We start from the raw sequence: 57,671 nt of genomic DNA, 5'->3' as shown, positions 1-57,671 counted from the left end.
GGCTGCTCAAGGCGGTGGTGGCCACGTCCAGCCTGGAGTTGGGCATCGACATGGGGGCGGTCGACCTGGTGATCCAGGTGGAGGCGCCGCCGTCGGTGGCCAGCGGCCTGCAGCGCATCGGTCGGGCCGGCCATCAGGTCGGCGAGGTCTCCCGCGGGATACTGTTCCCCAAGCACCGCACCGACCTGATCGGGTGCGCGGTGACCGTGCAGCGGATGTTGGCCGGCCAGATCGAGACGATGCGGGTTCCCGCCAACCCGCTCGACATCCTCGCCCAGCACACCGTCGCGGCGGCAGCCCTCGAACCGCTGGACGCCGACCGGTGGTTCGACACCGTGCGCCGGAGCGCCCCGTTCGCCACGCTGCCGCGCAGCGTGTACGAAGCCACCCTGGACCTGCTGAGCGGCAAGTACCCCTCCACCGACTTCGCCGAGCTGCGCCCCCGGCTGGTCTACGACCGCGACACGGGCACCCTGACCGCACGGCCCGGCGCCCAACGCCTGGCGGTCACCTCCGGCGGGGCCATCCCCGACCGCGGGATGTTCACCGTCTACCTCGCCACCGACTCCGAGAAGCCGTCGCGGGTGGGCGAGCTCGACGAGGAGATGGTCTACGAGTCCCGGCCCGGTGACGTCATCTCGCTGGGGGCGACCAGCTGGCGGATCACCGAGATCACCCACGACCGGGTGCTGGTGATCCCCGCGCCCGGTCAGCCCGCCCGGTTGCCGTTCTGGCGCGGCGACGACGCCGGCCGCCCGGCCGAGCTGGGCGCGGCCCTGGGCGCGTTCACCGGTGAGCTGGCGGGCCTGGGCCGCGACGCCTTCGACCGTCGTTGCGCGGAGTTGGGCTTCGACGCGTACGCGACCGACAACCTGTGGCGCCTGCTCGACGAGCAGCGCACCGCGGCCGGGGTGGTCCCCACCGACACCACCCTGTTGGTGGAGCGGTTCCGCGACGAGCTGGGCGACTGGCGGGTGATCCTGCACTCGCCGTACGGGTTGCGCGTGCACGGGCCGCTCGCCCTGGCGGTCGGCCGGCGGCTGCGCGAGCGCTACGGCATCGACGAGAAGCCGACAGCCTCCGACGACGGCATCGTCGTGCGGCTGCCCGACACTTTCTCCGACGCCGGCACGGACGCCCCACCGGGCGCCGAACTCTTCGTCTTCGACGCCGACGAGATGGACCCGCTCGTCACCGCCGAGGTGGGCGGTTCGGCGCTGTTCGCGTCGCGCTTCCGCGAGTGCGCTGCCCGAGCCCTGCTGCTGCCGCGCCGGCACCCCGGCCGCCGGTCGCCGCTGTGGCAACAGCGCCAGCGCGCGGCCCAGCTGCTGGAGGTCGCGCGCAAGTATCCCGACTTCCCGGTGGTGCTGGAGACCGTCCGGGAATGCCTGCAGGACGTCTACGACGTTCCGGCCCTGGTGGAGCTGATGGCCGGCGTCGCGCAGCGCCGGATTCGGGTGCTGGAAACCGAGACGGCCCGACCGTCGCCGTTCGCGGCGTCGCTGCTGTTCGGCTATGTCGGCGCATTCATGTACGAGGGCGACTCGCCGCTGGCCGAGCGCCGGGCCGCGGCGCTCTCGCTCGACAGCTCGCTGCTCGCCGAGCTGCTGGGGCGGGTCGAGCTGCGGGAGCTCCTGGATCCCGAGGTGATCGCCGCGACCGGGCGGCAGCTGCAGCACCTTTCCGAGGACCGGGCCGCCCGCGACGCCGAGGCGGTGGCCGACCTGCTGCGGCTGCTCGGACCGCTGACCGAGGAGGAGGTGGCCGCCCGCGCTGACGTCGCCGACGGAAAAAACGTTGCCGGCTGGCTGGAGGGTCTGCGCGCCGCCCGGCGGGCGCTGACGGTGTCGTTCGCCGGGCGTAGCTGGTGGGTGGCCATCGAGGACATCGGCCGGCTGCGCGACGGCGTCGGGGCGCCCGTCCCGCTGGGCGTGCCGGCGACGTTCACCCAGGAGGTGGCCGACCCGCTCGGCGAGCTGCTGAGCCGCTACGCGCGCACGCGCACGCCTTTCACCACGGCGGAGGCCGCCGGCCGGTTCGGCCTCGGGCTTCGGGTGACGGCCGACGTGTTGGGCCGGCTGGCCGCCGACGGCCGTTTGGTTCGCGGCGATTTCGTCGCGGCTCCCGCGGTCGGCGCCGGGGGCGAGCAGTGGTGCGACGTCGAGGTGCTGCGGATTCTGCGGCGCCGCTCGCTGGCGGCACTGCGGGCCCAGGTGGAGCCCGTCAGCACCGCCGCCTACGGGCGTTTCCTGCCGGCCTGGCATCGCGTCGGGGCCACGCCAGGCGAGGCCGGGCACTCGGGGGTCGAGGGCCTGGCCTCGGTGATCGACCAGCTGGCCGGCGCCCGGATCCCGGCGTCGGCGCTCGAGCCGCTGGTGCTGGCGCCGCGGGTGCGCGACTACACCCCGGCGATGCTCGACGAGCTGCTGGCGACCGGCGAGGTCACCTGGTCGGGTTGCGGCTCGATCTCCGGCAGCGACGGCTGGGTGGCGCTGCACCCCAGCGATTCGGCGCCGCTGACGCTCGGCGCGCCGGCCGAGATCGACCTCACCGACGCCCACCGCGCGATCCTGGACACGCTGGCCGGAGGCGGCGCGTACTTCTTCCGGCAGCTCGAGCAGGGTCAGGCCGGATCGGCCGAACTCAAGGCCGCGCTCTGGGAGCTGATCTGGGCCGGCCGGGTCACCGGCGACACCTTCGCCCCGGTGCGCGCCCTGCTGAGTGGAACGGGCGCCCGCAAGCGCTCCGCCCCGGCCCACCGGGCGCAGCGCCCGCCGCGGCTGAGCCGCTACAGCGTCGCGCACGCCCAGCACCGCGCCGCCGACCCGACCGTCGCGGGCCGCTGGTCGGCCCTGCCCGCCCCGGAACCCGACTCGACGCTGCGCGCCCACTACCAGGCCGAGCTGTTGCTGGGCCGGCACGGCGTGGTCACCCGGGGCGCGGTGGGCGCCGAGAACGTCGCCGGCGGGTTCGCGACCCTGTACAAGGTGCTGAGCTCGTTCGAGGACGCCGGCCGGTGCCAGCGCGGATACTTCGTCGAGTCGCTGGGCGGGGCGCAGTTCGCCGTCGCGTCCACCGTCGACCGGCTGCGTGCCTTCTCCGACGGGGTCGACCCGGAGCGACCGGAATACCGGGCGGTCGCGCTCGCCGCCGCCGACCCCGCCAACCCCTACGGCGCCGCGCTGCCGTGGCCGTCCGCGAGCGAAGGCGCGCGGCCGGGCCGCAAAGCCGGGGCGATGGTCGTGCTCGTCGACGGCGGCCTGGGCTGGTTCCTCGAGCGCGGCGGGCGGTCGCTGCTGACCTTCACCGACGATCCCGCCGCCCACCGGGCCGCGGCCACGGCGCTCGCCGACCTGGTCGCCGCGCGGCGCGTCGCCTCCCTGCTCGTGGAGCGCGTCGACGGGGCGCCGGCCCTGCAACCGGGCGACGGCGGCCCGGGCCCGGTCGTCGACGCGCTGTCGGAGGCCGGGTTCGCCCGGACCCCGCGCGGGATGAGGCTCCGGTGACGGGCGACCATGCCCGAGGGTGACACCGTCTGGCACACCGCCGCCGTCCTGCGCGAGCGGCTGGTCGGGCGCACACTGACGCGCTGCGACGTGCGGGTGCCGCGGTACGCGACCGTCGACCTCACCGGCGAGTCGGTCGACGAGGTGCTCAGCCGGGGCAAGCACCTCTTCATCCGGGTCGGTCCGGCCAGCATCCACTCGCACCTGAAGATGGACGGCAGCTGGCGGGTCGCCGACCGGCCGGTGCGGGTCGATCACCGCGCACGGATCGTCCTGGAAGCCGGCGCCGTCCGCGCCGTCGGTGTCGACCTGGGGGTGCTGGAGATCCTCGACCGCGACCGCGACGATGAGGCGGTCGCCCACCTCGGGCCCGACCTGTTGGGTGCGGACTGGGACCCCGCCCGCGCCGCCGCGAACCTCATGGCCCGGCCGGACCGGCCGCTCGCCGAGGCGCTGCTGGACCAGCGGGTGCTGGCCGGTGTGGGGAATGTCTATTCCAACGAACTGTGCTTCGTCAGCGGACTCGCGCCCACCGCACCGGTCAGCGCGGTCGCCGACCCGCGCCGTCTCGTCTCACGCGCCCGGGAAATGCTGTGGCTCAACCGTTTCCGCTGGAATCGGTGCACCACCGGGGACACCCGGGCGGGCCGGCAACTGTGGGTCTACGGGCGCGCGGGGCAGCCGTGCCGCCGCTGCGGCACCCCCGTCGGCTACGACGGGACCGGCGAGCGGGTGACCTATTGGTGCGCCTCCTGCCAGCGGGACATGCGATGATCGCAGGGTCAGCGGCTTGGCGTGCCGCCAGGACTGCTAGCGGGAGGTTTCAGCGATGTCGACCTGCCACGCGCGCTCGCTCAGGAGCCGACTGGCCGGCCTTGCCCTGGCCGTCGCGCTGCCGGGCGTCGCGGCCGTGGCGGCCACGACCGCCGGCGCCGACACAATCGACAACGCTTTCCTCGCCGCCGTGAAGGCCAAGGGCATCAACTTCGCGTCGCCGCAGGCCGCGATCGTCGCCGGCCACGAGGTGTGCGACGAGCTCGACCTCGGCCGGCAGAAGTCCGACGTCGCGTCCGAGGTGATGACCAACAGCAACCTGGACGGTTACCGCGCCGGGTTCTTCGTCGGCGCAAGCGTGTCCGCCTTCTGCCCCAGGTATCGCTGATCGCGGCGGTCAGGCGATCGCGTTCACCGCGGTGGCCAGGCGCGGCTTGAACTCCTGCGGGATGGGGACGTAGCCGTTGTCGGCCAAACCGTCCTGGCCGGCGCCGATCGTGCTCTGCAGGAACGCCTTGACGGCGGTGCCGATCTGCGGGTCGGGGTACTTCGAGCACACGATCTCGTACGTCGCCAGCACCACCGGGTACGCGCCGGGCTGGTTCGGCCGGTAGAAGGAGATGGTGTCCAGCGCCAGGTCGTTGCCGTCGCGGATGAACCAGGCGGACGAGATCGTCTTGCCCACCGAGTCCGTGGTGATCGCCACCGGGTCGGGCCCCGCCGACGTGATCACCTTGGCCATGTCCAGGTGTTGCGCCTGCGCGAACGACCACTCGTTGTAGGTGATCGACCCTTCGATGCCCTTGGCGGCCGCGGCGGCGCCGTCGTTGCCTTTGGCGCCCTCCCCGACCCCGCCGTTGAACTTCTTGCCGGCACCCTTGCCCCACGCGCCGTTGGACGCGGTATCGAGGTATTTCTGGAAGTTGTCCGTCGTGCCGGAGTCGTCGCTGCGGAAGATCACCCGGATGGGCTCCGCGGGTAGGGGGACACCGGGGTTCAGCGCCTGGATCGCCGCATCGTTCCACGTGCTGATGCCGCCGTTGAAGATTCTCGCGGCGGTCGGGCCGTCGAGCGCCAGCGACGTCACGCCGGTGACATGGTAGGCGATGGCAATGGGTCCGAACACCACCGGCAGGTTCCACACCGGCGAGCCGCACCGCTGCTGCGCTCGGGCGTACTCGTCCCTGCTCAGCGGCGAGTCGGAGCCGGCGAAATCGGTTTGATTGCCCACGAATTCGCTGATGCCCGCGCCGGATCCATTGGGCGTGTAGTTCAGGGACTGGCCGGGGCAGGCCTGCTCGAAGGCCTTGACGAACCGGGTCATCGCGTTCGCCTGCGCCGTGGATCCGCTGGCCTTGGGCGTCGGGATGCCGCCGCAGACCACCTTCGCCGGCGTGGCCGTCGACGCGTGCCCACCGCCCGCGTTGTTGTCACCGCACGCCGACACCGTCACCGCAGCGGACAGAACGGTCAGGGCAGCGCCAAATCGATTGAGCCTCAACTCACTACCGACTTACTCGCGGCCATGAGGCATGGTAACAAGACGTCGGCGGCCGGGCATGCCGAGCGATCCCGGCTAGTTTCTGGCGTGTGCCAGGAAGAACTGGGCGATGACCTCCGAGGCGTCGAGCGCGCGGGTGGTGGGCCCGATGACCGCCCGGGGCAGGTACTGCTTGCCTCCCGGCCAGGTGTGGCCGCCGCTGTCGATCTGGTAAAACACCACCTCGGTGGACCCCGCGCACCCGGCGGAACCGAAGCGGTGAACGACGGTGCCGTCCCCGACGCCGGGCAGGTCCTGAGCCGACGGATCGCCCTGGCAGCCGTCGGCCGCGCGCCACCTGTCCACCATGCTGTTCGCCGAGATGGCGTGGCTCAGACCGCCGCGGCCGTGCACCTCCCCGCCGTTGAACGGAACCAGCGGATCGGCAGTCCCGTGGGCGGCCAGCACGGACACGGGCCGCGCGGGATTACAGGCCACCCCGGCGCCGAGCGTGCCCGCCACCGGCGCGGCGGCGGCGAAGACGTCGGCGCGGTCGCAGGCCAACTTGTTGGACATGAAGGCCCCGTTGGACATTCCGGTGACGAACACATGCCCGGGCGCGATGCCGTAGTCGTTCTGCAGCTTGCCGGCCAGCGCGACCAGGAACCCGACGTCGTCGACGTGGCGGCGGTCGGCCGGCGACGCCCCCCGTCCGTCGGCCCAGCTCTTCTCGTATCCGTCGGGGTAGGCCACCAGCAGGCCGTGGGTGTCGGCGACGGCGTCGAAGTCGGTCAGGCCCCGCTGTCCGATCCCGGTTCCGCCGCCGCCGTGCAGGTTCAGCACCAGCGCGACGGGGTCGCCGGGCGGCACGTGCAGCGTGTACGTCCGGTCCATCCCGCCGGACCGCAACGTGCCGGGCAGGTCCCTGGCGCTGGCCGCGGAGACGTCACGCATGCCGCAGCCGGTTACGCATGCCGCCATGACGGCGAGGCATAACCAGCGGGCGTACGGCATGCCGACAAGTTACCGATCTTGCCGGTGAATCGACGAGGACGCGCAGATGAAGGGTCGCCGGCCGGCGCGGAACCTAGATGAAAGTTAGGACGTTCGCAACGTCGGCGACCATTACCGCCCACCGCTCCGTAACCTTCCAGCAACCTTCGGCGCAACACTTGATGTAGTCAACTAATCACTTTCCAATATCGACGGGGTATCACTATGACCAGCAACCGCATCCGCAAGCCCATACTGCTGTCGATGCTGGGTGCCGGCGCCCTGACGGCGGCGGCGCTGCTCGGCCCGCTCGCGGCGGCCCCGTCCGCGCACGCCGACGGGACCGATGACGCCTTCATCGCGGCGCTCAAGAACGACGGCATCGAGCACGAGTCCAAGCAGGCCGCAGTCTCGGCCGGTCACCTGGTGTGCCACCAGCTCGACATGGGCAAGACGCAGGAGCAGATCGCAACCGACGTGATGAACAGCAGCGGGATCGACGGCGACCACGCCGGATACTTCGTCGCCATCGCCGAACGCGCGTACTGCCCGCAATACGCCGACATCCCGTCGTGACGACGATCGGCCCGGGGGGTCCGCGCTTTCGTTCGCGGTGATGCCAAATACGGCGATCACGCCCGCCGCGCGGACGTAAAGTGCAACTAGTTCGCACTCACCCGGCCACGACCGGAAAACTTCACAGGGGAGTTTCTGTCATGACGCGCAGGAGATTGTTCGACCCCCTGTTCCGGGTGGGCTCCGGCCTGCTGCTGGTGATCGGTTTGTTCGGCCCGCTGGAAGCGACCGCCCACGCCGACGCCACCGACGACGCGTTCCTTTCCGCCCTGAAGGCCAAGGGCATCAAGTTCGGATCATCGGAGAAGGCGCTCGTCGCCGCCCACGAAGTCTGTGACGAACTCGACAACGGTAAGTCGCCGGCCCAGGTCGCCTCGACCGTGCAGAGCAACAGCGACCTCGACGGCTATCACGCCGGTTTCTTCGTCGGCGCCAGCATCCGGGCGTACTGCCCGCGGTACGCGTCTTAACGCAAACGCAACGCTCGCACCCCCTGTCGGAAACACGCCCGTCAGTAGAATTTGATGCATCGCTACGACGGAGACTGTGAGTGATTACGAGATTTTTAGTGTGCGGCGCTGTGCTTTTCGGGGTTGGTCTGGGGGTGGCGGGACCGGCGAGCGCCGATCCGAGCGTCTTCGGTGTGCTCAGTTGCGGCTGCCATGACGTGGCGCCGGCGAACAGCCCGGTGCCGACCGACCGGGTGAACGAAGGAATCCGCCAGGGACTCGCCGGCCCGGCGTCGACTCCGGTTCAGTAGACCTGCTCCGCGCTTTCAGCCGGCCGCGCCGTGCCCAACGGCCTGGACCGACGCGTGCTCGTGCAGCGCCTTCTCGGCCTCCTCGGGGACGGGCTTGAGGTCGAACACCACCTCCTTGACGGTCCCGGTGAACGCGTGGGGCGCCTTGTCCTCGTAGTCGCGGTCGACCACCAGCCCGTTGTCGCGGCTGACGTCCATTCCGGCGTAGGAGGTGAACGCCAGCGGCACGGTGTTCGCCATCTCCCCCTCACCGATCAGGGTTTCGTTGGCCCACAACGTCACTCGCCCGCCGGAGCCGGCGACGGGCCGGTCGATTTCAAACAGCATCCGCACCGTCACGTCGCCCGAGGGGATCGGCTCGACGGAGACCTGCCGGTAGGTGTCCACTCCGAGGTACGAATAGGTGTGGTGCAGCCGCTGCGTCTCGTCGATCCAGAGGGCAAACCCGCCGATGAAGTCGCCGTCGGCGACGATCACGCCCTGCGCACCGCCGTCCGGAACGTGCAGGCGCGCCTCGATCGCGTACGACCGGCCGAAGATGCGGGGCACCATGCCGCGTTGGATGTTCTGCACGTCGCCCTTGAACGTGAACCGCGTGGTGGTGGGCAGCGGCGGCAGCTCGCCGAACATCACCGCGATGCCGCCGAGCAGCGGCAGCACCCGGTTGCGTTCGGCCTCCTGCCACCACAGTCGGGTGAGTTCGGCGACCTTGTCGGGGTGTTGCGCCGCCAGGTCGTTGGCCTGCGAGAAGTCGTCGGGCAGGTAGTACAGCTCCCACACGTCGTCGTCCGGGTTGTACTTGCCGGGCGCGAAGCGCGCCAGCGTCTGCGGGGACAGGTCCCACGGCGCCTTGTCCAGGCGGGTGCAGGCCCACCACCCGTCCTTGTAGATGGCGCGGCTGCCGAAGTTCTCGAAGTACTGCACCGTGTGGCGCTCCCCGGCCGCCGGGTCGCCGAAGGTGTGCAGGAAGCTGGTGCCGTCCATGGGTTCCTGCTCGACCCCGTCGACATGGGTGGGCTCCGGTAACCCGATGGCCTCCAACACCGTTGGGGCGATGTCGATGCAGTGGGCGAACTGCGAGCGGATCGCCGCGTCCGCGGGGATCCGGCTCGGCCAGGCGACCACCATCGGATCGCGTGTACCGCCCAGGTGGCTGGCCATCTGCTTGCCCCACTGGAACGGCGTGTTGCTGGCATGGGCCCACGCCGACGCGAAGTGCGGCGCGGTGAGCTCGTCGCCCAGCGCCTCCACGCCGCCGTACTGCTCGATGAGCTCGAGCTGGTGGTCGGCGTCGAGTAGCAGGCCGTTGAGGAACGTCATCTCGTTGAACGAGCCGGTGATGGTGCCCTCCATGCTGGCGCCGTTGTCACCCCAGATGTAGAAGACCAGCGTGTTGTCCAGCTCGCCGAGGTCCTCGACGGCGTCCAGCAGCCGGCCGACGTTGTAGTCCGCGTTCTCCGAGAACCCGGCGAACACCTCCATCTGCCGGGCGTAGAGCTTCTTCTCGTTGTCCGACAGGCCCTCCCAGGCCGGGAACAGGTCGGGCCGCTCGGTGAGTGCGGTGTCGGGCGGGATGATGCCCAGCTCCTTCTGCCGTTCGAAGGTCTCGCGGCGGTAGGTGTCCCAGCCCTCGTCGAACTGGCCGCGGTACTTGTCGGCCCACTGGGTGAACACGTGGTGCGGCGCGTGGGTGGCCCCGGTCGCGTAGTACATCAGCCACGGCTTCTGCGCGTCCTGGGCCCGCACGGCATGCAGCCACTCGACGGCCTTGTCGGTGAGGTCGTCGGGAAAGTAATAGGGCTTACCGTCCCGACCCTGCGGAACGCCGATGACGGAGTTGTCCTGGGTGATCAGCGGGTCGTATTGGCCCGCGGCGCCGGACAGAAAGCCCCAGAAGTGGTCGAACCCCCAGCCCACCGGCCAGTTGTCGAACGGGCCGGCCGCGCCCTGCACGTTGTCCGGCGTGAGGTGCCACTTGCCGAAACCGCCCGTGACGTAACCGTTGTCGCGCAGGATTCGCGGCAGCGACGCGCAGCTGCGCGGCCGGACCGTGGAATAGCCGGGGAACGGGCCCGGAAACTCGCAGACCGATCCGAAGCCCACCCGGTGATGATTGCGTCCGGTCAGCAGTGCGGCGCGGGTGGGAGAGCACACCGCGGTCACGTGAAACCTGTTGTAGGTCAGCCCGTTTTGCGCCACGCGGCTCAGCGTCGGGGTGTGGATGCCGCCGCCGAAGGTGTCCGGGCCACCGAACCCGGCGTCGTCGATCAGCACGATCAGCACGTTCGGCGCGCCGTCGGGCGCCTTGGGGCCCGGCACGATCGTCCAGTCGCCCACCGACTCGCCCATGGTGCGGCCGACCGTGCCGCCGAAGGCACGTTGCGGGAGCGGCAGTTTGGTGCGGTCCGGGTTGAACTTGCCCATCGCCTCCTCCAGCGCGGCACCCAGGCTCCGCAGCGTCGAACGGCTCAGCTCGGCAACGGATTTCATGGGTGAGCCGACCAGCGCCTGCTCGGTCGCGAGCCTGCCTTCGGACGGCACCACGGCGATGACGACGGCGCTGCCCGCGGCCAGCGCCTGCCCGATCTTGTCGCCCAGCCCGCTGGTGATCCGGTGGTGGGCGAACGTCCCGGCCAGCGCCCCGGCGGCGGCCCCCACGGCCGCGGAGGCCAGCAGCGCCGGGGAGAACAGCCCGACGGCCAGGCCCGCCCCGGCACCCCACGCCGCGCCCCGCCGGCCCAGGCGGTTGCCGGTGTCCAACAGGACCGCGTTGCCGTCGGAATCCTTCCCGACCAGCACGGCGCCCCGCAGCGCAACCCGCTTGTGTTTCGTTCCCTCGGTGAGGGTTTCGAAGTCCCGGCGGGCCGAGTCGATGTCCTGGTATCCGGCGACGATGACCAGCGCGTGTTCTTCGCTCATGACGGGCACCCTACTTCCGTACGGGCCGCCGCGGCGGCGACATACCGTTGACATAGTGGAACCGCGCGGCGCGCCGTCGGATGTGATGAGCCTGTCCGCGGACCCGCTGCGGGGGCGCGACGGGGTGCATCGGCTCCGCGTAGAACATCAGCTTGGCGAGTTCGACCAATACCAGGTAGCTGACCACGAAGGCGCCCAGTACAGCGAAGAATTGCCACGGCAGCGGCTGGAAGCCCAGCGGCCGGGCCAGCGGCGAGATCGTCAGCACGACCCCGGCGGCGACGACCGTCAACGTGGTCGCGGTCAGCAGCCCGCTCGGCCGGCTGCGGAAGAACGGCACCTTGCGGGTGCGGATGGCGAAGATGATGAGCGTCTGCGTCGCAAGCGATTCCACGAACCAGCCGGTGCGGAACTCGATGGCGCTGGCGTGCAGCACACCCAACATCAACCCGAAGGTCAGGAAGTCGAACAGCGAGCTGATCGGGCCGAAGATCAGCATGAACCGCCGGATGAAGGCAACGTTCCAATGCGACGGCGCGTGCAGTTGCTCCTCGTCGACCCGGTCGGTCGGGATCGCCAGCTGCGAGCTGTCGTAGAGCAGGTTGTTGAGCAGGATCTGGCTGGGCAGCATCGGCAGGAACGGCAGCAGCGCCGAGGCGGCGGCGGCGCTGAACATATTGCCGAAATTGCTCGACGTCCCCATGAGCACGTACTTGATCGTGTTGGCGAAGATTCGCCGGCCCTCGGCCACCCCGGTGGCCAGCACCCCCAGGTCCTTCTCCAGCAGCACCACGTCGGCGGCGTCCTTGGCGACGTCGGTGGCGCTGTCCACCGAGATTCCCACGTCGGCGGCGTGCAGGGCGAGCGCGTCGTTGACGCCGTCGCCGAGGAAGCCGACCGAGCGGCCGGTGCGCCGCAGCACGGTGATGAGCCGCGCCTTCTGCTCGGGCGTGATGCGGGCGAAAATTGTGTGGCCCTGCGCGGCACCGGCGAACTGGTCATCGTCGAGCCCGTCGAGCTCGGCGCCGGTGGCGGTGCCCTTGGACGCCAAACCGAGGTCGGCGCACACCTTCTCGGCGACCCGCGGATTGTCGCCGGTGGCGATCTTCAGCTCGATGCCCAGCTGCGCCAGGTCGGCCAGGGACTGCCGGGCCGCCACCTTCGGCTCGTCGGCGAACACCAGGAACCCGGCCAGCGACAGGTCGCATTCGTCGGCCGCGGTGATGGTCGTCAGGTCCGGGGCCGCTCTGGTCGCCACGGCCACCACCCGGCGCCCCGAGGCGAACAGGCCCTCGAGGGTGTCGTGGGCGGCCGGCGCGGTGGCCCGGCACTGGGCCAGCACCTGCTCGGGGGCGCCCTTGACGACGAGCACCCGGCCGCCGTCGTCGTCGACCAGCACCGATGTCGCGCGGCGTTCGTGGTCGAACGGCAGCACCGCCACCCGTCGCACGTCGCCCACCAGTTCCCGCGGCCGCGGAGACTCCCACAGCGCGGCGTCGAGCGGATTGCCGCTGCCGCCACCGGCTTCCGGGTCGACATCGGTGGCCAGCAGGCCGAGCCGGCGGACCGATTCGCTGTGCTCCCCGGCGGCGTCGATCGTGTCGACCAGCCGGATCCGGCCTTCGGTCAGGGTGCCGGTCTTGTCGGTGATCAGGATGTCGATGTCGCCGAGGTCCTCGATGCAGACCAACCGCTTCACCAGCACCTTGGCCTTGGCCAGCTGACGCGAGCCGGTCGCCAGGCTGGTGCTGACGACGGCGGGCAGCAGCTGCGGGGTGATGCCGACCGCGATCGCCAGCGAGAACAGCACCGAATCGATGATCGGCTTGGACAGCAGCAGGTTGCTGAGCAGGATCACCACCATCAGCGCGACCGCGACCTGCAGCAGCAGGTAGGAGAACCGGCGCAGCCCGACCTGGAAGCCGGTCTCGGGGGCCCGCTCGTCCAGACCGGCTGCGATGCGCCCGAATTCGGCGTTCTTACCGGTGGCGTATACCACGCCGGTGCCCTCGCCGGCGCTGACGATGGTGCCCATGAACGCCAGGTCCGACGCCTCGGCGAGCTCGGTCCCCTCGGGCACCGGATGCGGCGACTTCTCCGAGCCGGTCGATTCGCCGGTCAGGATGCTTTCGTTGCATTCCAGACCGCTGGCCTCGATCAGCCGGACGTCGGCGGGCACCGCCTCGCCCAGCGCCAGCCGGACGATGTCGCCGGGCACCAGCGCGGTGACATCGAGTGCGACGAAGTTCCCGTCGCGGCGCACCAACGTGTTGTGGTGCACCCCGGCGTGCAGGGCGGCGGCGGCCCGCTCGGCGCGATATTCGTTGACGAAGCCGAGACCGATGCTGGCCGCGAGGATCACGCCGATGATGACAGCCTGCATGCTGTCACCCAGGAAGTAGGAGACCACCGCGGTGCCGGCCAGCAGGATCAACACCGCGCTGCGCAGCTGGCGGCCCAGCACGGCGAGCGCGTTGACGTGATGGGTCCGTACGGCGTTCGGGCCATAGCGGGCAATTCGGGCGGCCGCCTCGCCGCTGGACAGGCCGGCGGCCGAGCTGTCCAGCTGCCGCAAAACCTCGTCGAGGCCGGCCGCGGCGACCCGCCTGGTGTCCAAAGTGGGCTCTATGACCCCGATCTCGGTCATAGCCAGTCGCGCCGTCGGAACATCACGTACAGGACCGCCATGAAGACGAGGATCACGGTGGTGCTGGCCGCGAAGCCGGAGACGGTCCCGAACCCCGGGTACGGGACGTTCTGGCCGTAGAACCCGGTGATCGCCGTCGGCACGGCGATGATCGCCGCCCACCCGGTGAGCTTCTTCATGACGGTGTTCAGCCGCGCGTCCTGCAGGGACAGGTTCGTCTCGAAGATCGTTGTGATCATGTCGCGCAACGACTCCGTCCACTCCGACACGCGCAGCACGTGGTCATACAGGTCCGCGTAGAGCGGGTCGAGCTCCCGAGGCGCCGCGACCTCGAGGCGGTGGTGCTGAATCGAGTTGACCACCTCCCGCATCGGCAGCGCCACTCGCCGCAGGTTGACCAGGTCCCGGCGCATCCGAAAGGTCCTGCGCTGGAAGGTACCCCGGGGCGAACTGCCGTCGAAGAGCTCGTCCTCGATCGCCTCCACGCAGTCGTCCAGCGCCTCGACGGCCGCGAAATGGCTGTCGACCACGACGTCCAGCAGGCCGTGCACCAACGCGCCGACCCCGTACTGCTGGGCGCCGATCTCCTCCCATCGGCGGTTGACCTGCGCCATGTCGAAGTCGGGCGTGAGGCGCACCGTGATCAGGCCGCGGGGCAGGACGAAGGCCGACACCCGGCGCATCGACAACATCCGCGGCGCGTCGTCCGCCCCTTCGGGGGTGACGTCGACGGCGTAGACGGTGAAGAAGGTGTGGGTCGAGTACGCGGTGGCCTTGACCCGCTCGGCCGCGGCGACGGCATCCTCGACCGCCCAGTGGTTCAGGCGCAGCTCTTCGGCCAGCCCGCACAGCGTGTCGTGGTCGGGGCTGCAGAGATCGACCCAGACCAGGGCGTCCTCGCGGTCCAGATAGTCCGACACGTCGTCGAATACGAAGTCTTCCTGTGGCTTACCGAAACGCCACACGCGACCCTCTATTTTCGGCACTACCCGCTGTCCTTTTAGTAGGTGGAGATCTGGTCCCCGGCGGGCAGCGTACCGGTGACCGCGAAGACGACGCGCCGCCCTACCTCCACCGCATGATCGGCGAAGCGCTCGTAAAACCGGCCCAGCAACGCGGTTTCGACGGCCACGGAGATGCCGTGGTTCCAGTCGTCGTCCATCAGCAGGTCGAACAGGTGGCGGTAGAGCCGGTCCATCGCGTCGTCCTGCTCGTGCAGCCGGGCCGCCTCCTGTGGGTCGCGGGTGTTGAGCACCTGCTTCGCGCTCTGCCCCATGGCGATGGCAACCGTGGCCATGTCGGCGAAGCACCCGCGCACCTCTTGCGGCAGAACGTGTTTGGGGTATTCACGCCGGGCGATCTCGGCGATGTGCACGGCCAGCGCGCCCATCCGCTCGGTGTCCGCGATGATCTGGATGCCGCTGAAGATGGCCCGCAGGTCCCCGGCCACCGGCTGCTGCAGCGCCAGCAGGTCGAACGCGACCTTCTCGGCGTGCGCGCGCATCGCGACGATCCGCTCATGGTCGCGGATCACGCCCTCCGCGGCGACGAGGTCGGCCTCCAGCAGGGCCTGCGTGGCCCGCTGCATCGCCACACCGGCCAGTCCACACATCTGACCGAGTTGCCCGGCCAGCTCGATCATCTGCTTGCGGTATGCGGTTCGCATCGCTCAAAGCCTAGAGCTTTCGACGTCTCCCACAAGTGACAAAAGGCATCCGAATGGGGCCGCAACGACCCCTGCAAGAGCCTGCCCTGGGGGTTAATCTGCCCCTATGTCGAACGGTTTGCCGAACATTCACTGACCGGATGTACTGAACCGTGAATAGATTGATCACCACGCCGTTCCGCGTCGCGGCGGCGGGCACGCGGCTGGCGGTCACCGCCGGTGCCGTCGTGGCTGGGACGGCGGGCAGCGCCACCCTGCTGGGCGGCCGGTCCCTCGCGCGGGCGACGCCCGACGTCCCGGCAATGACCCGGGCGGCGGCGGGCATGGCGCTCGAGGCGATAGGCGGCCCGCCGGCACGGCGTACCAGCAGTAACGGCGCGCGGCACTGGATCGAGGTGCGCGGCCTGGACGGCGGGCAGGCTTCCGCCATCGCCGCCGACGTGCTGGCGGCCGCCCGCGCCACTCCCGGCGTAAGTCAGGCCTACCTGAACCCCACCCTGTCGCGGCTCGTCGTCACCCTCGAAACGGAAGACGGGCCGTCGACGGCCGAGCTGTGCCGAATCGTCGGCGACGCCGAGCGGCGCGGCCGCACCGGCCCCGCCAGGACGCCGCCGGCCAGCCTGCCCGGGGACGACGCGCTGCTGATGGGCCGGATGGCCGCGGCCACGGCCGCCGCTGTGGGCCTTGGCCTTTCGCTGACCGGCAGCCTGCTGCGCCTGCCCCGGCTGCCAGACCTGGTGGCGGTGCCCACGACGCTGGCCGACCACGTGCCGCGGCTGCGCCGCGAGCTGGACCGGCGCCTGGGCCCGGAGGGCGCCGACATGTTGTTCGGCTTCGTCAACGCCGCGACGGCGGCGCTGACGCTGTCGCCGACGGCGGCGGCCGCGGAGGCCGCGACCCGCGCCATGCTGGCGGCCGAGGCCTGGAACGGCCGGGTGACGTGGTCACGGCGGGAACCCGGGCTCGGCGCCCTGCCGATGCCCGACGACGCGGCCCTCACGCCCCGCCGCGCGGCGGCCGTGCCCGACGGCCGCGCGGAACGCTACGCCGACCGGGCAGGCGTGGCCGGTGCCGCCGCCGCCGCGGCGGTCGGGCTGCTCTCCCGCAACCCCGACGTCGCCGGGGCGGCCGCGCTGGCCGCCGTCCCCAAGCCGCTGCGCACCGTCCGCGAGGCGTTCGGGTGCGCGATGAGCCGCGGCCTGACCGCCCGCCATGACGCCCTGGTGTTGCGGCCCCGCACCCTGCGCGCCCTGGACCGGATCGACGCGGTGATGATCGACCCCCGGGCGCTGTACACCGCCGACCTGATGGTGAGCCGCGTTCTCGGAGTGGACAATTCGGAACGCGCCCGGGCCTGGGCGGCGGTCCGTGACGCGCTCGACAGCGTCGGGCTGTCCCCGGGCTGGCACCAGCTGGCCGACATTCCCGGCGCCGGCGACGTCGGCGAGGCGCTGATCAGCCCGGTGCGCGACCCCTACGCCGCGGCGGTGCTGACCGAGGCGCGGCAGGCGCAACCGCGTATCTATTCCCTCGACGACGACGGATTGCGCTCCCTCGCACAGGGTTTCGACCAGCTGTACCCGTCGAACGGGTCGATCGACCACGCCGTGGCCGCGGCCGTCGCCGAGCTCAAGGCGGGCGGGGCGACCGTGGCATTGCTGACCACGTCGGAGATGCGGGCCCCGCATCGGTCCGACGTCACGATCGGGGTGCTGCGCGACGGCAACCCGCCCCCGTGGGGCGCCGACATGCTGGTGTCGGACCTGACCGGCGCCTGGCGCGTGCTGCACGCGCTGCCCGCCGCGCGTGCCGCCACCGACAGCGCGATCCGGCTGGCGGCGTCGGCGTCGGTGATCGGCGCGCTGATGCTGATCCCGGGAGTGCCCGGCCGCAGCTCGACGTCGACCAACGCGGGCATGGCGGCCAGCCTGTGGTTCGGCTACCGGGCGGGCGCGAAGGTCTTCCGCGACCGGTTGCCGGAGCCCGAAACCACCCACGACTGGCACGGCCTGCCGGTCGCGGAGGTGCGGCGCCTGCTCCCCCGGCCACCCGGACAACACCCGACGGAGCCGCCCGCGGGGTGGCAGCAGTCGACCCCGGCCCGCGCGCTGCGCGGCGCGACCGCGACGTCGTGGAGGCTGTTCCGCGATTTCGCCGGCGAGATGCGCGACAACCTGGCCGACCCGATCACCCCGCTGCTGGCCACCGGTGCGCTGGCCAGCGCGCTGCTGGGTTCGCCACTGGACGCGGTGCTCGTCGGCAGCGTGCTCCTGATCAACGCGGCGATGTCGTCCGAGCAGCAGCTGCACGCCGAGCGGATCCTCAACCGCCTGCTCGCCGTGCAGGAACCGCCCGCGCGACGCCGCCTCGGCTCGGCGGACGGACGGCGCGCCGAGAAGATCGCGGCGACGCGGCTGCGCCCCGGCGACGTCATCGAGGTCCGCGCCGACGAGGTGATCCCCGCCGACGCCCGGCTGATGCACGCGCTGAACGTCGAGGTCGACGAGGCCACCCTCACCGGCGAGTCGCTGCCGGTGGCCAAGCAGACCGAGCCGACGCCCGGCGCGCCGCTGGCCGAGCGGACCTGCATGCTCTACGCCGGGACCACCGTGGTGGCCGGCACCGGGGTGGCCGTGGTGACCGCCGTCGGGTCGCGCTCCGAGATGCGCCGCGCCCTGGCGATGGCCCCGCGCAAACTGCAGGAGATCGGCCTGCAGCGGCAGCTGCAGCGGATCACCCGGCGGGCGTTGCCGTTCAGCGTGGCCAGCGGGGGCCTGGTGGGCGCGCTCAGCGTGGCGCGGGGCACCCCGCTGCGGGAGGCCGTCGGCGGCGCCGTCACGCTCGTCGTCGCCGCCATTCCCGAGGGGCTGCCGCTGGTGGCCACGCTGGCCCAGCAGGCCGCCGCGCGCCGGCTCACCGGCGAATCGGTGCTGATCCGCAATGCCCACTCCATCGAGGCGCTGGCCCGGCTGAACGTGGTCTGCTTCGACAAGACCGGCACGCTGAGCGCGAACCGGCTCAAGGTCAAGTCGGTGCGCCCGGTCGACGGCTACACCCCCGGGCAAGTGCTGGACGCGGCGGTGAGCACGAGCTACGCCATGCACACCCACCGCGTGGAGCACGCCACCGACGACGCCATCACCCAGGCCGCGGACGACCCCTCGCTGCGCGGCGACGGCTCGCCGGCCTCGCCGCGGGCGACGCGCGACGCGTTCCTGCCGTTCCAGTCCGGGCGTCCGTTCGCTGCCGCCCTGGTCGGCACCCGGCTGACCATCAAGGGCTCACCGGAGGTGCTCGCGTCCGCGCTCCTGCATGACGACGAGCCGCTGGAGGGGCAGATCGACGAGATGGCGGCGGGCGGCCTGCGGGTGCTCGCGGTGGCCGAGCGCGAGCTGACCGCCGAGCAGGCCGCGGCCGCGGCGGCGGACCCCGACCTCTTCGAAGACCTGTGCACGTCGAACCTGACCCCGGTCGGCCTGCTCGGGCTGGCCGACACGCTGCGGCCGGCGGCCCCCGCGCTGCTCGCGGAGCTGGCCCGCCGCGGCATCGGCGTCCGGCTGATCACCGGCGACCATCCGGCGACCGCCGCCGTGATCGCCCGCGAGCTGGGCATCGACGTCACCACCGATCAGGTGGTCATCGGCAGCGACTGGGAGGCCATGTCGGCCGACCAGCGCGCCGCGACGGCCGCGTCGCGCCAGGTGTTCGCGCGCATGACGCCCGAGCACAAGATCGATGTGGTTCAGACCCTGGAGCGGGCCGGGGTGGTGACGGCGATGGTCGGCGACGGGGTCAACGACGCCGCCGCGATCCGGGCCGCCAGCGTCGGCATCGGGGTGGCCGCGCGCGGCAGCGACGCGGCGCGCACCGCGGCCGATGTCGTGCTGCTCGACGAGCGGATCGAGGCGCTGCTGGACGCCCTCGACGAGGGCCGGCAGCTGTGGCGGCGGGTGCAGTCGGCGGTGGCGATGCTGGTCGGCGGCAACCTCGGCGAGGTGGGCTTCGCCCTGTTGACCACGATCCTCACCGGCCGCTCGGTGCTCAATGCCCGCCAACTGCTCCTGGTCAACATGCTGACCGACGCCCTGCCGGCCGCCGCGCTGGCCGTCAGCCCGCAGACCGGCACCGCCGACGTCGACCGCGACGAGGCGGCGATGTGGCGGTCGATCGGGGTCCGCGGCGCGGCCACCACCATGGGCGCCACCCTGGGGTGGGGCATGGCCAGCTTCACCGGCACCCCGCGCCGCGCGGCCACCGTCGCGCTGATCGCCCTGGTCAGCACGCAGCTCGCCCAAACGCTGGTGGACTCGCGCGCACCGCTGGTGGTGTTGACGTCGGTCGGGTCCCTCGGCGCGCTCGTCGTGGTGGTCAGCACCCCGGGGCTCAGCCAGGTGTTCGGGTGCACCCCGGTCGGCCCGGACGCCTGGGCCCAGGCGCTGCTGGCCGCGGTGGTCGGGAGCGCGGCGTCCGCGCTCGCCCCCGGCCTGCTGGCCCGTGCCGCCGAGACGGGGCAGCGCCGCCTCTTGTCTTCTTTGCCCGCACCGTCCCTTTCGCCCGCACCTTCGAGCAGAAAGACATCATGGAACACGTAGAACGATTGCAGCTCAAGCCCTTCCGGACCGCCTCCGAGCACATCGACGGCGCCTGGTGGCCGCGGTCAGCGGACCTGGTCGACGAGCTACCGGACCTGGTGACGTCGGTGGCGGACCGACTCGGGCGGGTGGTGATGGTGGGCTATCGGCGCAACGGCTGGCAGGAGACGCCGCCACTGGCCGACGTCGCCGGCCACCAGATCGAGCTGCTGGGCTTCACCAGCGACGAACCGTCCAGCATCATCCTGATCGGCGAGGACGGCCGCCACCTGTCGCTGCACGTCATCCGGCCCGACGCCGGCGAGCAGGTGGCCCGGCAGGCCCTCGATGAGGCGCGCGCACAGCCGGCCGAGGACGCCGCGCCGGCCGCCCGCGCATTGGTGTCGCGGTCGGTGGACGACGTCGCGGACAAGCTCGCGCGCCACGAGGGGCTCGACGACGCGGAGCGGACCGCCCAGATCAAGGCTTGGTGCGAGGAGGCCGCCCGGCAGTTCGTCGACGCCCCGGTCCAGACCTTCGTTCCCATCCTCGTCGAGCACATCGTCCGCAACCGCATGATCGAGTCGCGCGAGCAGCCCACGTCGCCCATGCCCACGTGAACCCCGAGCCGGGGCTGACTGCGCAGGAGGCCGCCCGGCGACTCCTCGAGGTCGGACCCAACGAGATCGAGGGTGTGCTGCCGGCACCGGCGTGGCGGAAGGTCCTGGCCCAGTTCCGCAGTCCCCTGATCTACCTGCTGGGCGCGGCGCTCGTCGCCTCGTTGGCGGTGTGGGTGGCCGAGGGGGCCACCGGCTGGCCGGTCGACGCCGTGGTGATTGGGGTCATCCTGGTCCTCAACGCGGTGCTCGGCTACGTCCAGGAGGCCCGCGCCGAGCGGGCGGTCGATGCCCTGGCGCGGATGACCGCGGCCACGGCGACCGTGGTCCGCGACGGCGTCGCGGCCCGGCTGCCCGCCCGCGAACTGGTGCCCGGCGACGTGCTGCTGCTGCGCGAGGGAGACGCCGTCGCCGCCGACGCCCGCCTGTTGTCGTCGGAGGGGCTGGAGGTGTCCGAGGCCGCGCTGACCGGGCGCAGCGCACCCGTCCGCAAACACGCCGGGGCGGAGCCTGACCGGGCCGACATGGTGTTCAGGGGAACGGCCGTCACCAAGGGCGACGCGCGGGCGGTGGTGACGGCCACCGCGATGCAGACGCAGACCGGGCAGATCGCCGGGCTGGTGCGCACGGTCGACCACGAGCCGACGCCGTTGCAGCGCGAGGTGGCGCGCGCCAGCCGGGTGCTGGGGATCGCTGTGCTGGTCATCGCCGTCGTGGTCATCGCGACCGTCGTGTTTGTCTTCGGCATCCACACCGCCCACGACGCCGTGACCGCCGTGCTGCTCGGCGTCTCGCTGGCCGTGGCCGCCGTGCCCGAGGGACTGCCCGCCATCATGTCGGTCGTGCTGGCACTCGGGATGCGGCGGATGGCGGGCCGGCACGCCATCGTCAAGGAGCTCGCATCGGCCGAGACGCTGGGGTCGGCGTCGGTGGTCTGCTCGGGCAAGACGGGAACCCTGACGACGGGCGAGCTGACGATCGTCCGCGTCGTGACGCCCGGCGGCGAGGCTGCGATCAATGGCGAGGCGATCGACGATGCGCTGGGACGACAGGTCGCGCTGGTGCTCGCCGCCGGCGAGGCCACCCGCGACCCCACCGCCCGGGGTGATCCGATCGACGAGGCGTTCCGGGCGGCCCGTCAGAAAGTCGGCGGGGCCGTGGACCGGGTCGCCGGCGAGGTGGGCGACCCCACCGCGCTGCTCGACCGCTGCGCGTGGCTGCAGGCCGGTGAGCGGTTGACGCCGATCGACGAGCCGGCGCGCGCGGCCGTCCGCGGCGACGCCGAGCGGCTGGCCCTCGACGCCCTGAACGTCGTCGCCGTCGCGCGCCGCAGCGCCGACGGCGACCTGGTCTACCTCGGCATGGTCGGGATCACCGACCCGCCGCGACCCGAGGCCGCGGCGGCCATCGCCGACGCGCACCGCGCCGGGGTCAGGGTCGTGATGATCACCGGGGACCATCCGCGCGCCGCGGCCCGCATCGCCCGCGAACTCGGCATCGAAGACCAGGAGTCGGCGGTGTCCGGCGCCGAGCTCGCCGCCCTCGACGACGACCAGCTGCGCGAGACCGTGCGCCGGCATTCGCAATACACCCAGGTCGACCCGGCCGACAAGCTGCGCATCATCGACGCGCTGCAGGCCGACCACCAGGTGGTCGCCGTCACCGGCGAGGGCATCAACGACGCGCCCGCACTCAAGCGGGCCGACATCGGCATCGCGATGGGGCGCACCGGCACCGACGTGGCCCGGGAGGCGGCGAACATGATCCTCGCCGACGACAACTTCGCGACCATCGTGGAGGCCATCCGGGAAGGCCGCGGCATCTTCGCGAACATCAAGAAGTCCCTGCGCTACTTGCTGTCGTCGAACATGGGCGAGATCTTCACCGTCTTCTTCGGCGTCGTGCTGGCCGGCGCGATCGGCCTGTCAGAGGGCGGCACCGTCGCGCTGCCGCTGCTGGCCACCCAGATCCTGTGGATCAATCTGCTCACCGACGGCGCGCCGGCCTTGGCGATGGGCGTGGATCCCCAGACCGAGGAGGTCATGAGCAGGCCGCCGCGCTCGAAGTCCGATCGGGTCATCGACGGCCGAATGTGGAACAACATCGTGGTGATCGGCGCGGCGGTGGGCGCCGCGACGCTCGTCACGATCTGGCTCTACGCGCCCCGCGGTCCGCTGCCGTCATCGCTGGACACCGCCCGCACCGCGGGCTTCACCGTGCTGGTGATCACCCAGCTGTTCAACACGATCAATGCCCGCAGCGAGACGCAGAGCGCCTTCCACCGCTTCTTCGCCAACGGCTGGCTGTGGGCGGCCATCGCCGTGTCGGCACTGCTGCAGGTCGCCGTGGTTCAGGTGCCGTTCCTCAACACGGCCTTCACCACCACGCCGCTGTCGGCGAGGCAGTGGCTGGTGTGCATCGCCGTGTCCAGCAGTGTGCTGTGGGTCAGCGAGGTGCGCAAGCTCATCCTGCGCTGGGCCGACCGGCGGCCATCAGCGCCGTGATCGCCTCGACGTCGCCGGGCCCGGGGACACCCCAGTCCGGCTTGTAGTCGAACAGCTCGTCGGCCGGGACTGTCTGCAGGTCGACCTCGAGCAGCTCGATGGCGTTCAGCGGAACCAGGGCCGGGTGCACGTGGCCGCAGGCGCGGGCCAGGCACAGCAGCTCGAAGCGCAGCGTGGCCAGGTAATTGGCGCAGCGCACCGATTTCAGGGCCGGGTCGAGGCCGTGCTGCAGCCACGCCGACGGGGTGGCGACGCCGGATGGGCAGCGCCCCGTGTGGCAGCGCTGGGCCTGGATGCAGCCGATGGAGAACATCGCCGTCCGGGCGACGTTGACCATGTCGCAACCCATGGCCAGCGCCAGCAGCGCGTTCTCGGGGATGCCGAGCTTGGCCGAGCCGATGAACACCACGTCGTGGTGCAGGCCCGCCTCGGCGAAGGTGCGGTAGACACGGGGGAACGCCCACTTGAAGGGCAGGGCGACGTGGTCGGTGAAGACCAGCGGCGCCGCGCCGGTGCCGCCCTCTCCGCCGTCGACTGTCACGAAGTCGACGCCCCGGCCGGTGCGGGCCATCCGCGCGGCCAGCTCGGACCAGAACGCGCCCTCCCCGACCGCCGACTTGATGCCGACGGGCAGCCCGGTCTCGGCCGCGATGGTCTCCACGAGGTCCAGCAGCCCGTCCACGTCGCGGAACGCCGAGTGGCCGGCCGGGCTCTTGCAGTCCACCCCGGCCGGGATGCCGCGGATGGCCGCGATCTCGGGGGTCACCTTGGCGCCGGGCAGCATGCCACCCAGGCCGGGCTTGGCGCCCTGGCTGAGCTTGATCTCGATGGCCCGGATGGACGGCGTGGCCGCCACCCGGTCGACCAGCTGCGGGAGGCTGAACGTGCCGTCGTCGTTGCGGCAGCCGAAGTAGCCGGTGCCGATTTGCCAGACCAGGTCGCCGCCGTGCAGGTGGTACGGCGAGACCCCGCCCTCGCCCGTGGTGTGCAGGGCGCCGGCCAGCGCGGCGCCGCGGTTGAGCGCGGTGACGGCGGCGCCGCTGAGCGACCCGAAGCTCATCGCGGAGATGTTGACCAGCGAGGACGGCCGGAACGCCTTGGCGCGGCCGCGTGCGCCGCCGAGCACCTTCGCCGCCGGCAGCGGCACCGCCGGGTCCGGGTGCTCCGGTTCGCCCGCGGGCGCCGGCACCGGGAACGCCGCATGCTTGATCACCGGGTAGTTGTGCACCCGTTCCAGGTCGTTGTCGGTGCCGAAGCCGAAATACCGGTTGGTCAGCTTCGACGACGTGTACACCCAGCGCCGCTGGTCCCGGCTGAAGGGCCGCTCGGCGTCGTTGTCGGTGACGATGTACTGGCGCAGTTCCGGGCCGACGGCCTCCAGCAGGAACCGCAGGTGCCCGATGACCGGGTAGTTGCGGAGGATGGTGTGCCGTCGCTGCCATAGATCCCAGCCCGCGACGGCGGTCAGCCCCCCGCCGACGACAGCGGCGAGGGGCGGCTTTCTGCGGCGCTTCACGCCACCCATGTTCACCAGAACTTCGCCGGTCCTTCTAGTGACCTCGGTCCTCAATTAAGTCCCAATAGGTCCTGGGGGCGGCGACTTCCGGCCCTAGCCCGTTCGGCGAAGGCGCGTCAGGCTGGCCTGGCGCGCCGAAAGGGAATGGTGTGGGCGGTAAGGGTTTTGTCATCCGGGAGTTGGTCGAGCCGGTTCTGGTCGCGGTGACCGTCGGCGCGCTGGCCGCTGGCGGCATCGCCTGGCTGGCCGGCTCGCAACCGGTGGCCGATTGGTGCTGGATAACGGGCACGGCGGTGGCCATCGTGCCCGCGGTGGTGTGGGTGCTGACGGCCCTGCGCCGGGGGCGGGTCGGCGTCGACGTGATCGCGGTGCTGTCCCTGGTCGGGACCTTGCTGGTCGGCGAGTACCTGGCCGGCGCGCTGATCGCGGTGATGCTGGCCGGCGGGCGGGCCCTCGAGGCGGCGGCCGAACGCCGCGCGTCCCACGACCTTCGCGCGCTGCTGGAGCACGCGCCGCGCTTCGCCCGCCGACGAGTCGGCGCTTCAGTGTCCGTGATCGCGCTCGACGACGTGGCGTTCGGGGACCAGCTGGTCGTCGGACCGGGCGAGGTGGTCCCCGTGGACGGGCGGGTCACCGGCCCGGCGGCGGTGCTCGACGAATCCGTTCTGACCGGCGAACCGCTGCAGGTCGAGCGCGGCGTCGGCGAACCGGTGCGCAGCGGGGTGGTCAACGCGGGCGGGGCGTTCGAGATCCAGGCCAGCGCCACCGCCGCCGACAGCACCTACGCGCAAATCGTCCGCCTCGCCGAGCAGGCCGGGGCCGAGAACGCGCCGGTGGTCCGGCTGGCCGACCGCTACGCCGCCTGGTTCCTGCCGCTGACACTGCTGATCTCGGGCGGGGCGTGGCTGGCCAGCGGCTCCGCCGTGCGGGCGGTGGCGGTGCTGGTGGTGGCGACCCCGTGCCCGCTGCTGCTGGCCGCGCCGGTGGCGATCGTGTCCGGCCTGTCGCGGGCCTCCCGTCACGGCGTGGTGATCCGCAACGGGGCGGCACTGGAAACCCTCGGCCGCGCGACCACGTTGGCGATGGACAAGACCGGCACGGTGACGACGGGGCGGCCCGTCGTGATCGACGTCGCGGCCGCCCCGGGGCAGGACGCGATCGAAATATTGCGGCTGGCGGCCTCGGTGGATCAGCTGTCGCCCCACGTGCTGGCCGAGGCGATCGTCACCGATGCCCGCGCCCGCGGCCTGGCCCTGTCCCTGCCCGCCGCGGTGATCGAGGAACCGGGGCGCGGGGTCACGGGCACCGTCGACGGCCGCCGCATCCAGGTCGGCAAGGACCCCGGGGAGACGGAGTCGGCGGCGTGGGCGCGCACGGCCGTGAATCGCGCCCTGCTGGACAGCGCCGCGATCGCCTGGGTGCGCATCGATGGGCGCGCGGCCGGCGCGGTGCTGCTGCGCGACCCGCTGCGCCGCCACGCGCCCCGAACCGTGCGGCGATTGCGCGCCGCCGGGCTGAGCCGGCTGGTGATGCTCACCGGCGACCGCGCGGAACCGGCCCGGGAAGTGGGCGCCGTGCTGGGCCTCGACGAGGTGTATGCCGGGCAGAGCCCGGCCGACAAGGTCGCCGCCGTGCGCGCCGAGAAGGACCGCGCGGTCACCGTGATGGTCGGTGACGGGGTCAACGACGCGCCCGCCCTGGCGGCGGCCAGCGTCGGCGTGGCGATGGGCGCCCGCGGCACGACCGCGTCGTCGGAGGCCGCCGACATCGTGCTGACCACCGACCGGCTGGAGCGGCTCGCCGACGCGATGGACATCGCCCGCTGGTCGCGGCGGATCGCGGTGCAGAGCGCCGTCGTCGGCATGGGACTCTCGCTGGCCGCGATGGCCGTCGCAGCCGTCGGGTGGCTGCCGCCGGCCGTGGGCGCGCTGCTGCAGGAGGGCATCGACGTCGCGGTGATCGGCAACGCGTTGCGGGCGCTGCGCGCCAACCCGGCCGTCGAGGTCGACCTGCCGCCGCGCACCGAGGAGATGTTGCGGCGTTTCGACGCCGAGCACGACGAACTGCGGGACGCCGTCGGGGTGCTGCGCGACGCCGCCGACCGCCTGGCGGCCGCGCCGGACGGACCGGCCCTGGAGGCGGTCGCCCGCGCGCACGCGCTGCTGAACGAGCGAATCCTGCCCCACGAACGTGCCGAGGAGACCCAGCTCTACCCGGCGCTGGCCCACCCCCTGGGCACGGGCGAGGCCACGGCGACGATGAGCCGCACCCACGCCGAGATACAACGGCTGTCGGACCGGGTCGGCGCCCACCTGAGGCTGGCCCCCGGCGGCGGCGCGATCCCGCCCGATCAGGTCGACGACCTGCTCGCGTGCCTGTACGGCCTGTACGCGCTGCTCCGGCTGCACTTCGTGCAGGAGGAGGAGAACTACTTCACCCTCGCCGAGGGCGAGCACGAGACCGCCGTCCCGACGATCGAAGCCGGGTAGCTCAACCGGCCGAGGGCGGCCGGTGCATGACCGTCCCCTTGAGCTCCAGCCCGAGTTCGATGTTGTCGTAGTCGCGGCCCTCGCGCTTGCGCGCGCCCGCCGCCGGCTGCGGCATCCGGAACGGCGGCATCTGGATCGCCGGCAGCCCGAACTCCCCCGTGGGAAGCGGCGACGCCGCCGACGCCAGCTGCACCGGCACCTGCGCCCCGGGGACCACTCCTACCACGGACGGCGGCATCATCAGCTTGCCCACCAGAACGCCGACACCCGTCGCGGCGGTGGGCGCCGAGACCGATCCGACGGCGCGCGCCGCGCCGGACAGGCCGTTGGCGACCGCACCCAGCGCGCTCTCGCCCTCGCCCAGCCCCTGGGCGATGTCGCCACCCACGTTCTGCAGGGTCTGCGACGAGCCGAGCTGGGCCAGGTAGCTGAGCAGGTTGATCGGAATCCCGCCGGCGATGAACTGGTTGGCGTAGGCGTTGAGCAGCCCGAACCAGCCCTTCTGGGGGTTGAAGCCCAGCGGCGTGCTCAGCAGCGAGGTCAGCAAGTCGCCCAGCGGCGACTGCACCGGGGCGGCGGCGACCGGCGCAGCGGCGGTGACCGTCTGGGCGGCGGCCGCCGCCGGGTTGACGATCGCGGGCGGCGATGAGAACTGCGGCAGGTCAAGGGCCTGCGCCGAGGCCGCCTGGTAGCGGTACATCGCCGCCGAATTCCTGACCCACATGCCCTCGTACTGCGCTTCGGTCTCGGCGATCGGCACGAGGTTGTTCCCCAGCCAGTTGGTCGCCAACAGCTGCGCCAGCCGGGCCCGGTTGGCGGCGACCTCCGCCGGCAGGGCGATCGAGCTACGGGCCGCTTCGAACGCCGACGCGGCCGCCAGCAGCGAGGTGCCGACCTGCTCGCACTGCTGCGCCGTGGCGCGCAGCCAGGCCAGGTACGGCTCGACGGCCTGGACCATCGCCGCCGCGGACGGCCCGCGCCAGGCCTCGCCCAGCGACCACAGCTCGGCGGCGTAGCCCGGAAGGGCCTCCTCGACGTCGATGGCCAGCGCGCGCCACACCCCGGAGGCCTCGACCAGTGATCCCGCACCAGGTCCCGAGTGAATGAGCGCCGAGGTGATTTCGGGGGGCAGCATCCCAAAATCCATGACGCCCTACCCCGAGTTCGAGAACGATGGCTGCCTCATGCGACAAGGCATTTCGGTTTCCCCCGCACCGCGCTGCGCCCTCATCCCGCCGACGGCGATCGGGGCATGACGTTGCCCTTGAGTTCCTTACCGAACGCGAGATCCTCGTACTTCTGCTGTTTTCTCTTGCGCCAGCCGCTGCCGGCCGAGATCGGCGGCGGCATCAACGGGGGCAGCATGGGGAACCCGGCGTCCCCGGCGTCGAGCGGGGACGCCGCGGACGCGAGTTGCACGGGCGTCTGGGAGGCGGGTAGCAGCCCGACCACCGCGGGCGGCGCGCTCAGCTTGCCCACCGACACCGCGACACCCATGGCTCCCGTGGGCGCCGCGGTGGCCCCAACGGTGCGGATCGCGCTGGACAGGTCGCTGGCCGCCGCGCCCAGGGCGCCCTCGCCCTCCTCCAGGCCCTGCCCGACCTCCCCGCCCACGGCCTGCAGGGCCTGGGCCGAGTTGGCCTGCGCCACGTAGCTAAGCATGTTGATGGGGAAGCCGGACGAGACGAACTGGTTCGCGTAGGTGTTCGCCAGCCCGAACCAGCCGGCGTTCGGGTCGAAGCCGAAAGGGGTGCTGAGGATCGATGTCAGGAAGTCGCCGATGGATTGCGCCGGGGTGGTGGCGGCGGCGGACGCGGCGGTGGCCTGGGTGGCCGTGCCGGTGTCGCTGGCGATCGCGGGCGGCGACGAGAACTGGGGCAGCTCGAGCGCTTGCGTCGAGGCCGCCTGATAGCGGTACATCGCCGCGGAGTTGTTCGCCCACATGGTCTGGTACTGGGATTCGGTCTCGGCGATGGCCGCGAGATTGCTGCCCAGCCGGTCGGTGGCCATCAGCTGGAGCAGCCGCGCCCGGTTGGCGGCGACCTGCGCCGGCGGGACCACCGCGGCCTGGGTGGAGGTGAAAGCCGCGGCGGCGGCGTTCGCCGACGAGGCCACCTGCCGGCACTGCTGCGCGGTGGCGCGCACCCAGGTGAGGTACGGCGCGACGGCATCGTTCATCGCCGCCGAGGAGGGACCCTGCCAGGCCTGCGTCAGCGACGAGACCGCCTCGTTGTAGAGCGGAGCGGTTTCCTCCAGCCCGACGCCCAGGCTGTGCCACGCGTTGGCTGCCTCGATCAGCGATTCCGCTCCGGGCCCGGAGTGGATCATTGCCGAGGTGATCTCGGGGGGCAGCGATATGAAGTCCATGACTGTCACACTCTCCGACGGCGGAAATCCGGTGAAAACTCTCGATGACTACGGCACGAATTGCCCACGAACATTGCGCATCGACGCCTTAGCTGCGGTCGAAAATTTCGCCACTGACGCTAGCACTTGCCGCGCCCGACGTGCCCTTTTCCCGTTACCTCAGCGAGCGGGTGCCGCGCTGGCAAATACCCGCACGCTGAATGTTTGTTGGCCAGTTGCCGCGGACGAGCGTCCGACCACGACACCGCCACCAGATTGTGCGCACCCTTGCAACAGGTTTGGTATGCGCTCGGGGCGAGTGGGGCTCGCCCGTTTGGCGGTGGGATCCGGATTGAGGACGTACGCAGCACAATCGACGGATCCAACCACCCGGTGTTGTGCGCGCGCAGCTAAGTGCCGTGCGCATTCCGGCAGGCACTCTCGCCAGCGATACGCCAGCGTTGTGGGACGAAGTTCTCGCGAGGTGCAGATGGTGATGTCCGCGCCTTTAGGGAGCGAAACCTTCGATTTTGAAAGGACGTTCGCTGGTCGGTGCGGCTTTGTGGCACCCAGGACGCAGCCGTGCGCAAGGATCCGGGCCGGCGCCGCCGGGCCCACCAGCGTCCCGGGCGTCGACGTCCGCGCTTCGCCCAGCCGATGTAGCGCGGATTGTCACCCCCGGACGAACCGATGTCATGGCTGAGTCGTGTCAAGCTCAGGCATTGGTTGCTTCGTGGCGGTGCTCAAGGTTTCGCGCACAAGGCGCTCAGCCTTCGAGGCAAGCGGTGGAGATGAGGCATTTCGGAATGAGCAAAGAAGACCGCGCTGATAAAGGTGACAGAACCTCGGCGCGATACCGGCAGGTCGACGTCGCCCCTAGTCGGCACGCTACTCGAGTAGTGCAGCTCGAGGCGCTTGACCGCTTCATCTCCGAGCAATTGGTCCCGATGCGGTTGTCGACCGACGATGCCGGAACCTTCCAAGCTAAGGCACGCTCAGCGAGTCTGGGGCACGTCGAGTTAACCGACCTGTGGGTCCGCGACCCATGTGTGGCTCGTCGTACCAGAACGCTCATCACTGCCGACGGCCCGGAGTATCTGAAGGTTGGCCTTCAGCTTTCCGGCATCTCCGCGGTGTCCCAGGGCAGTCGCGAGGCCACGCTGAGGCCCGGAGACCTCCTCTTGTACGACACGAGCCGTCCATACCAGATCAGCTCGGGTCCTTCGTCCCACATGCAGACAGTGATGTTCTCCCGAGGGGCGCTACGGCTGTCTCCAGCGCAGTTGGAGCAGTTACCGCTTCGACCGATAAATTGTCGGCAGGGCGTGGGATTGCTGGTGTCGCAATATCTCAACGGCGTCCGTCGGCAACTTGACGCTGGGATGCCTTCGGACTCTTGCTACCTCGCCAATGCAACACTGGATCTGCTTGCGGCACTGTTCGTCGCCGAGTTGCCGGGCACGGCGCCGACGGATCCAGATAGCGGCAAGGCGGGCCTGCTTCTTCGGGTTCGGGCAGATATCGAGAATCGGCTCTCCGACCCTTACCTCGATGTCCCGAGCATTGCCGCGGCGCACTACATCTCCGTTCGCACTCTGCAGAAACTCTTCGAAGACGAGGAGCAAACGGTGACCGGGTGGATTCGGGCTCGACGTCTTGAACGCTGTCGCAGGGACCTAGCCCTACCCGCTCTTGCGCAAACGCCGATTGGGTTGATCGCCGCTAATTGGGGCCTCATCCATCAATCGCACTTCTCCCGACTGTTCAAGTCGGCGTACGGGGTATGCCCACGCGACTATCGGAACCGGAACATGGGCACCCCCGGCGCCTGAGTCCGGTTGCGTGCGGCCCTGCCGAATTGACCATCCAGGGACCATCGCATCCATGCGACGACCTCTCACAAAACGGACCTCAACATCTGGAATTCGAACTCGCCGCCGCAGCACGTCCGGGTTCACCGCTCATCCGATTACCGAGATTTGCCGTCTGCTATTTTGATTTCGTCAACGGCAAAACTGCGAATCAGCTGCTCTGTGTTCCTCGGATTCAGGACCACGCCAGGCACTTCCTTCTTGGTGTCTGATTCGGTTTCAATGTAGCCCACGGTGCGGAAGTTGTAGATATCTTCCCCGAGATACAACAGTTTCGCGCCTTCAGGAAAATCGGCGTCCACATATGGTTCGGCGTCATTCCGCCCGACAGACTTCGCCGCGCTGTGACGGCCATCATACGCGGGGGTGCCCACGTAGGGGGGCTCGATTCTGTTAGAAGTGGTCAGCTTGACCCAGCCCTTCGCATCATCAGCAACAAATGCAACGTTGAACCGGTCCTTACCGATTGACGCGTACCCATATTCGGTGTGGCCAACATATTCGCTCAGCCACATAAACCAATCCTGCTCCAATACATCAGCCTTCGATCCGTAATAGCTGTCAGCAGATCCCCAATACCTGTCTAGCCCGCCAAGTCCCGTGACGGCCTGACCTTCAAGAGTGCCTTCAACTTCACAGAGCGTGGTAAGGCTGTAGAATGTCTCTTTCCCGGGCATGGTAAATTTGAACGAATATCTCATGGGCTTGAAAACCAGATGCAACTCGTCGCGCAAATCAGTAAGTCTGAATTTGTCTGTGGACAAAGTCAAAGTAGTGTCGACAGCGGCGTCAAGGCTGTGGATCCTCACCGAAGTGGAGTCAGCGGACCACTCCCAGTTAGGTTCGACCGGCTTCGGCCGCCACAGTTCCGGATAAGCCTTCTCATAATTCTTGGAAAAATGGCGTAGTCGCATCCCGTCTATGGGATCGTATGCCAAGTAGTAAACAAATTCGTCGTTTTGCTCGTTCCAGAACTTCACATAAATAAAGCCGTAGTAAAACTTTGCGCCTTCGGCAGGGGCCTTATCGGGTCGCAAATCATCCAGCGTTTGAAAAACCGCCTCAGGAAAAGTTTCGGATTCGGATTCATGATTCATTGTGCCGCACCACTCTCTTATTCGCTTTGGCCTCGATCGCTTTGGATCAACGCAACGCCGCCGTGACAAATTGGAATATGGCGGCGCGTGCCGGCTTCGGTGCCATGCCGAAGTCGTGCTTCAACTCACCCACCGCCTGGTCGTCAAGATGGGCATCGACCCTGGTCCGTAGCGCCTGCTTGGCGGGGCGGCCATCTCGGGCGTCCCGCGATGTCGATGCTCGCGAATTCGCGACTCAGGATATGCAGTGCTTCTTGGTCTTCCGCACGCGCCCGGGCGAGAACTTCAATGTCCCTGCGGCTGAATGCGAACCGAGACGACGTGCGGGGCGCGACGATGGCGCTGTGCCGATCCCGCTGAAACGTCTCGCCGAGGACGTCTAGCGCGGGCAGGTCCTCTTCGTGCAGGACGACGCCATGCGACATGGGGGCTCCTCATCGCGATCCCGTGGGCGTGTGAAGTCTATCGTAGATAACTATGACTTCGGAAGGGTGGATGTCCTGCCGGCATGGACGGGTCGCCCGCGATCGACGTGGTGCACGCGCTACGGGTTGGCGGGAACCAAGGTCTCTCGTTGGCGTCCACGCGAGGGTGAGGTCAATCAGTTCCTCGGCTTCTTCCCGGCGCGCTCGGCGTGCCGCGTTCGATGTCGGGTCGAACCGTCGCAGGGCTTGCGGTGCATGCCGCAGGCAAGATGTCGGTCTCGCGAATCGCGGGCATCTGTAGTCGACGGCATGAGCGGCGGATGGCCGATCTCAACCGAGCCTGTTGAGGGTGACGAGTTGAGAGACCACCGTAATCGAGGCGATGCGCATCCCGGCGTCGTCGTCGAGGTCCGCGCTCAAGACAGCGTTGGCCGTCGTAACGTTTAGCAGTCGCGCCCTGGCGATGTACGACTTCGCTGTCCCGCCACGCAGTATCGTCACCGTCATACTCAGTGTCGGACAAGGAAAACCAGTCACCAGCGAACCACAATATGCAGCCGTTTGATCGAGCATCTCGGCGATGGCGCCACCAGTAACTTGTAAAAGGTTCGATGCGCGAGGACCAGGCTCATACGACACCCGCAACCAGCGTTCGATGCGGCTGCAATCGATGAACTTGGCGCCCAGCGCCGAAAGGTTCGGTGGCAACTGTCGATTCGCTCTGTCGATCCAGTGTGCATCCGGTAGGGCAAGACCTGCTTCGCCGAAAAGGCCAGCGTACCCGGCTGATTCCACGGTTCCTTCCTTCCGCATCATATCTACCTTGTTCACCGCGACTTCTCGGGCCATGGCGGATACACTGTCCACCATCATGATTCGTCGTCCGGTTGCCGATTACAGAGATTCATGTCCCCAGATCCCGGCGCACCCCCGGCATGCCGCAATGCACTTGGGATCGTTGTTAGCCAAAGCTGAGATCCTCAGGACACCAGCCTATCCGGGCGATGTACAACATATTTGATTACTGGACGCACCGTCGTTGCACCAGTGCGCACACGTGGGCGTACCGGCCCTTTGTGGTCGGCCGACTATCTCCGTGATCCAACCGGAAGTCGATGTCGTTGCTATCAGAGGTCAATGGCTCATCGGAACTGGGTGAGTGAAGTCAACGATCGACTGCGTCGATCGAGGGGGCTGAACGGGTGGTGTTCGCGTCCACGCAAGTGTGGTGCGCACTCGGGCAAGCATTGCCGCCCAAAGAGATGCCAACGTGGTGATCCTGACCAGTCGTTACCTCGACCCTTGGCCGAGCCCGTGAAAGCGAACTGTTAAGCCAGCGACACCCCCCTTGTGATCCGGAGGAGACTTGTGAGTGAGCAACCCGCTGCGGCGACGAACTTTTCGGAAGCGGTTTTGGCCAATCAACAGATATTGGCGGCGCGGCTTGGATCGCGCTACGACTTTGTGGTGTGCGGCGCCGGGTCGTCGGGATCGGTAGTGGCCGCACGGTTGGCTGAGAACCCAGATGTGAATGTGCTGTTGCTGGAGGCCGGCGGCGACGATAACGTCGACAGCGTCACCCAGGCGTCCCTCTGGCCTACTAATATCGGCAGCGAACGGGATTGGAATTTCCAGGGATTACCCAACTCGCACATCAATGGCCGCTCGTTGCCGTTTTCCATGGGCAAGGTCCTAGGTGGTGGGTCAAGTATCAATGTAATGATCTGGGCGCGCGGGCACCGGGGCGACTGGGACCTGTTCGCCACTGAGACCGGCAACCCGGCATGGGGTTATGACGCTGTGTTGCGGACTTATAGGCAGATCGAAGATTGGCACGGCGTTCCCGACCCGGACTACCGTGGAATCGGCGGCCGTGTTTTCGTTCAACCGGTTGCCGAACCTCAGCCGCTGGCGCGCGCCACACTGCAAAGTGCGAGCCTCATGGATATTCCCACCTTCGAAAATCCCAATGGCAGAATGATGGAAGGCCCGGCCGGAGCCGCTATCACCGACGTGCGCTGCAGGGAAGACAAGCGGCAGTCGGTGTTTCGGTCCTATACCTATCCATTGATGGACCGGCCAAACCTGACCGTCCTGACCGGCGCTTACGTCCGCCGATTGATCTGCGACTCAAAAGCCGTTACCGCGGTTGAATTCTCCCATCAGGGCAGGATTCGACGGGCTGCGGTTGACCATGAGGTCGTGCTGTCTCTCGGTGCGATCAACACGCCCAGGGTACTTATGCACTCGGGGATTGGGGAGCCGAGCGAGCTTTCTCGCGTTGGCATTCCGCTGCGTCACGCTCTCCCGGGGGTCGGTCACAATTTTCAGGATCATGTGGGCTTCGACTGCGTATGGGAAAGTCCCACGCCTATACCGCCGCGCACCATTGCCGAGGCTGTGGTGTGTGCGCCCGCGAAATCAGGCTCAGATGCCCCTGACTTCTTCATCTGCCAGGCAGGATTCGCCCTGTCGACCCCCGAGGTTATCGCCACCTTCGGGCTCCCTGCGGCCGGCTGGACGCTGCGTGGTGCGCTCTCACATCCACAAAGCCGCGGCCGCCTGCGTCTAACGGGGCCCGACCCTTGCGACCCGATCGAAATCGACGCCAACACGTTGGCCGATTCCGCGGATCTCACCGCGGCAAAAGAATGTATCGAGCTGTGCCGCGAAATCGGCAATGCGGGACCGCTCCGCGAATACGCCGAACGGGAGTGGATACCGGGCCCGCTCACAGGCCCGGAACTAGAGAAGTTCGTCCGCGATTCGGCAAGCACCTATTGGCACGAAGCCGGGACAGCGAAGATGGGACGCGACGACATGTCCGTCGTCGATGGATGGCTCAAGGTCCATGGAATTGACAAGCTGCGAATCGCGGACGGGTCGGTCATGCCGCGGATCACCACCGCGAACACCATGGCGCCATGCGTGATCATCGGCGAACGCGCGGCGGAGTTCTTGATCGCCGAGCACGGGCTGTAACCGGGCTCGAGCTGCCGCTGACGAGCTGTGCCTGCAGAACCGGCAACATTGGCCAACATCGTGGCGGTCAGCAAGCCGACTCGCGGAGAAACCCTGAGTCGACCCGGTGGAGCAGGACATTGCAACCCGCACACCCGGGGCAGCGATCAGCCAAGCAACACGACCCTCAGCGAGGTTCAGCGTTTGCGCATTGGCCCGGTCCGCGACCGCACACCGCTGAGGAGTGCCAGCATCGCGCGCACGGCGTCGTCGCGAGCAGAGGCGGGGTCAGGCGAGTTAGCGACAAATAGCGCGGCTTCGTCGGCGGCGGCGAGTAAGACGTGAGCGAGCACGTCCAGCGGCAGGTCGGAGCCTACCGTGCCCTCGGCGACGGCCTGCTCGAGAAAACTACGGATCGCACCCAGACCGTACTGCGCTTCTAGTTCGCGCCAGCGTTCCCAGCCCAGAACCACGGGACCGTCGAGCAGCAAGATCCGCTGAACCTGCGGTGTCAGCGTTGCGTCGAGAAATGCCAACAGGGCTTCCTGAAGTTCTGTGAACGCGTCCGCCGGGCGTGCCGCTGCCGCCGCCGCGGCCACTAAGTCCTCCTCGACTGCGACAAAGACCGCTTCGAATAGGGCGCGCTTGTCGGCGAAATGATGGTAGAGAGCGCCGCGGGTGCCGACGCCAGAGGCAGCTACGATCTCTTCGGTACTGGTCGCATGATATCCGTTCTCCACGAAAAGTGCTCGCGCAGCGTTGATTAGCGCTGTCCGAGTGGCGGTGGACTGTGCAGCACGGCGTGCCTTGGTATCGACCCTGTGCTCGGGTGACGGCATCGCAACAGTCTATTGCATACAGGCTGTAGGTCACATACTATCTGTATGTCTGGCGTCCTCCGGCGCCGTCCCCGGATCAACTTTGGAGGTTCCCATGCCTGATCCCGCAGGCGTTGTTCGTCAATTCTGTGCACTTATGGAAACCCGTGACGCCGAAGCACTTCGGCCATTTCTCGCCGAGAACGCGACTTACCAGAACGTCGGAATGCCCGCCTCGATCGGCCTGCAGGCAGTCCTGGACGACCTGGGTGGCCAGTTCGCTGCCTTCCCGGACTCCTACGCGTACGAAATCATCAACATTGCCGCCAACGGACCGGTGGTCTTAACCGAACGCATCGACTATGTCCGCACTCCCACAGGCGAACTCGCCGGGATACCGGTGATGGGGACGTTCGCCGTCGACGCCGGCAAGATCACCCGCTGGACCGACTATTGGGATACCGCACTGCTGGCCAAGGTTTTCGCCGGCGATGACGTCCATGTGCTGCTGCCCAAGGTTGCCGGGTGAGTCCCTGCTCCGTGATATGCCTCGGCGCGGGGCGTTAGGCAGTCCGGCGGGCCGGTACCCGCTTCGGATGAGGGCGTAGGCCTCCGGCCAGTCGGCGTCGCGCGGGCCCGTTGTACCGCGCGGTAGCGCAACGAAGCTCGAGGCTACGGGTCGGCCCGACGGCTGACGAACTCGCGCCGGACCCCGCTCAACGGGTCAGTGAACTCGATGCGCCGGGCCAGCAGCCGCAGCGGCGCGCTGAAATCGTCGGCCGGCACGTCGATCACGGAGGGGTACAGCGGATCCCCTTCGATCGGGAGCCCCAGCGACGCCATGTGCACCCGCAGCTGGTGGGTGCGGCCGGTGCGCGGGGTCAGCCGGTACAGGCCCTGCCCGACCTCGCCGGCGCGTTCCACCAGCGTCTCGGCATTGGGCGGACCCGGCTCGCAGACCGCCTGCAGGTGCCCCCGGCGCTTGACGATGCGGTTGCGGACCACGTGGGGCAGCGCGACGGACGACGCGCCGGCCGACCGCGCCAGGTAGGTCTTGGCCACCAACCCTCGGGCGAAGAGCGTCTGGTAGGCGCCGCGCACCTCGCGCCGCGCGGTGAACACCAGCACGCCGGCGGTCAGCCGGTCGAGCCGGTGCGCCGGGGTCAGCTCGGGCAGGCCGAGGTCCCGGCGCAGCCGGACGAGCGCGGTCTGCGCGACGTGCCGGCCCCGCGGCATGGTGGCCAGGAAGTGCGGCTTGTCGACGACCACTAGGTCGGCGTCGCGGTGCAACACCGGCACGTCGAAGGGCACCGGCACCTCGTCGGGCAACTCCCGGTAGAGGTAGACGTGCGACCCGGCGGGCCGCACGGTGGCCTCGTCGACCATCGCGCCGTCGGCGTCAACCACCTCGCCGGCCAGGACCTTCGCGCGCGCCGCCGCACCGAACCGGGCGGTCAGCTCGGCCAGTACCGGGCCGCCGTGCAGCCGCACCCGCGCGGGACCGAGTCCGTCGCGAACCGGGAGCGGCGCGGCCCTCAAGAGAGCGGCACCGGCTCGAGGATCTCCGCGCGCGCCTCCGGGGCGCTCGCCCGCAGCTCGTCGGCCGACACGTCGTCGGGCTGGGCCTGGGACAGGATCTCGGCCTCCACGCGCGCGGTGTAATTGGCGACCTCGCGCTCGACGTCGCCCGCGCTCCACCCCAGCACGGGCGCGACCACGCCGGCGACCTCACGGGCGCAGTCGACCCCGCGGTGCGAGTACTCGATCGAGATCCGCATCCGGCGGGCCAGGATGTCCTCCAGGTGCAGCGCGCCCTCGGCGGTGACGGCGTAGAGGGCCTCCACCAACAGGTAGCCGGGCGCCTCCTTGATCGGGTGCAACAGGTCGGGGTCCCCGGCCGCCAGGTCCAGCACGTCGCCGATCAGCGACCCGTAGCGGTCCAGCAGGTGGCGCACGCGGTACGGGTGCAGGCCCTGCAGGGCGGCGACGTGCTCGGCCTGGTTGACCAGCGCGAAATAGCCGTCGGCGCCCAGCAGGCTCACCTTCTCGGTGATCGACGGCGCCACCCGCGCCGGGACGAACTGGACCGCGGCGTCGATCGCGTCGGCGGCCATCACCCGGTAGGTGGTGTACTTGCCGCCGGCGATGGCAACCAGGCCCGGCGCGGGCACCGCGACGGCGTGCTCGCGGGAGAGCTTCGAGGTCTCCTCGCTCTCGCCGGCCAGCAGCGGGCGGAGACCGGCGTAGACGCCGTCGATGTCGGCGTGCGTCAGCGGGGTGGCCAGCACCGTGTTGACGGTCCGCAGGATGTAGTCGATGTCGGCCTTGGTGGCCGCGGGGTGGGCCAGGTCGAGGTTCCAGTCGGTGTCGGTGGTGCCGATGATCCAATGGCTGCCCCACGGTATGACGAACATCACGGACTTCTCGGTGCGCAGGATGATCGCGACGTCGCTGACGATCCGGTCCCGCGGCACCACCACGTGCACGCCCTTGGACGCGCGCACCTGGAAGCGCCCGCGCTGCTTGGACAGCGCCTGGATCTCGTCGGTCCACACGCCGGTCGCGTTGACGACGACGTGGCCTCGGACGTCGGTGATCGAGCCGTCCTCGGAGTCGCGGACCCGCACGCCGGTCACCCGGTCACCCTCCCGCAGCAGCGCCACCACCTGCGTCGACGACCGCACCACCGCGCCGTAATGCGCGGCCGTGCGCGCGACGGTCATGGTGTGGCGGGCGTCGTCGACGACCGTGTCGTAGTAGCGGATGCCGCCGATCAAAGAGCTGCGCTTGAGGCCCGGGCTCAACCGCAGGGCCCCCGCACGGGTCAGGTGCTTCTGCGCGGGAACGGATTTCGCGCCGCCGAGCTGGTCGTAGAGGAAGATGCCGGCCGCGATGTACGGCCGTTCCCACCCGCGATGGGTCAGGGGGAACAAGAAGGGCATCGGCTTGACGAGGTGCGGCGCCAGCGTGGTCAGCGCCAGCTCCCGCTCGTAGAGCGCCTCGCGCACCAGGCCGAACTCCAGTTGCTCGAGGTAACGAAGGCCGCCGTGGAACATCTTCGACGAGCGGCTGGAGGTGCCCGAGGCGAAATCGCGCGCCTCGACCAGCGCCACCTTGAGCCCGCGGGTGGCGGCGTCCAGCGCGCACCCGGAACCCACCACGCCGCCGCCGATGACCACCACGTCGAACTGCTCGGCGCCGAGCCGGTCCCAGGCGTCCCGGCGTTGCTGCGGTCCCAGCACGGACGCCGGCGAGTTCGGCCCGCTCGGTGCGTGAATCGGGTCGCTCACTGGGAAAACTCCTGTCGGTTACTCGTCAGTAGGCCTCATGCAACACCAAGGCTACGGGTTCTCCGGGGGCGTTTCAGCGCCTTTCAGTCCAGATCGTCGTGGGCCATCAGCCGCCGGGCGGCCTCGGTGATCGACCCGGATAACGAGGGGTAAACGGCGAGCGTCTGCGCCAACTCGTTGACGGTGATGCGGTTGGTGACGGCCACGGCGATCGGCAGGATGAGCTCCGAGGCGATGGGCGCCACGACCACGCCGCCGATCACCACGCCGGTGGACCGCCGGCAGAAGATCTTGACGAAACCCTGCCGCAGGCCCGACATCTTGGCGCGCGCGTTGGTGCGCAGCGGCAGCATGATCGTGCGGGCCGTCACCGAGCCGTCGTCGATCGCCGACTGCGGCACGCCGACGGCGGCGATCTCGGGCCGGGTGAAAACCGTCGCCGCGACGGTGCGCAGCCGGATCGGGCTCACACCCTCGCCGAGGGCGTGATACATCGCGATCCGGCCCTGCATGGCGGCGACGGACGCCAGCGGCAGCAGGCCGGTGCAGTCGCCGGCGGCGTAGATGCCGAGCACCGACGTGCGGGACACCCGGTCCACCGTGATGTAGTTGCCGCGCCCCAGCTCGACGCCGGCCCGCTCCAGGCCCAGGCCGCTGGTATTGGGCACCGACCCGATCGTCATCAGCGCGTGGCTGCCCTCGACGGTGCGGCCGTCGGTCAGGGTCACCAGCACACCGGTCTCGGTGCGGGTGACCGACGCGGCCCGGGCCTGCTTGACCAGCTGGACACCGCGCTCGGCGAACACCTCCTCGAGCACCAGGGCGGCGTCGGCGTCCTCGTAGGGCAGCACCCGGTCCTGGCTGGCGACCACCGTGACCGGCACGCCCAGCTCGGTGTAGGCGTGGACGAACTCTGCCCCGGTCACCCCGGACCCGACCACGACCAGGTGCTCGGGCAGCGCCTGCAGGTCGTACAGCTGCCGCCAGGTCAGGATGCGCTCGTCGTCGGGCTGGGCCGTCGGCATGATCCGGGGGCTCGCGCCCGTCGCGATCAGCACCACGTCCGCCTCGTACTGGCCGGTCGAACCGTCCGGGGCGGTCACCCTGAGGCAATGCCGGGCCATGCCCGGCTCGGCGTCGACCAGCTCGCCGCGGCCGGCGACGATGTGCACGCCCACGTCGCGCAGCGCCTCCGCGATGTCGGCCGACTGCTCCTTGGCCAGCCGCCTGACCCGGGCGTGGATCGCCGGCAGCGAGATCTTGGCGTCGTCGATGTCGATGTCGAAGCCCATCCGCGGCGCCCGGCGCAGCTCGGTGCGTAGCCACGTCGAGGCGATGAAGGTCTTCGACGGCACGCAATCGTCCACGACGGCGGCCCCGCCGATGCCGTCGCAGTCGATCACGGTGACGTGCGCCGTGTCGGGATGGGAGGTGGCGGCGACCAGCGCGGCTTCGTAACCGGCCGGGCCTCCGCCGAGGATCACGATGCGGGTCACCACGGTTCAAACCTAGCGGCAGGCCGCAGTAAGCGCTCGGGTGAGCACCGCGCGGCCCGATGCCGTTTAAGCTTGCCCCGTGCCGCTCTACGCCGCCTACGGGTCGAACATGGATCCCGAGCAGATGCTGAAGCGCGCACCGCACTCCCCGATGGCCGGAACGGGCTGGTTGCACGGCTGGAGGTTGACCTTCGGCGGCGAGGACATCGGCTGGGAGGGCGCGCTGGCCACCATCGTCGAGGATCCCGATTCCAAAGTGTTCGTCGTCCTGTACGACATGACACCGGCGGACGAGAACAACCTCGACCACTGGGAGGGCTCGGAGTTCGGCGTGCACAAGAAGATCCGATGCCGGGTGGAGCGGATCTCGTCGGACACCAATACCGATCCCGTGCTGGCGTGGCTGTATGTGCTGGACGCCTGGGAGGGCGGCCTGCCGTCCGCGCGGTACCTGGGTGTCATGGCCGACGCCGCCGAGATCGCCGGCGCGCCGGCGGATTACGTACACGACCTGAGGACCCGCCCGTCGAGCAACATCGGCCCCGGCACGGGCTAGCTTCCTGTCGGCGAGCCCTGGCGAGCTCCCATCCCTCGCGAGCGACCGTGTCTGTACGGCGACACGCCGCTGTGCGCGGCAGTTTGCGGACGTTGGCGAGGGGTCACGCCGCCCGGGACCGCCGCATCTGCGCCTGGATGCGACCGATCAGGTCCCAGGGCCGGCGCCTGACGTCCTCGGCCAGGATGGCGACGACAGCCCAGCCCAGCTCCTGCAGAGCCGAATAACGGCGGCGATCTCGGATGAACGCGTCCTGCCCGCTGTGCCAGTCGACCCCGTCGTATTCGGCGGCGACACGAAGGTCGGGCCAGGCGAAGTCCAGCCGCCAGACGTATCCCCGCAGGTCCACGACCTCGTGCTGAAGGACCGGCGTCGGCAGCCCGCCGTCGATCATGACCAGGCGGGCCTCGCTCTCCATCGGCGACTCGGCCAGCGGGGAAGCCAGCGGCAGCAACTCGCGCACGTTGACGACGCCGCGCCGCCCCGACTGCAGCCGCAGCGCCCGCGTCAACTCCTCGCGGCTGCACCGCCGGCTGCGCAGCGCGGCGTCCAGCGTGGCCAGGACTCGAGGCCGCCGCAGTCCGCGGGCGACCTCGATCGCGGTCCACGCCGGTGCGGTGACGGGGCGCCCACCGAACATGGTCAATGGCGCGCCCTCCCGCCGGTGCACCACCAGTCCTTCGGCCGATCGCAGGCGCCGGCCGTCCGGCTCGAGGACGTGCAAGCCGGGCGTCGCTTCCGTGTCGAAACCGTAGACTTCGGCGGCCGTGCTCAGGCATGCTGCGACCCTGGTGCCGGTTGCCAGGTCGAGACCGCGCAGCTGCAGCGCGGTGGTGAGTTCGCCCTGGCCGTAGATGCCGTGCCAGACCTTCTGTAGGGCACCGAGATTCACATGCGCCTCCAGCCCGCGACGGGTGAGCACCATCAGGGCCTGGGCCGACGTGACGACCCCGCCCTGGTCCTCGAGCAACCGGCTGAGCTCTGGGTGCATGCCGGCCATCGTGGGGGCGCCGCGCGATGCCGACAATTCACTCCGGCGAGCGTCCGCAAATTGCCGGGCTACACGGCGTGTCGCGGTGCAGACACGGTCGCTCGCGGGGGCTAGATGTCGTGACCCGGGAGGTTGTTAACGGCGTGCCTGCTTGAAAGTGGGAGGACCTCCTGACGGAGTGGATGTGTCTGGCATTCACCCGTAGGAGGTCCTTGTGTCTCACGCTAACGCCCGTACCAATGTGTTCGCTCGTCGGTTGATCGTTGAGCGTGTCGCCGCTGGGTGGCCGGCCGCGCGTGTGGCTGAGCAACTGGGGATTTCGCGGGCAACGGTGTACAAGTGGCTGCGCCGATATGCCCAGGGCGGCAATCCTGCGTTGGCCGACCGTTCGTCACGGCCGATCCGGATGCCCAACCGCACGAGCTATCAGGTCGAGCAGAAGGTGCTCGCCGCCCGCCGACGCCGTAAGCGCGGCGCTGTGGTGCTGGCCGCCGAACTCGGTCTGACTCCTTCGACGGTTGGGCGGATCCTGGCGCGCCACCAGATGCCGCATCTGAGTGCGATCGACCCGATCACCGGCGAGGCGGTGCGCTGCTCTCGACGCAGCCCCAACCGCTACGAACACCCCACGCCGGGGGCCATGGTTCATGTCGACGTCAAAAAGCTCGGCCGCATCCCCCCGGTGGTGGGTGGCGGCTGCACGGCCGCCACGCCGCGGTCTCAGTAGCCCACCGGCACAAGAAGACCAAGATCGGCTACGACTACGTCCACACTGCCATCGATGACTACACCCGGCTGGCCTACAGCGAAGTGCTCCCCGATGAGAAGGACCCGACGTGCGCTGGGTTTCTCCACCGGGCACTGGCCTGGTTCACCGCCCACGGCGTGCGCGTGCGTCGGCTACTGACCGACAACGCATTGGTCTACCGACGCGGCACCGACTGGGGCTGGGTTTGTTCGGCCTGGCAACTCAAACGCCGATTCACCCAACCCGGCTGTCCCTGGACCAACGGCAAAGCAGAACGTTTCAACCGCACCCTGCTCAACGAATGGGCCTACGCCCGCCCCTGGACCAACAACACCCTGCGCAGACGCGGCCTTGACCAATTCCTTCGCCACTACAACACTCGACGAGGCCACTCCGCCCTCGGCGGACAACCACCGATCAGCCGACTCGCTGCCTGACAACAACGTGTCAGGTCACGACAGCTAGAAGAGCGCCGCCTGCTCGATGATGTTGACCATCACGCGCACGCCGATCGCCAGGGCCCGCTCGTCCAGGTCGAAGTTCGGCTGGTGCAGGTCCAGCTGCGGGCCATCCCCGGGCCACACGCCCAGCCGCGCCATGGCGCCGGGAATCTCCTCGAGGTACCAGGAGAAGTCCTCCCCGCCGCCCGACTGCCGGGTGTCGGCCAGCGCGTCGGGACCGGAGGCCTCGATCGCGTGGGTGAGGATGCGGGTGGACACGTCCTCGTTGACCACCGGCGGCACGCCGCGGTGGTACTGCAGCGTGTGCTCGATGTGCAGCGGCGACAGCATCGCGGAGACGGACTCGCGGATGATCCCCTCCAGCTCGAGCCAGGTGTGCCGGCTGGCGGTGCGCACCGTGCCGCACAGGACGCCGGTCTGGGGAATGGCGTTGGCGGCCACGCCGGCGTTCACCGCGCCCCAGACCAGGACCGTGCCGTTGCGCGGGTCCAGGCGGCGCGACAGCACCCCGGGCAGCCCGGTGATCAGCGTGCCCAGCCCGTAGACCAGGTCGGCGGTCAGGTGCGGACGCGACGTGTGCCCGCCGGGCGAATACAGCCGGATCTCGATCGAGTCGGCCGCCGAAGTGATGGGGCCGTGCCGGACCGCGACCTTGCCGACCTCGAGCCGGGGGTCACAGTGCAGGGCGAAGATTCGCGACACCCCGGTGATCGCCCCGGCGGCGATGGCGTCGATCGCCCCACCGGGCATCAGCTCCTCGGCGGCCTGAAAAAGCAGCCGCACCCCGACCGGCAGCTCGGGCGCCGACGCCAGGGCCAGCGCGGTGCCGAGCAGGATCGCCGTGTGCGCGTCATGGCCGCAGGCGTGGGTGACGTTGGGCATCGTCGACGCGTACGGCGCGCCGGTCCGCTCGGCCATGGGCAGGGCGTCGATGTCGGCCCGCAGGGCGATCCTCGGCTCCCCCTCGGGACCGAGGTCGCAGACGAGCCCGGTGCCGCCGGGCAGCACCTTCGGGTTCAGGCCCGCGTCGGCCAGGCGCTCGGCGACGAACTGCGTGGTGGCGTATTCCTGCCGGCCCAGCTCGGGGTAGCGGTGAATGTGCCGGCGCCATTCGACCAGGTCGTCGGCGTGGGCGGCCAACCACGATTCGGCGGCTTCGGCGAGGCTCACGCATGCCCCCGGCGTTCGCGGGCGGCCAGCACGCGGTCGCGTTCGGCGGGGTTCTGAGCGAGGTGGACCACCGTGCGCGCCAACATGATCGCGCCTTCGACGACGGCCCGGTCGGCGCTGGGCCCGGCCGCGGCGGCCGCGAAGGCCCGCTGGTGGACCATGGCGCCGCCGGCATCGACCCCGATGACCGGGTGGATCCCCGGCAGCACCTGCGTCACGTTGCCCATGTCGGTGCTGCCCAGCGGCAGCGCCGACTCGTACTCGGCCGCGACCGGCTCGCGCCCCAGGCGGCGCATCTCCTCTCGGAAGACGCCGGCCAGCCAGGGGTCGGGCTTGAGCTCGTCGTAGGTGGGTGCCGGATTGCGAATTTCGTACTCGCAGCCGGTGGCCAGGGCGCCCGCGGCAAAACACGCGTACATCCGGCCCTCCAGCTCTCGCAGCGACTCCGATTCGACCGCCCGCATCGCGTACTGCAGGCTCGCGTGCCCCGGGATGACGTTGACCGCCTGCCCGCCGTTGGTGACGATGCCGTGCACCATCTGGCCCGGCGCGAGCTGCTGCCGCAGGAGCCCGACGGCCACCTGTGCCACGGTCACGGCGTCGGCGGCGTTGATGCCCTGGTGCGGCGCGACGGCCGCGTGCGACTCCTTGCCACGGTAGTCGACGTCCGCTTCCGACAACGCCAGCGAGTGCGCCGCGGCGATGTCGGCGGGCCCCGGGTGCACCATGACCGCCGCCGCGACGTCGTCGAACACCCCGGCGTCCAGCAGCAGCGCCTTGCCGCCGCCGGCCTCCTCGGCGGGAGTGCCGATCAGGGCGACCCGCAGGCCCAGCTCGTCGGCAACCTCCGCCAGCGCCAGCGCGGCGCCCACCGCCGACGCGGCGATGATGTTGTGCCCGCAGGCGTGTCCGATCTCGGGCAGCGCGTCGTATTCGGCGCACACCCCGATCACCAGCGGCCCGCTGCCGAAGTCGGCGCGGAAGGCGGTGTCGAGGCCGCCGGCCTGCGCGGTGACCTCGAAACCGCGTTCGGCGACCAGCGCCCGCGCCTTGGCGCAGCTGCGGTGCTCGGCGAACGCGAGCTCGGGTTCGGCGTGGATGGCGTGGGACAACTCGACGAGGTCGCCACCGCGTCGCCGCACCACGTGTTCGGCGCTGTCCAGTGGGGTGGCCGTGGGCATCCTTGCAGTATCCCACCTAAGCATTCCCCGGCCCGGCGGCTCCGTCCTACACCAGTCCGGCGATGAAGGATGCCGCCTGGCCCGGGTAGGGCGGCGCGTCGTAGTCGTGATGCGCGTCACGGTCGCGGCCGCCGACGACGCAGATGGGGTCGCCCGGGCTGCAGAGGTCGATGGCGCGGCCGGCGAACAGACCCGTCGACGAGAGGGGCGTGCCGAAGCGGTTGCCGGGGTTGCCGAACACCGCGACCGCCGAGACCTTGCCGGCCAGGCCGGGGTCCAGCGGCGGAGCCGAGCCGAAGTTGCCGATGGTGTTGCCCAGCGGCGGCACATCCGCCAGCATCGAGACCGCCGCGGCGCCCTGCGAGAAGCCGCCGAGCACCAGCCGCGTCGAAGGGCACTGGTCGACCATCTGCGCGATGTGGTCGCGCGCGTCGTTGGCCGCGTCGGCGGTCGTCAGGAAGTTGTAGCTGGCCGGGTAGTTCACCGGGTAGGCCTCCACGGTGCGCGAGCCGAGGGCGGACTGCAGCGCGGCGAGCAGCGCGTCGCCCTCGGCCCCCAGGCCGGGCGGCTCGGCGGTGCCGCGGGCGAAGATGAGTTGAACGTTGGGGCAGTCCGCGCGCGCGGTCGGCGCCGCACCGCCGGCCAGCGCGACCACCGAAACCGCCACGGCGGCGACCAGGCCGACGACCGGCCAGCTCCGAAATCCCATGCGGCAGATCCTCACATATGCCGGCCCGCGCCGTCGGCTTGCGTCCGGCCCCGAGGCGCCCGCCAGCCGAGCCGAGGCTGCCGGCAACGGACCCGCTGCCCGTGCCAGCATCCCGTGGCCGAGCGCCCACTCGGCCGAGGTGTCGATGCAACGAGTTTGCGCAACGTTCGGCCGATCGCCATCAAACCCCGGAAGCGCGACCCGATTCGCCGTTAATGTTTCGACGACGTAGGCGCGGAGAAAGGGACGCGAGATGAGTTTTTTGGTGTGGCCGCCGGAGATCAACTCCGCGCTGATGTATGCCGGCGCCGGGTCGGGTCCGATGCAGGCGGCGGCCGCCGCCTGGGAGGGGCTCGGCGCCGAACTGCACGCCGCGGCCTCGTCGTTCTCGGCGGTGACGTCGGGGCTGGCGAGCGGGTCCTGGCAGGGCCCGGCGTCGGCGGCCATGGCCGCGGCGGCCGCGCCTTATGCGGGGTGGTTGAGCGCCGCGGGGACGCACGCCCAGGGGGCCGCGGCTCAGGCCAGGGCGGCGGCCTCGGCGTTCGAGGCGGCGTTCGCCGCCACCGTGCACCCGGGCGCCGTGGCCGCCAATCGCGGCCAGTTGGTCTCGCTGGTGGTGTCCAACCTATTTGGGCAGAACGCCCCGGCGATAGCCGCCGTCGAGGCCCACTACGAGGAGCTGTGGGCCCAGGACGTCGCGGCCATGTCCGGGTATCACGCGGACGCCTCCGCGGCGGCGGGGCAGTTGTCGTCGTGGATGACCGCGGCGCAGGGCGTGCCGGCCCAGCTGGGGCTCGGGAACCTCAACTTCGGCGTGGGCAATACCGGCGGCTCCAATGCGGGCAGCGGCAACACCGGCAACGGCAACGTCGGCAACGGCAACACCGGCAACGGCAACGTCGGCAGCGGCAACACCGGCAACGGCAACGTCGGCAACGGCAACTTCGGTAACTCCAATATCGGGATCGGTAACGGCAGCTCGTACCTCGGCGTCACGTCCAGCAACAACGTCGGCGGCGGCAACGTGGGCAACAACAACGTCGGCTTCGGCAACGCCGGCATCGCCGGTACGGCGGGCAACGGGAACGTCGGCATCGGCAACCTCGGCAGCCAGAACATCGGGGCCGGCAACGTCGGCATCGGGAACATCGGCGCCGGAAACTCGGGCCCGGACGGGTCCGCCGGCTTCGGCAATGTGGGCTTCGGCAACAGCGGCAACAATAACTGGGGCCTGGGCAACACGGGAATCGGCAACATCGGGTTCGGCAACACCGGCAACGGCAACATCGGCTTCGGGCTGACCGGCGACCACCAGATCGGCTTCGGCGGCTTCAATTCGGGCAGCGGGAACATCGGCCTGTTCAACTCCGGCAACAACAACATCGGGTTCTTCAACTCCGGCAACGGCACCTTCGGCATCGGCAACTCGGGGAACTTGGCCACCGGCTGGTTCAACTCCGGCCAGCTCGCCACCGGATTCGGCAACTCGGGTGGGGGTGACACCGGCATCGGCAACGCGGGCTATGACGCGATGGCGGGGCTCGGCTTCAGCGACGGCGAGAACACCGGCTTCGGCAACGGCGGCTTCAACAACGTCGGCTTCGGCAACGCCGGCAACTTCAACTTCGGCGACTTCAACGCCGGCTATTCGAACTCCGGCAGTTTCAACTCCGGGGGCTACAACACCGGCTATGGGAACGCCGGCAGCTTCAACACCGGGATCGGCAACGCGGGCGACACCAACACCGGTCTGTTCAACTCCGGCGGACTGAACACGGGTATCGGCAGTTCGGTCACCCAACCCGTCCTCAACTCGGGGTTCGGCAACACCGGCACCGGAAACTCGGGCTTCTTCAATAGCGGCGACGACACGTCCGGCCTCGGCAACTCCGGGAGCACGCGCGGTAGCTCCGGGTTCTACAACTCGGGCAGCGGGGGTGCCAACGCGGGGATCTTCAACTCCGGCAGCGGCGGCGGCAACACCGGTATCGGCAACTCCGGCGACGGGGGCAACCACGCCGGCTTCTTCAATTCCGGTGCAGGCCCCGAGGACTCGGGCTTCTTCAACTCGGGTGACGGCATCCACTCGGGGATCGGGAACACCGGAGGCCCAAGTTCGGGCGCCTTCAACCCGGGCTTCAACGAGTCGGGCTTCTTCGGCCTGTAAAACGGCCGGGCCACATTGACCCGCCCGACTCCTCCCGCGCCGCCCCACGGCGCGCATCGTCGCCGGGCCACATTGACCCGCCCGACTCCTCCCGCGCCGCCCCACGGCGCGCATCGTCGCCGGGCCACATTGACCCGCCCGACTCCTCCCGCGCCGCCCCACGGCGCGCATCGTCGCCGGGCTAGGCTCCCGGTGTGAGCGACCCCTTGGACCTCGCGCGCCGGGCGGCACACGTCATCGCCGAACGCACCGGGGTCGACGGGCACGACGTCGCCGTGGTCCTGGGCTCCGGATGGTCGCCGGCGGTTGCGGCGCTCGGCTCCCAGACCGCCGCGCTCCCCCAGGCCGAGGTCCCCGGGTTCGCGCCGCCCACGGCGGTCGGGCACACCGGTGAGCTGTTGTCGACTCGCCTCGGCGGGCACCGGGTGCTGGTGCTGGTCGGCCGGGTGCACGCCTACGAAGGCCACGACTTGAGCCACGTCGTGCACCCGGTGCGGGCGGCGTGCGCGGCCGGCGCCCGCGTCGTGGTGCTCACCAACGCGGCCGGCGGGCTGCGCCCGGACATGGCGGTCGGTCAGCCGGTGCTCATCAGCGACCACCTCAACCTGACCGCCCGGTCGCCGCTGGTGGGCCCGCAGTTCATCGACCTGACCGACGCGTACGCCCCGCGGCTGCGCCGGCTTGCCCTCGAGGCGGATCCGGGCCTGGCCGAGGGGGTTTACGCCGGCCTGCCCGGCCCGCACTACGAGACGCCCGCCGAGGTCCGGATGCTGCGGGGACTGGGCGCCGACCTGGTCGGGATGTCGACCGTGCACGAGACGATCGCGGCCCGGGCGGCGAGCGCCGAGGTCCTCGGGGTGTCCTTGGTGACCAACCTGGCCGCCGGCATCACCGGCCAGCCGCTGAGCCATGCCGAGGTGCTGGCGGCCGGGGCCGCCTCGGCCACCCGGATGGGCACGCTCCTGGCCGACGTCATCGCCCGGCTCTGACCCCTATGACTCCCGAGGAGTGGATCGCCCACGATCCAGACCCGGTGACGGCGGCCGAGCTCGCCGCTTGCACGCCGGCCGAACTCGCGGCCCGGTTCGCCCGCCCGCTCGCCTTCGGCACCGCGGGGTTGCGCGGCCCGGTGCGGGGCGGTCCCGACGCCATGAACGTTGCCGTCGTCCTGCGCGCGACCTGGGCGGTGGCGCGGGTGCTCGGCGATCGCGCCGGCGGGCCGGTGGTGGTCGGAGGCGACGCCCGGCACGGCTCGGCGTCCTTCGCCGTCGCAACGGCCGAAGTCCTTGCCGCGCAGGGTTTTTCCGTGCTCGCGCTGCCCCTTCCGGTGCCCACCCCGGTGGTCGCGTTCGCGGTGCGGCGCACCGGCGCCGTCGCCGGCATCCAGATCACCGCATCGCACAACCCGCCCGCCGACAACGGCTACAAGGTGTACTTCGAGGGCGGCTTCCAGATCGTCTCCCCCATCGACCGCCGGATCGAAACCGCGATGGCCGAGGCTCCCCCGGCCGACGAAATCACCCGTAGCCCGGTCAGATTCGCCGACACCGACCTGGTCGAGCGCTACATCGAGCGTGCCGCCGCGGTGCGGCGCGGCTCGGGATCGGTGCGGGTGGCGCTCACGCCGCTGCACGGGGTGGGCGGCGCGGTGGCGCAAAAAGCGCTGCGCCGCGCGGGCTTTGCCGACGTGCACACCGTCGGGACACAGTTCGCGCCCGACCCCGACTTCCCCACCGTCGCCTTCCCGAATCCCGAGGAGCCCGGCGCCACCGACGCACTGCTCGCCCTGGCCGCCGACGTCGGCGCCGACGTCGCCATCGCGCTGGACCCCGACGCCGACCGGTGCGCGGTCGGCGTCCCGGCGGCCACCGGCTGGCGGATGCTGTCCGGCGACGAAACCGGTTGGCTGCTGGGTGATTACCTCCTGTCGCACGCCGAGCCCAGCCACGGCACCGTGGTGGCCAGCACCGTGGTGTCGTCGCGGATGCTGGCGGCGATCGCCGCGCACCACGGCGCGACACATGTCGAGACTCGCACGGGATTCAAGTGGCTGGCGCGCGCGGACTCCGCGGGTGGCACGCTGCTGTACGCCTACGAGGAGGCGATCGGGCACTGCGTGGACCCGGACGCCGTGCGCGACAAGGACGGTATCAGCGCGGCGGTCTTGGTGTGCGACCTCGCGGCCGCGCTGAAACGCCGGGGCCTTTCGATGCTCGACGCGCTCGACGACCTCGCCCGCCAATACGGCGTGCACGACGTCGCGGCCGTGTCGAAGCGGGTCGGCGACACCGACGAGGCCGCCGAAATCATGAGCCGGCTGCGCGCGGCCCCGCCTGATCGGTTGGCGGCGTTCGACGCGACGATGACCGACATCGGCGACGCGCTGATCTTCACCGGCGGCGTCCTCGGGAGTGGAGGGGACTCGGCCCGGGTGGTGGTACGACCCTCGGGCACCGAGCCGAAGCTGAAGTGCTACATCGAAATTCACTGCCCGGTGGACGGCGAACTCGAGACCGCCCGGCAAAGGGCCCGCACCCTGCGCGACGATGTGGTCGCCGCCGCCGGTGGCCTGCTCGGCTAACGCGGCCCGTACTGGCGGTCGCCCGCGTCGCCGAGGCCGGGGACGATGTAGGCGATGTCGTTGAGCCCCTCATCGACGGCCGCGGTGAAGAGCCGCGCGTTCGGTGCCGAATCACCAAGCGCTGCAATGCCTTCGGGTGCCGCCACCGCGCACACGAAGGTAATGTCCGTCGCACCCCGTCCGGTCAGCAGCCCGACCGTGTGGATCAGCGACCCGCCGGTGGCCAGCATCGGGTCGAGGACCATGACCGCGACCCCGGTCAGGTCGTCGGGCAACGACTCGAAATACCCGGTGGCCCGGTGGGTTTTCTCGTCGCGGGCCACCCCGACGAAGCCCACCCGCGCCCCGGGCAGCAGCGCGAGCGCCTGGTCGACCATGCCGAGACCGGCGCGCAGCACGGCAACCAGCAGAGGGGGGCTGGCCAGCCGCACACCGGGCGTGTCGGTCAACGGCGTGCGGATCGGGAACGTCTGCGTCGCCGCGTCGCGGGTGGCCTCGTAGACCAGCATCGCGGTCAGGTCGCGCAGCGCCGCGCGAAAGCCGGCATTGTCGGTGCGTTCGTCGCGCATCGTCGTCAGCCGGGCCTGCGCCAGCGGGTGGTCAACAACGCGTACGTCCACGGGCTCTGACCCTATATAACAATCCGATCCAGGTCGGTTGACACGCTCGCGCGCGTGCCGTCCGGCGGCCGCGGGCGACCATATACTCCCGACGTGCGGCGCCCACAACGACGATTCAAAACCGCCCGCCGAGCGGGGCGGCTGCTCGCCGCGGCGGTTGTCGCCGGGGTGGCGGCCACCCCGCTGGCACCGCGCATCGAGCTCGCGGCAGCCGCGGTCCCGCAGGCCGCCCACGTGGTGATCGTCATCGAGGAGAACCGCTCCCAGAACAACATCATCGGCAACAAGTCGGCGCCCTTCCTCAACGCGCTGGCGGCCAGGGGCGCGCTGATGACGCAGTCGTTCGCCGAGACCCACCCCAGCGAGCCGAACTACCTCGCGCTGTTCGCCGGCAGCACCATGGGCGTCACCAAGGACAGCTGCCCGGTCGACGGCGGCGCCACGCCCAACCTGGCCTCCGAACTGCTGGCGGCCGGGTACACGTTCGCCGGGTTCGCCGAGGGCCTGCCCGCCGTCGGCTCGACGGTGTGCAGCGCAGGCAAATATGCGCGAAAGCACGTGCCCTGGGCCAACTTCAGCAACGTGCCGCCCGCGGACTCGCTGCCGTTCTCGGCGTTCCCGATGGGCAACTACGCCAGCCTGCCGACCGTCTCGTTCGTCATCCCCAACAACGACGACAACATGCACGACGGCTCGATCCCGCAGGGCGACGCCTGGCTGAACCAGGAGTTGTCGGGGTACGCGAACTGGGCGGTGGCCAACAACAGCCTGCTGATCGTGACGTGGGACGAGGACGACAGCTCGACGAGCCGCAATCAGATCCCGACGGTGTTCTACGGCGCGCACGTACGGCCGGGCGCCTACCCCGAACAGATCAGCCACTACAACGTGCTGTCCACCCTGGAGCAGATGTACGGCCTGCCCAAGATCGGTTTGGCGGCCAACGCGCCCGCCATCACCGACATCTGGGGCGGGTAGGCGCGCCGAGCCACATCGCCGGCCGTCGCTATTGTGTGCCGCATGGCTGCTGACCTCGTGCCCATTCGCCTGAGCCTGTCCGACGGCGACCGCTACACCGTCTGGGCCCCCCGCTGGCGCGACGCCGGCGACGAGTGGGAGGCGTTCCTGGGCAAGGACGAGGATCTGTATGCCTTCGAAACGGTCGCCGACCTCGTCGCCTTCGTGCGCTCCGACACCGACAACGACCTCGTCGACCACCCGGCGTGGAAGGACCTGACCGGGGCGCACGCGCACCGCTTCGAGCCCGCGGACGACAAGCGATTCGACCTCGTCGCCGTCGAGGAGCTGGTGTCGGAGAAGCCGACCGAGGAGTCGGTGACCGCGCTGGCCGGGGTGCTGACCATCGTGTCGTCCGTCGGGTCGGTGTGCGAGCTGACCGCGGTGTCGAAGCTCTTCAACGGCAATCCCGCCCTGGGCACGGTGTTCGGCGGCATCGACCACTTCAGCGGCAAGGGAGGCCAGAAGCGGTGGAATGTGATCGCCGAGATCGTCCACCGCAGCTGGGACGACGTGCTCGCCGCGATCGAGGGGATCGTCAGCACCCCCGAGGTCGACGAGGCGCTGTCGGCGAAGGCCGCCGAGGAGCTTGCCGAAGAACCGGAAGAACCGGAAGAGCCCGAAGAGACGGGCGACGACGAACTCGAAGACACTGAAGACGCCGAAGACACCGCAGACGCCGAGGACGCCGAGGACGCCGAAGACGCCGAAGACGCCGAGACCCTCGAAGAGGAGGGCGAACCCCGCGCGTCCGGCGACGCGGTGGTGCTGGGCAGCGACGAGGACTTCTGGCTGAAGGTGGGCATCGACCCGATCCGGATCATGACGAGTTCGGGCACCTTCTACACGCTGCGCTGCTACCTGGATGACGAGCCGATCTTCCTGGGCCGCAACGGACGCATCAGCGTGTTCACCTCCGAGCGGGCTCTGGCCCGGTACCTCGCCGACGAGCACGACCACGACCTGGCGGACCTGGCCACCTACGACGACATCCGCACCGCCGCGACCGACGGCTCCCTGGACGTGCAGGTCACCGACGACAACATCTACGTGCTGTCCGGGCTGGCCGACGACTTCGCCGACGGGCCCGACGCGGTGGACCGCGACCAGCTCGACCTGGCCGTCGAGCTGCTCCGCGACGTCGGCGACTACTCCGAGGAGAGCACGGTCGATAAGGCGCTCGAGACGAGCCGGCCGCTGGGCAAGCTCATCGCATACGTGCTCGAGCCGGACTCGGTCGCCAAGCCCAACCCGCCGTACGCGGCGGCGGTACGGGAGTGGGAGAAGCTCGAGCAGTTCGTCGACGGGCGGCTCCGGCGCGAATAGGTCGCGAATCGGTGGGAAGTTAGTACGTTTGACGGGCCGTCGAGTCTCCTCTTTACTGGCGGCAGCATCCGCCGTCGGTCGAGGGGGCGGCTCGGACGGGCCTGGACGGGAGGGTGAGTCACGTGTCGCTTCCCGGCATCGGTGCCTTACCGCTGTACGGATTCCAGCGCCCGGCGATGCTGCTGTTCGCTCTGGTTCCGCTGGTTTTGCTGGTCCTCTATGTGGTCGTGCAGGCCCGCCGCCGGCGCCGGCTGCAGCGGTTCACCGACGCCCAGGTGCCGCAATCGCTCTGGCGGCACGTCCCCCTTGCGGTGTCCCTGCTCAGCCTGATCCTGTTGACGATCGCCCTGGCCACGCCCACCCATGACATGCGCATCCCGCGCAACCGCGCGGTCATCATGCTGGTCATCGACATGTCGCAGTCCATGCGGGCCACCGACGTCGAACCCAACCGGCTCAAGGCGGCCGAGCAGGCGGCCAGCCAGTTCGCCGGTCAGCTGACCCCCGGCATCAACCTCGGGCTGGTGGGGTTCGCCGGGACGCCCTACCTGCTGGTGCCGCCGACGCCGCAGCACCAGGCCACCATCGACGCGCTGAAGAAGCTGGACTTCGCCGACAGCACCGCGACCGGTGAGGCGATCTTCACCGCGCTGCACGCGATCGGGGCCTCGGCCATCACCGGCGGCGACCATCCCCCGCCGGCCCGCATCGTGCTGCTCTCCGACGGCGGCGAGAACCGGCCGTCGGACCCCAACGACCCCCACGACGGCGCCTACACCGCGGCGCGGCTGGCCAAGGACCAGGGTGTGCCGATCTCGACGATCTCGTTCGGCACGAAGACCGGCGAGATCGAGATGGACCGGCAGCGGATCGCGGTCCCGGTGTCGACGGACCAGATGAAGACGATCGCCCGGCTGTCCGGCGGCCAGGCCTACACCGCCACCAACCTCAGTGAGCTGGAGAAGGACTACGACGCCATCGAGCGTGAGATCGGCTACCGGATCGTGCCGGGCCCCGGCAGTGCGGGGTGGCTGCGCCTGGGGGTGATCGCCGCGCTGATCGCCGCGGCGCTAGGGCTGCTGATCAACCGGCGGCTGCCGGTCTGACCGCTCAGGCGGGCAGCCTGCGGTTCAGGAGCAGGCCGGCCAGCAGGGCGCCGGCCAGCACCACCGCGCCCAGCAGCATCCAGGCGAGGCTGGCGTCTCCCTTCACGGTCTCGTAGCCGATCTGGTGCTGCAGGGTCGTGTACACCTGCTTGAGCGATTCCAGGCTGTCGGCGTGGAACGACTGGCCGTCGGTGATCTCGCAGATCTTCTGCAGCGTCTGGTCGTCGACGGGGACGGGGATGGTGGCTCCCTGGTATTCCACGGTCCCGTAGGGCGTGCCGAACGAGATCGTCGAAATCTGGATGCCCTGCGCCTTGGCGGCCCGGGCCGCGGTGAAGGCGCCCTGGGGCGCGTTCGGGTCCAGCGGCACGTTCTCGGCGCCGTCGGACTCCAGCACGATCCGCGCCGGCGGCGGGCCGTCGCCTCCGCCCATCACCGAGCCGACGGTCGCGATCGCCTGCATCGCCGTGAAGATGCCCTCGCCGGTCGCGGTCTTCGGCGCGGGCTTGAGGCTGTCGATCGCGGCCTTGACGGCGTCGCGGTTGGTCGTCGGCGCCACCAGCAGCGAGGCGTTGGCCGCGAATTCCACCAGGCCCAGGTTGATGGCCGGCGTCAGCTCGTCGGCGAACTGCTTACCGGCCACCTTCGCGGCGGTCAGCCGGTCGGGCGCCACGTCGGTGGCGGCCATGGATTCCGAGACGTCGATGACCAGCATGACGACGGCGCGGTTGAGGGGGATGCGGACGTCGGACGTCGGGCCGGCCATCGCCGTGGTCAGCAGGACCAGCGACGCGGCGAGCAGCACCGTCGGCAGGTGGCGCCAGCGGCTCGGGCGCGCCGGCGCGACGCGCTCCAGGACGTCCATGTTGGCGAACCGGAGCACGCGCCGGCGGCGCGTGAAGAGCAGGGCGACGTAGCCGCCCACCACCAGCAGCACCGCGAGCAGGAACAGGAAGAACCAGGCGTGCTCGAAGCCGGTGAGCGACACGGGGCCCAGCAGAGGCAGCTTCATGTCCAGCCACACTATTCGTCGATTCCCGACGCTGCAGGGCCCCGCCGTCGCCGCGGGCCGGCCCGGGTCAGCCGACCACCAGATCGCGGCGCTGCGTGAACTTGATGTCGAGGCTGCGCAGGTGGGTGTGCAGGCCGGCGTCCTGAATGGGTATCAGGTGCGCGGGCTGGCCGGTCTCGTTGTAATGCGCGTGCCAGATGCCCGGAGGGGTGGTGAATGCGCAGCCGGCCTGCCAGTCCACCCGGGTGGGGTCGACGATGTCGCCGCGCTCGTCGAGGCGGGTGCCCAGCAACGTGTAGCAGCCGTGTTCAGGGGCGTCGAGGATCAGGTCCAGGGCGACCGACTGATGGCGGTGCGGGCGCTGCACCTGGTTGGGGGGCAGCACACCGAACATCGCCCACAACACGTGGGTGATGGTCAGGGTCTGCTCCTGGTTGGCGTTGGCCAGCAGCACGCTGACCCGGCTCTTCTCGTTGGCGCCCGGACGGGAGGCGATCTCCTCGAGCTTGGCCACCGCATCCGAACGGCGGAACTTCGTCGCACGGAACCGCGGCTGAGTCGCCTCGGCACCCAGATAACGCAGCAGCGGCTCGTCGTGCACCCAGTACATAGCCGTGTCCGCGGCGCCGTAGAACACCGAGTGGGTGCCGGCGGGCAACGTCAGGAAGTCACCCTTCTCCCACTGGACCAGGTGACCGTTGACC

Annotated in this window: 41 protein-coding genes and 1 pseudogene (2 of these 42 cut by a window edge); 20 read left to right on the top strand and 22 right to left on the bottom strand. The window is 70.0% G+C overall.

The window, feature by feature from the left end; genetic code table 11:
- The 3 genes in view from G6N56_RS23650 to G6N56_RS23640 are tightly spaced (at most 55 nt apart) and all read left to right on the top strand, a layout consistent with a single transcriptional unit that may run on beyond the window.
- Nucleotides 1–3,506, top strand: the 3' portion of a protein-coding gene (locus G6N56_RS23650) for an ATP-dependent helicase (protein ID WP_085255937.1). Its footprint begins 1,084 nt before the window's first position; the window shows 3,506 of its 4,590 coding nt (coding positions 1,085–4,590); the start codon falls outside the window, past its left edge; it ends in the stop codon at nt 3,504–3,506.
- Between the two features lie 9 nt (nt 3,507–3,515).
- Complete coding sequence (nei2, locus tag G6N56_RS23645) at nt 3,516–4,280, top strand: endonuclease VIII Nei2 (RefSeq protein WP_085255936.1); 765 nt, start codon at nt 3,516–3,518, stop codon at nt 4,278–4,280.
- 55 nt (nt 4,281–4,335) lie between these two features.
- On the top strand, nt 4,336–4,668 hold the full coding sequence (locus tag G6N56_RS23640) for a DUF732 domain-containing protein (protein ID WP_085255935.1): 333 nt from the start codon (nt 4,336–4,338) through the stop codon (nt 4,666–4,668).
- A 9-nt stretch (nt 4,669–4,677) separates the two neighbouring features.
- Here the strand turns inward: G6N56_RS23640 and pstS are convergent, their stop codons facing one another.
- Nucleotides 4,678–5,781, bottom strand: coding sequence for a phosphate ABC transporter substrate-binding protein PstS (gene pstS, locus G6N56_RS23635; RefSeq protein ID WP_085255934.1), 1,104 nt, complete (start codon nt 5,779–5,781; stop codon nt 4,678–4,680).
- Nucleotides 5,782–5,856: 75 nt separating this feature from the next.
- Nucleotides 5,857–6,774 carry an extracellular catalytic domain type 1 short-chain-length polyhydroxyalkanoate depolymerase gene (locus tag G6N56_RS23630; RefSeq protein WP_085255933.1) on the bottom strand — a complete coding sequence of 306 codons (918 nt, stop codon included), beginning with the start codon at nt 6,772–6,774 and terminating at the stop codon, nt 5,857–5,859.
- A gap of 204 nt (nt 6,775–6,978) precedes the next feature.
- Here G6N56_RS23630 and G6N56_RS23625 point away from each other — a divergent pair, with 204 nt between their 5' ends.
- Together G6N56_RS23625 and G6N56_RS23620 are read left to right on the top strand one after the other, a co-directional pair.
- A complete protein-coding gene (locus G6N56_RS23625) occupies nt 6,979–7,329 on the top strand; it encodes a DUF732 domain-containing protein (RefSeq protein WP_085255932.1) in 351 nt (116 codons plus the stop codon).
- Nucleotides 7,330–7,469: 140 nt separating this feature from the next.
- Entirely contained in the window at nt 7,470–7,799 is a 330-nt protein-coding gene (locus G6N56_RS23620; RefSeq protein WP_085255931.1) for a DUF732 domain-containing protein, read from the top strand.
- 305 nt (nt 7,800–8,104) lie between these two features.
- On the opposite strand, the gene G6N56_RS23615 is transcribed toward G6N56_RS23620, so the two are convergent.
- Genes G6N56_RS23615 through phoU form a run of 4 tightly spaced genes read right to left on the bottom strand, consistent with a single transcriptional unit; the run spans nt 8,105 to nt 15,321 of the window.
- Entirely contained in the window at nt 8,105–11,008 is a 2,904-nt protein-coding gene (locus G6N56_RS23615) for an arylsulfatase (RefSeq protein WP_085255965.1), read from the bottom strand.
- A 10-nt stretch (nt 11,009–11,018) separates the two neighbouring features.
- The gene (gene mgtA, locus G6N56_RS23610) at nt 11,019–13,655 is read right to left on the bottom strand and encodes a magnesium-translocating P-type ATPase (RefSeq protein WP_085255929.1); all 2,637 of its coding nucleotides are present in this window, start codon (nt 13,653–13,655) and stop codon (nt 11,019–11,021) included.
- The gene (locus G6N56_RS23605; RefSeq protein WP_085255928.1) at nt 13,652–14,641 is read right to left on the bottom strand and encodes a magnesium transporter CorA family protein; all 990 of its coding nucleotides are present in this window, start codon (nt 14,639–14,641) and stop codon (nt 13,652–13,654) included. Before G6N56_RS23605 ends, mgtA begins: the two co-directional genes overlap by 4 nt.
- Nucleotides 14,642–14,655: 14 nt before the next feature.
- Entirely contained in the window at nt 14,656–15,321 is a 666-nt protein-coding gene (gene phoU, locus G6N56_RS23600) for a phosphate signaling complex protein PhoU (RefSeq protein WP_085255927.1), read from the bottom strand.
- A gap of 152 nt (nt 15,322–15,473) precedes the next feature.
- On the opposite strand from phoU, the gene G6N56_RS23595 reads away from it, so the two are divergent.
- Genes G6N56_RS23595 through G6N56_RS23585 form a run of 3 tightly spaced genes read left to right on the top strand, consistent with a single transcriptional unit; the run spans nt 15,474 to nt 23,013 of the window.
- Entirely contained in the window at nt 15,474–19,913 is a 4,440-nt protein-coding gene (locus G6N56_RS23595; protein WP_408632649.1) for a cation-translocating P-type ATPase, read from the top strand.
- A complete protein-coding gene (locus G6N56_RS23590; protein WP_085255926.1) occupies nt 19,901–20,512 on the top strand; it encodes a DUF5994 family protein in 612 nt (203 codons plus the stop codon). Before G6N56_RS23595 ends, G6N56_RS23590 begins: the two co-directional genes overlap by 13 nt.
- The gene (locus tag G6N56_RS23585) at nt 20,509–23,013 is read left to right on the top strand and encodes a cation-translocating P-type ATPase (protein ID WP_085255925.1); all 2,505 of its coding nucleotides are present in this window, start codon (nt 20,509–20,511) and stop codon (nt 23,011–23,013) included. The genes G6N56_RS23590 and G6N56_RS23585 overlap by 4 nt, the downstream gene beginning before the upstream one ends.
- Here G6N56_RS23585 and G6N56_RS23580 read toward each other — a convergent pair.
- Nucleotides 22,973–24,538, bottom strand: a complete 1,566-nt coding sequence (locus tag G6N56_RS23580) for an FMN-binding glutamate synthase family protein (RefSeq protein ID WP_085255963.1) — start codon at nt 24,536–24,538, stop codon at nt 22,973–22,975. The two genes, G6N56_RS23585 and G6N56_RS23580, sit on opposite strands and share 41 nt — an antisense overlap.
- 140 nt (nt 24,539–24,678) lie before the next feature.
- Between G6N56_RS23580 and G6N56_RS23575 the strand changes: the two genes are divergently transcribed.
- Nucleotides 24,679–27,018, top strand: coding sequence for a heavy metal translocating P-type ATPase (locus tag G6N56_RS23575; RefSeq protein WP_142280615.1), 2,340 nt, complete (start codon nt 24,679–24,681; stop codon nt 27,016–27,018).
- 1 nt (nt 27,019) lies between these two features.
- Here the strand turns inward: G6N56_RS23575 and G6N56_RS23570 are convergent, their stop codons facing one another.
- Both G6N56_RS23570 and G6N56_RS23565 read right to left on the bottom strand, forming a co-directional pair.
- The gene (locus G6N56_RS23570) at nt 27,020–28,165 is read right to left on the bottom strand and encodes a PPE family protein (RefSeq protein WP_085255924.1); all 1,146 of its coding nucleotides are present in this window, start codon (nt 28,163–28,165) and stop codon (nt 27,020–27,022) included.
- 80 nt (nt 28,166–28,245) lie between these two features.
- A complete protein-coding gene (locus tag G6N56_RS23565; RefSeq protein ID WP_085255923.1) occupies nt 28,246–29,385 on the bottom strand; it encodes a PPE family protein in 1,140 nt (379 codons plus the stop codon).
- Nucleotides 29,386–30,170: 785 nt separating this feature from the next.
- On the opposite strand from G6N56_RS23565, the gene G6N56_RS23560 reads away from it, so the two are divergent.
- Nucleotides 30,171–31,196, top strand: a complete 1,026-nt coding sequence (locus tag G6N56_RS23560; protein WP_158090719.1) for an AraC-like ligand-binding domain-containing protein — start codon at nt 30,171–30,173, stop codon at nt 31,194–31,196.
- A 137-nt stretch (nt 31,197–31,333) separates the two neighbouring features.
- Here the strand turns inward: G6N56_RS23560 and G6N56_RS23555 are convergent, their stop codons facing one another.
- Nucleotides 31,334–32,332 carry a hypothetical protein gene (locus G6N56_RS23555; protein WP_085255921.1) on the bottom strand — a complete coding sequence of 333 codons (999 nt, stop codon included), beginning with the start codon at nt 32,330–32,332 and terminating at the stop codon, nt 31,334–31,336.
- A 755-nt stretch (nt 32,333–33,087) separates the two neighbouring features.
- Nucleotides 33,088–33,630 (bottom strand): PaaI family thioesterase, encoded by a 543-nt coding sequence (locus tag G6N56_RS23550; protein WP_158090718.1) that lies wholly within the window; start codon nt 33,628–33,630, stop codon nt 33,088–33,090.
- Nucleotides 33,631–34,185: 555 nt separating this feature from the next.
- On the opposite strand from G6N56_RS23550, the gene G6N56_RS23545 reads away from it, so the two are divergent.
- Nucleotides 34,186–35,739 carry a GMC family oxidoreductase gene (locus tag G6N56_RS23545; protein WP_085255961.1) on the top strand — a complete coding sequence of 518 codons (1,554 nt, stop codon included), beginning with the start codon at nt 34,186–34,188 and terminating at the stop codon, nt 35,737–35,739.
- A gap of 176 nt (nt 35,740–35,915) precedes the next feature.
- On the opposite strand, the gene G6N56_RS23540 is transcribed toward G6N56_RS23545, so the two are convergent.
- Nucleotides 35,916–36,557 carry a TetR/AcrR family transcriptional regulator gene (locus G6N56_RS23540; RefSeq protein ID WP_085255920.1) on the bottom strand — a complete coding sequence of 214 codons (642 nt, stop codon included), beginning with the start codon at nt 36,555–36,557 and terminating at the stop codon, nt 35,916–35,918.
- A gap of 94 nt (nt 36,558–36,651) precedes the next feature.
- Between G6N56_RS23540 and G6N56_RS23535 the strand changes: the two genes are divergently transcribed.
- Nucleotides 36,652–37,065 (top strand): limonene-1,2-epoxide hydrolase family protein, encoded by a 414-nt coding sequence (locus G6N56_RS23535; RefSeq protein WP_085255919.1) that lies wholly within the window; start codon nt 36,652–36,654, stop codon nt 37,063–37,065.
- Between the two features lie 143 nt (nt 37,066–37,208).
- On the opposite strand, the gene G6N56_RS23530 is transcribed toward G6N56_RS23535, so the two are convergent.
- The 3 genes from G6N56_RS23530 to G6N56_RS23520 form a co-directional block, all read right to left on the bottom strand.
- Nucleotides 37,209–38,075, bottom strand: coding sequence for a pseudouridine synthase (locus tag G6N56_RS23530; RefSeq protein ID WP_085255918.1), 867 nt, complete (start codon nt 38,073–38,075; stop codon nt 37,209–37,211).
- Nucleotides 38,072–39,826 carry a glycerol-3-phosphate dehydrogenase/oxidase gene (locus tag G6N56_RS23525; protein WP_085255917.1) on the bottom strand — a complete coding sequence of 585 codons (1,755 nt, stop codon included), beginning with the start codon at nt 39,824–39,826 and terminating at the stop codon, nt 38,072–38,074. The genes G6N56_RS23530 and G6N56_RS23525 overlap by 4 nt, the downstream gene beginning before the upstream one ends.
- Before the next feature lie 83 nt (nt 39,827–39,909).
- Nucleotides 39,910–41,325 carry an NAD(P)H-quinone dehydrogenase gene (locus G6N56_RS23520; RefSeq protein WP_085255916.1) on the bottom strand — a complete coding sequence of 472 codons (1,416 nt, stop codon included), beginning with the start codon at nt 41,323–41,325 and terminating at the stop codon, nt 39,910–39,912.
- A gap of 76 nt (nt 41,326–41,401) precedes the next feature.
- Between G6N56_RS23520 and G6N56_RS23515 the strand changes: the two genes are divergently transcribed.
- Nucleotides 41,402–41,878, top strand: coding sequence for a gamma-glutamylcyclotransferase family protein (locus G6N56_RS23515; RefSeq protein ID WP_085255915.1), 477 nt, complete (start codon nt 41,402–41,404; stop codon nt 41,876–41,878).
- Nucleotides 41,879–41,981: 103 nt separating this feature from the next.
- Here G6N56_RS23515 and G6N56_RS23510 read toward each other — a convergent pair whose 3' ends face one another.
- Nucleotides 41,982–42,869, bottom strand: coding sequence for a type IV toxin-antitoxin system AbiEi family antitoxin (locus G6N56_RS23510; protein WP_085255960.1), 888 nt, complete (start codon nt 42,867–42,869; stop codon nt 41,982–41,984).
- A 214-nt stretch (nt 42,870–43,083) separates the two neighbouring features.
- On the opposite strand from G6N56_RS23510, the pseudogene G6N56_RS23505 reads away from it, so the two are divergent.
- Nucleotides 43,084–44,054, top strand: a pseudogene (locus G6N56_RS23505) (IS481 family transposase).
- 24 nt (nt 44,055–44,078) lie between these two features.
- Here the strand turns inward: G6N56_RS23505 and G6N56_RS23500 are convergent.
- Genes G6N56_RS23500 through G6N56_RS23490 form a run of 3 tightly spaced genes read right to left on the bottom strand, consistent with a single transcriptional unit; the run spans nt 44,079 to nt 47,138 of the window.
- A complete protein-coding gene (locus tag G6N56_RS23500; RefSeq protein WP_085253634.1) occupies nt 44,079–45,248 on the bottom strand; it encodes an amidohydrolase in 1,170 nt (389 codons plus the stop codon).
- Nucleotides 45,245–46,429, bottom strand: coding sequence for a M20 family metallopeptidase (locus G6N56_RS23495; protein WP_085253635.1), 1,185 nt, complete (start codon nt 46,427–46,429; stop codon nt 45,245–45,247). Before G6N56_RS23495 ends, G6N56_RS23500 begins: the two co-directional genes overlap by 4 nt.
- Before the next feature lie 46 nt (nt 46,430–46,475).
- A complete protein-coding gene (locus G6N56_RS23490) occupies nt 46,476–47,138 on the bottom strand; it encodes a cutinase family protein (protein WP_085253636.1) in 663 nt (220 codons plus the stop codon).
- Nucleotides 47,139–47,391: 253 nt separating this feature from the next.
- Here G6N56_RS23490 and G6N56_RS23485 point away from each other — a divergent pair, with 253 nt between their 5' ends.
- The 3 genes from G6N56_RS23485 (at nt 47,392) to G6N56_RS23475 (ending at nt 51,886) form a co-directional block, all read left to right on the top strand.
- Nucleotides 47,392–49,305, top strand: a complete 1,914-nt coding sequence (locus tag G6N56_RS23485; RefSeq protein ID WP_085253637.1) for a PPE family protein — start codon at nt 47,392–47,394, stop codon at nt 49,303–49,305.
- A gap of 194 nt (nt 49,306–49,499) precedes the next feature.
- Complete coding sequence (locus G6N56_RS23480; protein WP_085253638.1) at nt 49,500–50,294, top strand: purine-nucleoside phosphorylase; 795 nt, start codon at nt 49,500–49,502, stop codon at nt 50,292–50,294.
- 5 nt (nt 50,295–50,299) lie between these two features.
- The gene (locus G6N56_RS23475; protein ID WP_085253639.1) at nt 50,300–51,886 is read left to right on the top strand and encodes a phospho-sugar mutase; all 1,587 of its coding nucleotides are present in this window, start codon (nt 50,300–50,302) and stop codon (nt 51,884–51,886) included.
- Here the strand turns inward: G6N56_RS23475 and upp are convergent.
- On the bottom strand, nt 51,883–52,506 hold the full coding sequence (gene upp / locus G6N56_RS23470; protein ID WP_085253640.1) for a uracil phosphoribosyltransferase: 624 nt from the start codon (nt 52,504–52,506) through the stop codon (nt 51,883–51,885). The genes G6N56_RS23475 and upp overlap by 4 nt on opposite strands.
- A 141-nt stretch (nt 52,507–52,647) precedes the next feature.
- Between upp and G6N56_RS23465 the strand changes: the two genes are divergently transcribed.
- The 3 genes from G6N56_RS23465 to G6N56_RS23455 all read left to right on the top strand — a co-directional run bounded on the left by G6N56_RS23465 (nt 52,648) and on the right by G6N56_RS23455 (nt 55,955).
- Complete coding sequence (locus G6N56_RS23465; protein ID WP_085253673.1) at nt 52,648–53,484, top strand: alkaline phosphatase family protein; 837 nt, start codon at nt 52,648–52,650, stop codon at nt 53,482–53,484.
- A gap of 42 nt (nt 53,485–53,526) precedes the next feature.
- Complete coding sequence (satS, locus tag G6N56_RS23460) at nt 53,527–54,849, top strand: protein export chaperone SatS (protein WP_085253641.1); 1,323 nt, start codon at nt 53,527–53,529, stop codon at nt 54,847–54,849.
- Between the two features lie 122 nt (nt 54,850–54,971).
- Complete coding sequence (locus G6N56_RS23455) at nt 54,972–55,955, top strand: VWA domain-containing protein (RefSeq protein WP_085253642.1); 984 nt, start codon at nt 54,972–54,974, stop codon at nt 55,953–55,955.
- A gap of 4 nt (nt 55,956–55,959) precedes the next feature.
- On the opposite strand, the gene G6N56_RS23450 is transcribed toward G6N56_RS23455, so the two are convergent.
- On the bottom strand, nt 55,960–56,967 hold the full coding sequence (locus G6N56_RS23450) for a VWA domain-containing protein (protein WP_085253674.1): 1,008 nt from the start codon (nt 56,965–56,967) through the stop codon (nt 55,960–55,962).
- A 67-nt stretch (nt 56,968–57,034) separates the two neighbouring features.
- Nucleotides 57,035–57,671 carry the 3' portion of a cupin gene (locus G6N56_RS23445; protein WP_085253643.1) on the bottom strand. Its footprint extends 416 nt past the window's final position, so the window shows 637 of its 1,053 coding nt (coding positions 417–1,053); its start codon lies off the right edge, out of view — the gene reads right to left on this strand; its stop codon occupies nt 57,035–57,037.

It is taken from the genome of Mycobacterium saskatchewanense (assembly GCF_010729105.1).
Classification (GTDB): domain Bacteria; phylum Actinomycetota; class Actinomycetes; order Mycobacteriales; family Mycobacteriaceae; genus Mycobacterium; species Mycobacterium saskatchewanense.
The sequence above is the reverse complement of the archived record's forward strand: the minus strand, read 5'-3'. Positions and strand labels throughout refer to the sequence as shown.

Excerpts from the sequence above, each read along its gene's own strand:
- nei2 (WP_085255936.1), top strand. The coding sequence starts at position 3,516 with ATGCCCGAGGGTGACACCGTCTGGCACACCGCCGCCGTCCTGCGCGAG.
- G6N56_RS23640 (WP_085255935.1), top strand. The coding sequence starts at position 4,336 with ATGTCGACCTGCCACGCGCGCTCGCTCAGGAGCCGACTGGCCGGCCTT.
- G6N56_RS23630 (WP_085255933.1), bottom strand. The coding sequence starts at position 6,774 with ATGCCGTACGCCCGCTGGTTATGCCTCGCCGTCATGGCGGCATGCGTA.
- G6N56_RS23625 (WP_085255932.1), top strand. The coding sequence starts at position 6,979 with ATGACCAGCAACCGCATCCGCAAGCCCATACTGCTGTCGATGCTGGGT.
- G6N56_RS23620 (WP_085255931.1), top strand. The coding sequence starts at position 7,470 with ATGACGCGCAGGAGATTGTTCGACCCCCTGTTCCGGGTGGGCTCCGGC.
- G6N56_RS23615 (WP_085255965.1), bottom strand. The coding sequence starts at position 11,008 with ATGAGCGAAGAACACGCGCTGGTCATCGTCGCCGGATACCAGGACATC.
- mgtA (WP_085255929.1), bottom strand. The coding sequence starts at position 13,655 with ATGACCGAGATCGGGGTCATAGAGCCCACTTTGGACACCAGGCGGGTC.
- phoU (WP_085255927.1), bottom strand. The coding sequence starts at position 15,321 with ATGCGAACCGCATACCGCAAGCAGATGATCGAGCTGGCCGGGCAACTC.
- G6N56_RS23590 (WP_085255926.1), top strand. The coding sequence starts at position 19,901 with ATGGAACACGTAGAACGATTGCAGCTCAAGCCCTTCCGGACCGCCTCC.
- G6N56_RS23580 (WP_085255963.1), bottom strand. The coding sequence starts at position 24,538 with ATGGGTGGCGTGAAGCGCCGCAGAAAGCCGCCCCTCGCCGCTGTCGTC.
- G6N56_RS23570 (WP_085255924.1), bottom strand. The coding sequence starts at position 28,165 with ATGGATTTTGGGATGCTGCCCCCCGAAATCACCTCGGCGCTCATTCAC.
- G6N56_RS23565 (WP_085255923.1), bottom strand. The coding sequence starts at position 29,385 with ATGGACTTCATATCGCTGCCCCCCGAGATCACCTCGGCAATGATCCAC.
- G6N56_RS23560 (WP_158090719.1), top strand. The coding sequence starts at position 30,171 with ATGAGCAAAGAAGACCGCGCTGATAAAGGTGACAGAACCTCGGCGCGA.
- G6N56_RS23555 (WP_085255921.1), bottom strand. The coding sequence starts at position 32,332 with ATGAATCATGAATCCGAATCCGAAACTTTTCCTGAGGCGGTTTTTCAA.
- G6N56_RS23550 (WP_158090718.1), bottom strand. The coding sequence starts at position 33,630 with ATGATGGTGGACAGTGTATCCGCCATGGCCCGAGAAGTCGCGGTGAAC.
- G6N56_RS23540 (WP_085255920.1), bottom strand. The coding sequence starts at position 36,557 with ATGCCGTCACCCGAGCACAGGGTCGATACCAAGGCACGCCGTGCTGCA.
- G6N56_RS23535 (WP_085255919.1), top strand. The coding sequence starts at position 36,652 with ATGCCTGATCCCGCAGGCGTTGTTCGTCAATTCTGTGCACTTATGGAA.
- G6N56_RS23510 (WP_085255960.1), bottom strand. The coding sequence starts at position 42,869 with ATGCACCCAGAGCTCAGCCGGTTGCTCGAGGACCAGGGCGGGGTCGTC.
- G6N56_RS23495 (WP_085253635.1), bottom strand. The coding sequence starts at position 46,429 with ATGCCCACGGCCACCCCACTGGACAGCGCCGAACACGTGGTGCGGCGA.
- G6N56_RS23490 (WP_085253636.1), bottom strand. The coding sequence starts at position 47,138 with ATGGGATTTCGGAGCTGGCCGGTCGTCGGCCTGGTCGCCGCCGTGGCG.
- G6N56_RS23485 (WP_085253637.1), top strand. The coding sequence starts at position 47,392 with ATGAGTTTTTTGGTGTGGCCGCCGGAGATCAACTCCGCGCTGATGTAT.
- G6N56_RS23475 (WP_085253639.1), top strand. The coding sequence starts at position 50,300 with ATGACTCCCGAGGAGTGGATCGCCCACGATCCAGACCCGGTGACGGCG.
- satS (WP_085253641.1), top strand. The coding sequence starts at position 53,527 with ATGGCTGCTGACCTCGTGCCCATTCGCCTGAGCCTGTCCGACGGCGAC.
- G6N56_RS23450 (WP_085253674.1), bottom strand. The coding sequence starts at position 56,967 with ATGAAGCTGCCTCTGCTGGGCCCCGTGTCGCTCACCGGCTTCGAGCAC.